Origin of the sequence: Microbacterium ureisolvens (assembly GCF_015278315.1) — a bacterium.
Lineage (GTDB): Bacteria > Actinomycetota > Actinomycetes > Actinomycetales > Microbacteriaceae > Microbacterium > Microbacterium ureisolvens.
Genome location: NZ_JADIJE010000011.1, coordinates 114,360 through 172,030 on the forward strand (window position 1 = coordinate 114,360; position 57,671 = coordinate 172,030).

The window sequence follows — 57,671 nt, forward strand, 5'->3', positions numbered from 1 at the left end:
TGGCCGGCATCCGCGCGGAACTGGATGCCGCAGCCGACGAGCTGCGCACCGGCGGCGAGCGCCTGCGGGTCTACGCGGACCTGGTGGTGCTCATCGAAGACACCGCAGCCGCGGCGCGCAGCGCCCTGGTGCGCCTGGACGACTGGGACGGCGCTCCTCTCGCCTCCGACGCGCGCATCGTCGTCGGCACGCCCGGCGATGTCGCCGCCGCGGTGCGCGAGCTCGCCGCGGCGGGGGTCGACGGCGTGCGCCTGCGGCCCGCCCGCCAGCCCGCCGACGTGGTCGCGATCGCCGAGAAGGTGGTGCCGCTGCTGCGGTCCACGGGCACGCTGCGACAGGACGACGGCGCCGGCACCCTGCGGACGCGCCTCGACCTCGCCCGCCCCGAGAGCCGCTACGTCCGAGAGAAGGTCGCGCTGTGAGCCGCAGCATCCGTCAGATCCACCTCGCCGCCCACTTCCCGGGCGTCAACAGCACCACCGTCTGGACCGACCCGGCCGCGGGCAGCCAGATCGATTTCTCATCGTTCGAGCACTTCGCCGCGACCGCCGAGCGCGGGCTGTTCGACTACGTGTTCCTGGCCGAGGGTCTGCGCCTGCGCGAGCACAAGGGCCGCGTCCACGAGCTCGATGTGCTCGGCCGCCCGAACACGCTGTCGATCCTGGCCGCCGTGGCCGCGATCACCGAGCACATCGGCGTCGTCGGCACGCTCAACACGACGTTCAACGAGCCGTACGAGCTGGCGCGCGAGCTCGCGACCCTCGACCACCTGTCCGGCGGACGCGCCGGGTGGAACGCCGTGACGAGCTCGGACGCGTTCCACGGCGCGAACTTCCGGCGCGGCGGCTTCCTCGATCACGCCGACCGGTACGAGCGGGCCCGCGAGTTCGCGGCGCTCGCGAAGGAGCTGTGGGACTCGTGGCCCGAGGACGGAGTGCGGGCGGATGCCGCCACCGGCGTCTTCCTCGACGACGGGGTGCCCGCGCAGGTGCGCCACACCGGCCCGCAGTTCGACGTCGACGCCCTCTTCGACGTGCCGCGGTCGCCGCAGGGTCGGCCGGTGATCGTGCAGGCCGGCGACTCCGCGGACGGCCGCACATTCGCAGCCGAGCACGCGGAGGTCATCTTCTCGCTCCACACCGGGTTCGAGGACGCGCGGGCGTTCTACGACGACGTCAAGGGCCGGCTCGCGGCGAACGGGCGCGAGGAGGACTCGCTCAAGATCCTCCCCGCGGCGACGTTCGCGATCGGCGACACCGACGCCGAGGCGCGCGAGCGCTCGCGCGAGATCGCGCTGCAACAGGTGCGCCCCGAGGTCGCCCTCACCTACGTCGAGCAGGTGTGGGGGCGCGACCTCTCCGGCTACGACCCCGACGGGCCCCTTCCCGACGTCGACCCCGACACCGGGTCCGAGACCGCGCGGGGCTGGGCGAACCGGCACGCGGCGGTGCGGTCCCGCATCGCGAAGCTCCGGGAGCTGTCGGAGACCGAAGGACTCAGCATCCGTGAGACCGTCATCCGCCTGACCGCGAACCACACGTTCGTCGGCAGCCCGGCGACCATCGCGGCCGAGATCGACCGGTACGTGCAGGAGCGCGCCACCGACGGCTTCACGATCGTCGGCCACCTGACGCCCCACGGCCTGGACGAGTTCGCCGAGCGCGTCGTGCCGCTGCTGCAGGAGCGGGGGTCGTACCGCTCGTCGTATGAGGAAGGCGCGACCCTTCGCGATCTGCTCGGGCTGCCGGCCCCGGTCTTCGCCCCGGCGCTCGCGACGCGATGACCGGCCGCGCGCGCCTGGTGCTCGTCGGGGCCGGCCCCCGTGCCGTCATGCTCCTCGAGCGGCTGCTGGCGCGCACCGACGAGCACACGCTGCTCGACATCGACCTCGTCGACCCGCATCCGCCGGGGGCGGGCCGCATCTGGCGTCACGCGCAGTCGCCGCTGCTCAAGCTCAACTCGATGACCCGCGACGTGACGGTCTTCACCGACGACAGCTGCACGATCGACGGACCGGTGCGAACGGGGCCCTCGCTCCACGAATGGCTCGAGCTCTGGCGGGCCGGCGACCTGCCCGACGTCGAGCTCGACGAGCTGTCGGCCGCCGAGGCGCGCGTGCTGGGCGGCGACGGCTTTCCGACCCGGCGGCTGCACAGCCACTACCTCGACTGGTTCTTCCGCCGCACCGGGGCGAGCGCCCCCGACGGCGTCACGGTCCGGCTCCACGCCGACACAGTGACGTCGGTGCGGCCATCGTCGTCGGGGCGGCACGTGGTCTCTCTCGCCGGCGGTCTCGAGATCGTGACGGATGCCGTCGCCTACTGCCTCGGCCACACCGAGCGCGAGCCCGACCCCGCGACGGCGGCTCTGGCCGCCGGCGCGGCGCGTGAGGGGCTCGTGTACGTGCCGCCGGCCTTCACCGCCGACGCCGATCTCTCGGGACTGGCCGCAGGCGCTGACGTGATCGTGCGCGGCATGGGGCTCGCGGCGATCGACCTCGTGGTGCTTCTCACGCAGGGCCGCGGCGGCCGGTTCGACCGCGATGCGGACGGCGCGCTGCGCTACCAGGCGTCGGGCCGCGAGCCCCGACTGCATCTCGGCTCGCGGCGCGGGGTGCCGTACCGCTCGAAGGTGACCTCGACACTGCACGGCGCATCGCCCGAGCGAGAGGTGCTCACGACCGCCGTCGTGACCGCACTCGCCGAGGGAAGCGCGCCCATCGACTTCGAGCGCGACGTCTGGCCGCTCATCGCGGGCGAGCTGCTGCACGGCCACTACCGCGAGCTGTTCACCGGGCACCCCGATCGAGTCTCGATCACGTGGGACGAGTTCCGCCCGGTGCTGCAGCGCCACGCGTGGGACGACCCGGTGCTCCGCACGGCGATCGCGGCCGTCGTGCCCGACCCGCTCGATCGCTTCGACGTCGCGTCGTTCGACCGGCCGTTCGCCGACGCCGAATTCGCCGACGAAGACGACGTGCAGCGTCGCGTGCGGGCGCACATCGCCGAGGACCTCCAGCTGCGCACGACCGCGCGGCACAGCCCCGCACAGGGTGTCTTCCTGGCCGCGCTGCTGTCGTTCATGGCGCTGGCCGAGATCCCGAAGGAGCGCTGGAACGCCCGCTCCCGGGCGCACACGCTCCCGGTGCGCTGGCACACGTTCTTCAGCTACCTCGCGAGCGGGCCGCCGCCGCATCGGCTCGAAGAGCTGCTCGCCCTCGCCGACGCCGGCGTCGTCAGCTTCCTCGGCCCGGATGTAGAGGTTGCTGTCGGGCCGCGCGGGTTCGCGGCATCCCGTTCCCGCGTCCCCGGCGAGACGGTCGCCCAGGCGCTCGTCGACGCCTGGCTCCCCGCCGCCGACGCGGAGCTCAGCACGAATGCCGCACTGCGGGAGCTCGCGACCGTGCACGGCAGCGTGCTGCGCGTGGCGGATGCCGAGTACTCGGGATCGCTCGGACGCGTGCGCGTCGGCGACGACGGTCACGTGCTGCGCCCCGACGGCACCCCGCACGACGCGCTGTTCGCGATCGGCCCGTTCACGTCGCTGACGGAGTCCGGCGCCTTCACCCGGCCGGCGGCGAACTCGCTGTCGCTGCGCCAGACCGACGTCGTCGCCGGCGCCATCGCCGCCCGCCTCGGCGTCGCGGTCCCCGTCGCACCCTGATCGAGCTGCGTCGAGCCGGCGCCCTTCCCGGCGTCGGACGTTCGAAAACCTGGTCCGTCATCGCGACGCGCCGTGCGCGGCATCCGTTCCCCGGCGTGTCTGTGCGCCGACCAGGTTTTCGGCACGTGCAACCGCTGTGATCATGACGCCGGATGACGGCGTGTGACCGCGCGCAACCGTCATTCACGCCGCGTGACATGCGCGGTCGGGGCCCGCCGGACCTCTCCGCGACGCTGAGGGCACGAACCCGGCATGCCGCCGCGGCTCGTCCGCCACAGCTTCTGGAGATCCCGATGTCATCCACCCGACCCCGCACCGCCGCACTCGCGGCGATCGGCGTCGTCGCCCTCGCGCTCACCGCGTGCGCGACCGGCGCCGGCGACGCCGCACCCACCGCTTCCGCCGAGGCCGAGCCCACGACCGGCGGCGACCTCACCTTCGCGATCTCGGTCGACAGCCAGTGCATCGACCCGCAGCAGGTGGGCAACAACGATGCGATCGCCATCGCGCGGCAGACCGTCGCCTCGCTGACGATCCAAGACCCCGAGACGGGCGAGATCCTGCCCTGGCTCGCCACCGACTACGAGGTGAACGACGACGCCACGAGCTTCACGTTCACGCTGCAGGAGGGTCCCACCTACGCCGACGGCGAGCCCATCGACGCGGCATCCGTCAAGACCAACTTCGAGGCGATCCAGGCGCTCGGCGCGAAGGCGAGCCTCGGCTCGTCGTACCTCGCCGACCTCGAGAGCATCGACGTGCCCGACGAGCAGACCGTCGTCGTCAACTTCTCCGAGCCCAGCGCCCAGTTCCTGCAGGCGACCTCGACGTTCTCGCTCGGCCTGCTGTCGCCGGCCACGGCGGCGGTGAGTCAGGCCGATCGCTGCCTCGGCGACTACATCGGCTCGGGACCGTTCTCGGTCGAGAGCTACACCCCCAACGAGGGCGCCGTGCTCGTGCGTCGCGACGGCTACGAGTGGGGGCCGTCGATCGCCGGCCACACCGGCGAGGCCTACCTCGACTCGATCACCTACAAGGTGATCCCCGAGTCGGGCAACCGCACCGGCAGCCTGCAGTCCGGCCAGATCGACGCGACCGCCGGCATCGCCACCGCCGACGCCGTGCTGTTCGAGAGCGAGGACTTCTGGTCGCTGAACCGCGCCAACCCCGGCTCGGTCTACAACCTCTACGCCAACCAGTCGACCGAGAAGCTGGCCGATGAGAACGTGCGCCTGGCGATCCAGAAGGGCATCGATCGCGAGCAGATCACCGCGACCCTGCTCGGCCCCGAGGACCTGCCGGCCGTCTCGCCGCTCGCCTCGTCGACCCCCTACTTCACCGACCTGAGCGACGTGCTCGAGTACGACCCCGAGGCCGCGGCAGACCTGCTCGAGGAGTCGGGCTGGACCGAGGGCGCGGACGGCGTCCGCGAGAAGGACGGCGAGAAGCTGAGCTTCCACGTCACCTACTGGCAGTCGCCCAAGGAGGTGCTCGAGCTCGTGCAGCAGCAGCTGCGTCAGATCGGCGTCGACCTCCAGCTGACGTTCGCGAGCATCGCCGACACCACGGCCGCGAACGCCGACGGCACCTACGACTTCTCGTACGGCAACCTGACACGGGCCGATCCCGACGTGCTGCGCACGGTGTTCTCGGTGAGCGGCACCAACAACGCCACCAAGCGCACGGAGCCTGCCGAGATCGACGAGCTGCTCGACGAGCAGGCCGCGATCATCGACCCCGCCGAGCGCCAGAAGATCGTCGACGCGGCGGCGGAGCTGCTGGTCACCGGCGGCTACTCGATCCCGATCTACCAGCTGTCGACCACGATCACGGCCGCGTCGAAGGTGCAGGGGCTGACGTTCGAGGCGTCCAGCCGCCTGGACTTCTACGACGCCTGGATCGCCGAGTAAGCCGCGCGGGCACACCGAGCAACGGAACGGATGAGGAGCGAGATCATGTGGGGTGGATACATCGCCCGGAGGATCGGGCAGGGCCTGGTGGTCCTGTGGGCCGCGTACACGATCTCGTTCCTCATCCTGTACCTCCTCCCCGGCGACGCCGCGACGCTGTTCGCGGGCGGCGGCGACCAGGAGGCCATCGATCCCGAGCTCGTCGCGCGGCTGCGCAGCGAGCTCGGGCTCGACCGCCCGCTGTGGGAGCAGTACCTCGTCGCCCTGGGCAAGGCGCTGACGGGCGACTTCGGCGCGTCGACGCAGACCGGGCGGCCGGCATCCGATCTGCTTCTCGAATCCCTGCCCCCGACGCTCGCGCTGACCGCCTTCGCATTCGTGCTGTCGGTCGTGTTCGGCATCGTCCTGGCACTGTCGGCGTCGCTGGCGCGCGCGCAGTGGCTGCGCAACCTGCTGTCGTCACTTCCGCCGCTGGGAGTCTCGATCCCGGTGTTCTGGATCGGCCTTCTGCTGCTGCAGGCGTTCTCGTTCCGCCTGCGCCTGTTCCCCTCGATGGGCAATGAGGGCTTCGAGAGCCTCGTGCTGCCGGCGATCACGATCGCGATCCCCTCCGGAGCGTTCATCGCGCAGCTGCTGTCGCGGAGCCTGCGGTCGACCCTCGCCCAGCCCTACGTCGAGATCGTGCGGGCGAAGGGTGCGAGCGAGCGCCGCGTGCAGCTCGGCCATGCGTTCCGGAACGCCGCGATCCCGTCGCTCACGATGGTCGGCGTGCTCATCGGCGGCCTGCTCTCGGGCGCTGTCGTGACCGAGACCGTCTTCTCGCGCCTCGGCATCGGCCGCCTCGTCGTCACCGCCGTCAACAACCGCGACGTGCCCGTCGTGCAGACCGTGGTGGTCTTCGCCGCGCTCGTGTTCGTGATCGCGAACCTCGCCGTCGATCTCGTCTACCCCCTCATCGACCGCCGCATCACGCTCGCCCGCACGGCGTTCGTCGCCGCCTGATCGGAGCCCGTCATGACCGTCGAGGACGTCCTCTCCCCTCCCGCCCGCACGCTCGAGCCGCACGACCCGTTCATCGAATCGATCGTCGACCCCGACGCCGATCCTGCGGGCGGGCCGCACGCGGCCGGCCTCGAGGAAGAGCGAGCGGATGCTTCGTCTCGTGCCTCGCTCAGCACGAGTGCCGCGGCCCGCGGCGCTGCGCTGCGCCCGGTCGTCGCGGTCCTGAAGCAGCCGACGCTCGTCGCGTCGATCCTCGTGCTCGCGCTCGTGACGCTGTGGGCGTTGGTGCCCTCGTGGTTCACGGCGTGGGACCCGATCGTCGGCGTCCCGCAGGACCGCCTGCTGCCGCCCAGCCCGGAGCACCTCTTCGGCACCGACAACCTCGGCCGCGACCTCTACGCCCGTGTCGTGTACGGCTCGGCGACGTCGCTCGCCGCGACCTCGGTGGCGGTCGTCGTCGGACTCGCGGTCGGATCGCTGTTCGGCCTGCTCGCCGGCTTCCTCCGGGGCATCGTCGACGACGCCATCATGCGCTTCATGGACGTGCTGCTCGCGATCCCGAGCCTGCTGCTCTCGCTCGCCCTCATCACGGCGCTGGGCTTCGGCACGCTCAACGTCGCGATCGCGGTCGGACTCGCGAGCATCGCATCCTTCTCCCGCGTGATGCGCGCCGAGGTGCTGCAGATCGCCACCGCCGTCTACGTCGAGGCCGCGCACGTGTCCGGTGTGCGCTGGCACACCGTGCTGCGCCGGCACGTGCTGCCGAACGCGTCCGGACCCGTCGTGGCGCTGGCCGCCCTCGAGTTCGGCGTCATGGTGCTCGCGATCTCGTCGCTGTCGTTCCTCGGCTTCGGCGCCCCGCCGCCCACCCCGGAGTGGGGCTCGCTCGTCGCGGGCGGGCGCGACTACCTGGCCGTCGCGTGGTGGCTCACGACCTTCCCCGGCCTCGTGATCGTGGCCGTCGTGCTGTCGGCCAACCGCATCTCGCGTGCCCTCGAGCGCAATGGAGGAGTCCGATGACCGCGCTGCTGCAGGTGTCGAACCTGTCCGTCTCGTACTCGCTGGGCGGCCGGTCGCGCCCGGCCGTCCGCGACGTGAGCTTCACCGTCGACCGCGGCGAGGTCGTCGCGATCGTGGGCGAGTCGGGCTCGGGCAAGAGCACGACCGCGCACGCCGTGATCCATCTCCTCTCCGCCAACGCCTCGGTGGACGCCGGGTCGATCGTCTTCGACGGCACCGACCTCACCGGGCTGTCGCGCCGCGCGTGGCGCGAGGTGCGCGGGCGGGCGATCGGCCTCATTCCGCAGGACCCGACGACGAGCCTCAACCCCGTGAAGCGGGTCGGGCGTCAGGTCGGCGAGCCGCTCGTCATCCACGGGCTGGCCACCCGCCGCGGCGCCGACGCACGGGCCGTGGAACTGCTGCGGCTGGCCGGCATCGGCGAGCCCGAGGCCCGCGCGAAGCAGTTCCCGCACCAGTTCTCCGGCGGCATGAAGCAGCGCGCCCTCATCGCGACGGCGTTGGCCGCCGAGCCGCAGCTCGTGATCGCCGACGAGCCCACGAGCGCCCTCGACGTCACGGTGCAGAAGCAGATCCTCGACCACATCGACACCCTCGCCACGACGCTCGGCACCGCGGTGCTGCTCATCACGCACGACCTCGGCGTCGCGGCCGACCGCGCCGACCGCATCATCGTGATGCAGGACGGCGGGATCGTCGAGACGGGGGCGGCACGGCAGGTCCTCGAGGATCCGCAGCACCCCTATACCCGTGCCCTCATCGCGGCGGCGCCCGGGCTGCGGGGCACGGCGGCGCGCGTCTCCGGGCGACGGTCGCCCACGGAGCCGGATGCTTCGTCTCGTGCCTCGGTCAGCACAGATGCCGCATCCCCGCCTCTCCTCGAGGTCACAGATCTCCGCAAGGAGTTCCCGCTGCCCGGCCACGACAAGCTCGTCGCGGTCGACGACGTGTCGTTCCGGATCGACCGCGGCGAGACGCTCGCGATCGTCGGCGAGTCCGGGTCGGGCAAGAGCACCACGGCGCGACTGGCTCTGCGGCTCGAGAAGCCGACGGCAGGCGGCATCCGCTTCGACGGAAACGATCTCGTGACCGCGAGCCGTGAAGAGCTCCGCGCGCTGCGCCGGCGCTTCCAGCTCGTGTATCAGAGCCCGTTCGCCTCGCTGGATCCGCGGTTCACCATCGCGGAGGTGATCGACGAGCCGCTGCGCGCGTTCGGCGTCGACAAGGCCGAGCGCGCACTCCGAGTGCGAGAGCTGATCGACCAGGTGGCGCTGCCGGCGGGCATCGCGTCGCGGCGGCCGGCCGAGCTCTCGGGCGGCCAGCGGCAGCGGGTGGCGATCGCTCGCGCGCTCGCGCTGCGCCCCGATCTCGTCGTGCTCGACGAGGCGGTGTCGGCGCTCGACGTATCGGTGCAGGCGCAGATCCTCGAACTGCTCGCCGCCGTGCAGCGGGACGTCGGGGTGTCGTATCTCTTCATCAGCCACGACCTCGCGGTGGTCCGCGAGATCTCGGACCGCGTCGCCGTGATGCAGCGCGGCCGGATCGTCGAGCAGGGCGCGACCGCGCAAGTGCTCGGCGACCCGCGCGAGGAGTACACGCGCCGGCTCATCGACGCGATCCCGGGGTCCACGCTCGCTGCGCGGGCGGCCTGACCTTCCGGCGACCCACGGCGCAGCATCCGTCGTCCCCCGTACCGACCCTCCCGGCCATCTCGAAAAGAGGAGCACCATGACCACCACCCTCAACTCCGACGTCGATCGCGCCCGGTTCGGGCGCGAGTGGGAGGACTGGCACCGCGCACACGAGACGCGCCGCGCCGATCCCCTCGGCTTCTTCGCCATCACCGGCCTGCACTGGCTCGGCGGCGACGCGATCACGCTGGCCGGTGCGCCCGGCACGTGGCATCTCGGCACTGACGGCGTGGTCGTCGAGCTCGCCGAGGGCGAGAGTCTGACACTCGACGGGGCGACGATCGTCGGCACGTACGCGTTCGGCGAGATCGCCGAGCGGGGCAGCGTCACCCCGACGTTCACCGACGGAGGCGTCGCCGGCGCGGTCGAGATCGCCATCCGCGGCGGTCATACGATCCTGCGTCCGCGCCGGGCCGACCACCCGTTCCTCGCCGAGTACGCAGGCACCCCGACCTACGTGCCGAACCCGCGCTGGCGGGTCGCGGCGCAGTTCCGTCCGTTCGACGCACCGGTTCCGACCGAGGTCGGCGCCGCCGTCGACGGGCTCACCCACGTCTACGACGCCCCCGGCGTGCTCGAGTTCTCGTGGCGCGGCGAGGAGTTCGCGCTCACCGCGTTCGAGGGCAAGGCTCCCGGCGACCTGCTCGTGCTGTTCACCGACGCGACGAGCGGCATCACGACGTACGCCGCAAACCGTTCCGTGGGCATCGACGCGCCGGACGCCGACGGCTGGACCACCATCGACTTCAACCGCGCCGTGAACCTCCCGTGCGCCTACACGGACTTCGCGACGTGCCCGCTGCCGCCGGAGGGCAACCGCCTGCCGATCGGCATCGAGGCCGGCGAGAAGACGCCGCTGTCGCGCGTGCGCGCCGACGGCGCGCTCGTCGCACCGGGGGTGGTCGCGTGAAGTTCCAGCTGCTCGACATCGTCCCCTATCGCGCCGATCCGATCACGGGCCGCCAGGTCTCTCCCGCTGAGCGCTTCGCCGAGACGCTCGAGCAGGCGATCCGCGCGGAAGAGCTGGGATTGGATGCCGTCGCCATCGGCGAGCGCCACGCCGGCAGCTTCATCTCCTCGTCGCCGACGGTGCTGCTGGGCGCGATCGCCGCCCGGACCGACAGCATCCGTCTCAATTCCGGCGTCACCGTGCTCTCCGTGCTGGATCCGGTGCGCGTCGCGGAGGATTACGCGACCATCGACCAGCTCTCGGGCGGACGCCTGGACATCACGATCGGCAAGGGCAACGAAGTCGCCCAGTTCCCGTTGTTCGGACTCGACATCGACGACCAGTGGGAGCTGCTCGCCGAGAAGTACGAGCTGCTGCGGACGCTGTGGCGCGAGGAGGACGTCACGTGGCCCGGCACCGAGTTCACCCGGCCGCTCGCCGGCGTGACGACGCTGCCGCGGCCGTTCGCCGGCGCTCCGCGGGTGTGGCACGGCTCGGCGACGACGCTGTTCTCGGCCGGGCTCGCCGCGCGCTTCGGCGACCCGCTGTTCAGCGCGAACGCGATCCAGCCGCTCGAGAACTACGGCGTGCTCGTCGACCACTACCGCTCCGAGTACGCGCGCCACGGCCACGACCCGGCGAGCGCGTTCGTGGCCGCCGGCTCGGGTGCGCTCTTCATCGCCGACACCACGCAGGAGGCGATCGCCCAGTACGGCCCCGTCTACAACGCGATCGTGGCCGCGACGAACGTGCCCGGGAACAACACCCCGTTCCGTGACATCGAGCACGCCGTCGCCGAGGGTCCGGCTCTCGTCGGCACGCCGCAACAGGTGATCGACAAGATCGCGCGGTTCCACGGCCGGCTCGGCCACGACCTGCAATCCATCAGCCTGCCGACTACGGTGCCGATCGCGCAGCAGCTCGAGATCCTCGAGCGGTTCGCGCTCGAGGTGGCCCCGGTGCTCCGCCGGGAGCTCCCGACGACGCTGTGGACGGATGCCGACCCCCTGGGTCAGCGGACGCCCGAGCTGGCGGCGGTGTGAGCAGAGGGATGTCTCGGCTCAGTCCGGCACGTACTTGAAGGAGAGCTGGAGCCGGGTGCGGAACAGCAGCGTCCCGTCGTCGCCGACGACCACGTCCTGTTTCGTCACCTCGGCGATGCGCAGATCGTGCACCGATCCCGCGGCGGTGGTGATGGCTTCTCGAGCCGCCTCCTCCCACGACGAGGCACTCGTGCCGATGACGTCGATCACTCGGTAAACGCTCATGTCGAACCCCTCACGCCTCGATACCGACATCTCCATGGTGATCGCCCGGTCGCCCCGGCGGAAGGGGCCTGCCTGCGCGGGTCCGACCGGCCACTCGGCGAGTTCCCAGGCAACGCCCGGCGCGGCCGATTAGTCTTCCTAGACCCAAGGGGAGTACTCCGACACGGTCGGCTCGTCATTACGGATGCACGGCGCATCCCGGGCGACCGGTCCTCATTCGAGGATGGAGAAGACCTTGACGCCGCTTCGTCGCGCCAGGTCTGGAGTCGTCCTTGAACATCACCCCGCTCGTGTGGGTCATCACGATCGCGGTCACCATCGCGTTCTTCGTCTACGAGTTCTTCGCGCACGTGCGCAAGCCTCATGAGCCGACCATCGGCGAATCCGCCAGGTGGTCGGCTTTCTACATCGGCCTGGCGCTCCTGTTCGGCGTCGGCATCGGCGTCGTGTCGGGGTGGACGTACGGAGGCGAGTACTTCGCCGGGTACCTCACCGAGAAGGCGCTGTCGATCGACAACCTCTTCGTCTTCCTCATCGTGATGACCGGCTTCGCGGTCCCGAAGATCTATCAGCAGAAGGTGCTGATGATCGGCATCGTGATCGCGCTCATCCTCCGCGGCGCGTTCATCGCCGTCGGCGCCGCGCTCATCGAGAACTTCTCGTGGGTCTTCTACCTCTTCGGCGCGCTGCTTCTGGTGCTCGCGTACCGCCAGGCGTTCGGCGACCACCAGAGCAACCCGTCGGACGGGCGTTTCATGCGCCTGGTCCGTCGCGTGCTGCCCGTGACGAACGAGTACCACCAGGACCGCCTGACGGTCCGCAAGGACGGCCGCCGGTTCGTCACGCCGATGCTCCTCACGATCATCGCGATCGGGTTCGTCGACCTCATCTTCGCCGTGGACTCGATCCCCGCCATCTACGGCCTCACCGAGCAGGCGTACATCGTCTTCACCGCGAACGCCTTCGCGCTCATGGGCCTGCGGCAGCTGTACTTCCTCATCGGCGGGCTGCTGGAGCGCCTGGTGTACCTCGCCCAGGGCCTCGCCGTCATCCTCGCGTTCATCGGCGTGAAGCTCGTGCTGCACGCGATGCACGTCAACGAGCTGCCGTTCATCAACGGCGGCGAGCCGATGCTGTGGGCCCCCGAGATCCCGATCTGGTTCTCGCTGCTGTTCATCGCGGCGACGATCGCCGTCGCGACTGTCGCGAGCCTCATCAAGACCCGCGGCGGCCGCGGGGTCGCCCACACGCCCGCGGCGAACGCTCCCGTGGCGAGCGCGTCCGTGGGCAGCGCGTCCGTGGGCAGCGCGTCCGTGGGCAGCGCGTCCGCGGGGCACACCCCGCTCGCGCCCGAAGCCCATGCTGCCGAAGCCGACGGAGTCCCCGCCGCAGTCCACGCCCCCGAAACCCACGCCCCCGAAACCCCCGCGGACACCGTGTCCGCGGACACCAGGAAGGAAGTCTCTTGAGACGCCACCCGCGCGGTGACACCGCCGCCGACCCCGACAGTCCCTGCGCCCGGGTGACCCCGGGCGCACCCGCTCCGAAGCGGAAGCACGCCTGCTGATGGGCGACCTGCTCTGGAACATCGCACTCGTCATCGTCTTCGTGCTCATCGGCGGCGTCTTCGCGGCGACCGAGATGGCGCTGGTCACCCTCCGGGAGAGCCAGCTCAACACCATCGCGGCCCGCGGCCGGCGCGGCGAGAAGGTCGCCGGCCTCGCCCGCAACCCGAACACCTTCCTCTCGGCGGTGCAGATCGGCGTCACCGTCGCCGGCTTCGCGTCGGCCGCCTACGGCGCCACCTCGATCGCGCCCTCGGTGGCGCCCCTGTTCGAGCTCTGGGGAGCCTCCGAGCAGCTGGCGTCGACCATCGCGACGATCCTGCTGACCCTCGTCATCGCGTACCTCTCGCTGGTGCTCGGCGAGCTGGTGCCCAAGCGCCTGGCGATCCAGCGCAACGCGCAGTTCGCCTACGCGGTCGCACCGGTGCTCGACGGGTTCGCCACCATCATGCGGCCGGTGATCTGGCTGCTGTCGGTGTCGACGAATGCCGTCGTGCGCCTTCTCGGCGGCGATCCGCACAAAGCCGTCGAGGAGCTCAGCGAAGAGGAGTTCCGCGACATCGTGGCGACCCAGCAGGGCCTGCCCGACGACGAGAAGCGCATCCTCGACGACGTGCTCTCGCTGCGCGGTCGCCAGATCAGCGAGGTCATGCGGCCGCGACCGGAGGTCGTCGCGCTGGACGAGGCCGCCACCATCGCCGAGGCCGTGGCCCAGGTGAAGGAGCTGCCGTTCTCGCGCTACCCCGTCGCCGACCGGTCGATCGACGACATCATCGGGTTCGTCCACGTCCGCGACGTCTTCGAGGCTGCGGCGGAGAACCCCGGTGCACCCGTCCAGGGCCTGATGCGACCGATCTCGTACCTGCCGTCCACGGCCGGGGTGCTGCCGACGCTCACCCGCATGCGGGCCGACGGGCATCACATCGCCGTCGTCGTGGACGAGTACGGCGGGACCGACGGCATCGTGACGCTGGAGGACCTCGTGGAGGAGGTCGTCGGCGAGATCTTCGACGAGTACGACACCGCCGCCGACCCGGTGGCGGTGGGCGGGGAGCTCGACGGTCGCCTGAACCTCCAGGACTTCGAGGAGCTCACCGGCCTGGCTCTGCCCCGCGGATCGTCCGACACCGTCGCGGGCTTCGTCATCGAGCAGCTCGGACGACTCGCCGCGGTGGGTGACACGGTCGAACTGGACGGCGCGACCCTCCAGGTCACCGCACTGGACCGTCGGCGGATCTCCGGCGTGCGCGTGAGCACGCGGCCCGCCGGGGAGGCGGGCACACCCGCCGGCGTCGGCGAACGGGGCTCGTGAGCGCGGCGGTGCGCGCGGTCTCGGGTGAGCCTCAGCGGGCTTCCCCGGGGTCGATGCGCACTGCCGATCCCGACACGACGATTCCGCCGGTCGCCGGAATGTCGACGGTCAGCTCGCTCGGCCGGCCCACGTGGCTCCCCTGCAGAATGACGACGGCACCCGGGGCCTGCACCGCGCCGGTGGCTCGCAGGTAGCCGCCGGTGGCCGCCGCGGCGGCGCCCGTCGCCGGGTCCTCGACGATCGATCCGACGGGGAAGACGTTGCGGGCGTGCCAGCGATCGTCGGCCTCCGGCCACAGCACGATCATGGTCGCCGGCCACCCCCGCGCGTCGAGCACGCGGCGCGCGCGGGCCGGGTCGACCCTGAACCGGTCGAACACCGCTCGGTCGGCGATCACGACGAGGGGGTGCCAGTTTCCGCCGAACGCCAGCGCGGGCGCGAAACGGGGGTGCAGATCGCCCTCCGACAGCCCGATCGACCCGAGGACGTCGGCGAGCGCGTCGCCCGGGAGCGGCGCGATGCCGGGCTCGACGCTCGTGAAAGACACCCGCCGCTCACCGGACGCATCCGTGACGGTCTCGATCTCGACGACGCCGACCGGCGTCTCGAACGAGATCGCGCCGTCACCCTCGTCGGCGGCGATCGCGGCGGCCGCGGCGACGGTGGCGTGTCCGCAGAACGGGACTTCGGCCAGGGGCGAGAAGTAGCGGATCGCGCGGCGGCCCGGAGCGCTGCCGGCCTGCACGAAGGCCGATTCCGCGTACCCGAGGTCGGCGGCGATGCCGAGCATCGCGGCATCCGTCAGCTCTCCGGCGTCCAGCACGACGCCCGCAGCATTGCCGCCCGCCGGGTCGGAGGAGAACGCCGTCCACCGCTGGATGTCGAGAGGGCTCATGCCGCCACGATAGGTCACCGGTCACACCCCCTTCGATACGGGGGGACGGATGCCGCACCCGCACGCGGGCGCGTCGCAGCCTGCTAGCCGCCCAGCTCGCCCGGGTGAGTGAGCCGCCACCACTCCGTCGGCTCTTCGATGGTGCCGTCGATCTCGACCGGAACGCTGACCGTGTTCGGGCCGGCGGTGTACGTGACGGTGCCGACCTCTTCGCCGTCCGCGTAGGACTTCGGAGTCGTGGTCGTCATCTCGACCGAGATGGGGGTTTCGGACCACGTGAAGATCGTGGCGCCGGCGGAGATGACCACCCGGGCCGACGAGCCCCACGGGGTGGTCAGCGTGCCGACCGGCTGATCGCTCGTCGCGACCGGCACCTCGTGGAAGCCCGCACGGATGCTGTCGATCATCGCCATCACGTTGTGATTGACGTTCGCGCGCGTGGCGCCACCGAGCACGACGCCGGTCACCTGCAGCGGCTGCGCGGTTCCGACGGGGACGGATGCCGTGAACAGGAGGTTGTAGGTGCCTTCCCCGAGGTTTCCCGTCTTGAGGCCGGTGATGCCGTTGCTGCCGAGGAGGTCGTTCGTGTTCGCCATCGGACCCGGGCCCGGGAGTGCGAGCGAGGGGGTTGCGGAGATGCTCGAGATCACGGGGTTCGCGGCCGCGAGCTTGCCGAGTGCGATGAGATCGGCCGGCGTGCTGGTGTTGCGCGCGTCGAGGCCGGTCGGCTCGACGAGCGTCGTGCCGGTGAGTCCGTTGGTCGCGAGCCATCGCCGCGCCGCCTCGCGGAACGCCCACTGCGAGCCGAAGGCCCACGTCGAGACCGCCTCGGCGTAGTTGCTCGCCGAGGGGATCAGCATCGTCGCCAGTGCGTCGTGCAGCGACATCGAGCTGCCCGTGGGCATCGCGGCGATCGTCGCGCCCCGCACGTAGTACTGGTCGTAGAGGTCGTGGTCGGCCTTGCTGAAGGTGATCGTGGGTCCGGGGTCGGTGGGCCCTGCCAGAGGATGACGGTCGAGGATCACGAGCGCGGTGATGAGCTTGGCGATGCTGGCGATGGACCGGGGCTCGTCACCGCCGCTGGACGCCCAGATGCCGCTGGCCGCCGGGCCCAGATACTCATCGCCGCCCGCGACCGCGACGGCGGCCGCACCCTGGCTGGGAAGCGAGACAGCCGCGGCGGCGGGAACCGGCGGCGGCGCCGGCGCGTGCACGTCGACGTCGGGAGCGCCGAGGGGCGCGTTCAGCGCCCAGCCCGTGTAGCCCGCGGGAACGCCGATCAGCACCAGCAGCACGATCGCGGTCACGAGGAGGGCGATGCGCCGCCGTCGCCGGCGTGCCCCGGGATCGGCAGCGGGCGGCGGGTCGCCGAACATCTCCTCCTGGGTGATGAGCTGCGTGAACTCCTCGAGCCCATCGGTCGCACTCGGCGGCGTCGTCACCCCGGCTCCTCTGCGTCCGTCGGCGCCGGCGCATGGATCGCGCGATCGGCACTGCTACTGAAGATCATGGTGCGATCCCCGCCGGATCTGAGGCCGGTTCGTCACGATCCGATAACGGCTGGAGCGGCGCGGCCCCGCAGGAGCCGCCGAGCCGGCGCGAACGTGCCCGGAGCCACCGGGCGCAGAATCGGAGGCTTTCGGCGACGCGCCGGGTGGCGGCATCCGTCGCCGGCGGACCGTCCGAAACCTCCGATTCTGTGCGCGCGCGTCAGGACTTGGGCAGCCCTGCGGGGTTGATCTCGCTCTCTTCGATGCGCTCGGACTGCAGGTCCCAGATCTCGAGGACCTCGTCGTACTGCCCGTCCTCGATGAGGTGGGTGAGCGCGATGTGCACCGGCTCGATGAGTCCGTTGCCCTTCGCGGTCGCCGCGGCGATGTTGGCCGTCAGCGGCCAGCCGCCGGGCACGAGGCCGACGAGCTTGGTGTCACCGGTCTCGCGAGCAGCCCACGCCGACGTCGCGTTCGGGCCGAACGTCGCGTCGATCCGGCCCGACTGCAGCGCCAGGGTGGTCGCGGCGTTGTCGTCGAAGTACTGCAGCTCGGCCGGCGCCTGGCCGGCGGCCTCGAGTTCCTCGTTCCACGCGAGCAGCACCTGTTCCTGGTTCGTGCCCGAGCCGACGGCGATGGTGAGGCCTGAGATGTCGGCGGCCTCCTCGATGGTCTCGATGTCGCTGTCGGACTTCACGTAGAAGCCGAGCAGGTCTTCGCGGTAGCTGGCGAAGTCGTACAGCTCCTTGCGCTCCTCGGTGACGGTGACGTTCGAGGTGATGAGGTCGTACTTGCCGGACTGGATGCCCAGCGGCCAATCGGCCCACGCCACGACCACCGGGTTGTACTCCAGGCCCAGCGCGTCGGCGATGAGCGCGCCGATGTTGGGCTCGGTGCCGGCGGGCAGGGTCTCGCCCTCGGGGATGTAGCCAAGCGGCGGGACGTACGCCGAGTGCGCGACGGTGAGCTTGCCGGGCTCGATTGGCTCGAACCCGCTCGCCTCGAGCGCCGCGACGGCCTCCGCGACGGGCTCATCGAGGCGGACCCACTGGAGCTCGTCGGTCGTGACGTTCGCCGACGTCGGGTCGGGCTCGGGGGTGGCGGCTTCGGCCGGCGCGTTCTGGTTGACCCCCCAGATGACGCCGCCGACGATCACGGCCACCGCGACGACGCCGACGCCGATCGCGATGCCCTGCTTCTTGCTCAGTGCCATGTGCTGCTACTTTCTTCTCGGGTGAGGCTGTTGGTGGAGGGACTGCTCGGGTGAGGACTCGGCGTGCGAGTCCCGCTCAGGCCAGGACCTTCGCGAGGAAGTCCTGGACGCGGGGATGCTGCGGCCGCACCAGCACCTCGGCGGGCGGGCCCTGCTCGACGACGCGACCGCCGTCGAGGAACACGACGCGATCGGCGACCTCGCGCGCGAACCCGACCTCGTGGGTGACGATGATGAGCGTCGTGCCGAGCTGGGCGAGATCGCGGATGACGTCGAGCACCTCTCCCACCAGTTCGGGGTCGAGCGCGCTGGTCGGTTCGTCGAACAGGATCACCTTGGGCTTGAGCGCGAGCGCCCGCGCGATGGCGACGCGCTGCTGCTGGCCGCCCGACAGCTGCCGCGGGTAGTGCTCGGCCTTGTCGGCCAGGCCGACGCGGTCGAGAAGGCCGAGGGCCAGCTCCCTGGCATCGTCCTTGGAGAGACGGCCGAGCGCGATGGGCGCCTCGGTGATGTTCTCCAGGGCGGTGAGGTGCGGGAAGAGGTTGAAGTTCTGGAAGACGATGCCGATCTGCGTGCGCCGCTCCAGCACCTCCCGCTCGCGGAGCTCGTAGAGCTTGCCGCCCCGCAGCTCGTAGCCGATCAGCTGGCCGTCGAGGGTCACCGAGCCCCGATCGACGCTCTCGAGGTGGTTGATCGTGCGCAGGAGCGTGGACTTGCCCGAGCCGCTCGGCCCGAGGATCGCGACGACCTCGCCCGGCTCGACGGTGAGGTCGATGCCGCGGAGCACCTCGATGCCGCCGTAGTTCTTGTGGACGTTGTGGATCTCGACGAGACCCGAGGTCGCGGCATCCGTCTTCTCGATCGTGTCGATGCTCATGCGCCTGTACCTCCGGAGTTCTTGGCGTCGCTCTGCGAGCCGGTGAAGGTCGCCCGGGCGACGACCGGTGCGTCGACGCCGACGAGCGGCGGGGGTCCGGTGTCGGCGTCGCCCAGTCGCGCCCACTGCACGGCGATCCAGTGCCGCACGCGCTCGAGCGGAGTCGGCGGCAGCACGCGCACGGCGCCGCGGGCGTAGTGCCGCTCGATGTAGTACTGCGCGATGCTCAGGACGGTGGTGATGATCGTGTACCAGACCACCGCGACCAGGAGCAGCGGGATCACGCGGCTGTTGCGGTTGTAGATGACCTGCACCGCGTAGAAGACCTCGGGCAGCGCGATCACGAACACGACGGACGCGCCCTTGACGAGCCCGATCACCTCGTTGGTGGCGTTGGGGACGATCGAGCGCATCGCCTGCGGCAGGATGATGCGGCTCAGGCGCCGGCGAGGAGGGATGCCGAGGGCCGCGGCCGCCTCGAGCTGGCCCTGGTCGACCGACAGCAGGCCGCCGCGGATGATCTCGGCCGAATATGCCGCCTGGTGCAGGCTCAGGCCCAGGATCGCCGCCGCGAACGCGCTGATCAGCTGCACCGTCGGGAACTCGACGATCCAGAAGTCGGTGGTGAACGGCGTGCCGAGGCCGAGCGTCGGATACAGGTAGCCGAGGTTGTACCAGACCACCAGCTGCACGACGAGCGGCACGGAGCGGAAGAACCAGATGAACAGCCAGGCCGCGGAGTTCAGGAGCGGCGACTTGGCGAGGCGGGCGAGCGCCAGCAGCGTGCCGAGGAAGAAGCCGATGGATGCCGAGATCGCGGTGAGCAGCAGCGTCAGGCCGACGCCCTGCAGCACCGGCTCGGAGAGGAAGTAGTGGGCGAAGACGTCCCACTCGTAGTTCTGGTTGGTGACCAGCGACCACGCGAACTGGGCGACGATGAACAGCACGACGATGCCGATGGACCACCGGAACCAGTGCTTGGTGTGAACGACGGGGATGTCGCCGAGGTCGACGCGCGACGCGGCGGGCGCAGACGCCGGCGGCGCGGCCTCGTCGGCGCCGGCGCGGCGCGGAAGGGTGTCGGTCATGCGGGTGCTCCTCGATGGGCGGCGCGGGATGAGCGGGTCGGTGCGCCGGTACGAGGACGCTAGGGCCGACCTCGCCGCCGCTTCGAGCCGGCCACGTCCGCGGACGACACGGATCGTGACGGTGTGCAACGCGGCGTCACACGGCGGAACGAATGGACGCGTCCGCGGTGCGGTGCGGGCGGTGGCGCGGTGACGGTCGGTCCGCCGCGGTGCCGGGGTCGGTCTGGTCGGCGACTTCGAGGTCAGGCGCGCTCGGCGCCGCAGGAGGCCTCGGCCTGCGGCACCCGCTCTGTCAGGTCTGCTGGTGCGGCCCAGCGGCGATCGACCGCAGCCGGCGCTCGCGCATGGCGAGGAAGAGCGGGAACGTGAACGCGAAGGCGGTGACCAGCGAGAGCACGATGTAGAGCCAGGCTCGCTTCATACCGAGCCGCCGTGCCTCGACGACGATGAAGACGGCGCCGGCGACCGCGACGACCAGCAGGTCCACGCCTATCGAGGAGACGGCCGGGCCGCCGCCGAAGATGTCGCCGAGGTAGTCGCGCCCGGCGACGACGGTCCACGCGTTGAGGATGAACGTCCCCACGAGGCCGACGACCGACAGGCCGAGGTAGACGAGTGCGAGCGGGGTCCAGCCGGACGTCATGATGCCTCCCTCGTTCCCGGGATGCTATCGCTCCGTGTCAGCCGGCGAGATGCTCGGCGGCGAACGCGCGGATGCGCTCGCGCGTGGCCGGTGCGGGCTCTTCGTCGGTGCGGATCACGAGCGTCGGAAGGTCCAGGCGAGGGAGGAGGTCGAGTTCGAGCGAGCGGCGCATCCGCATGAACTGGATGTATCCGTCGAAGCCCTCGAGGCCCGACCGCAGTCCGTACCCCTGACCGGTGTGGTAGCGAATCACGAAGTCGAGCCACCAGTCCGGTCGCTCCGCGGCGACCCGCCGGAGCACGGGCTCGGGGTCGCCGGGATCCAGGTACACGAGCATCGGATTGTGGTTGCGGACCGCGGCGACGAGCCCCTCCACGTGCGCGGCGAGATCCTCTTCGGGGCGGTCGAAGCGAGCGACGAACGCGCACACGGGATTCTGGATCAGCACGCATTCCCAGACCTGGACGCCGGGCGCCGGGGCCTGCTCCCCGTAGCGCCGCCAGCTCTCCGAGAGCGCACGCGCGTGCCGGTCGGGCGAGATCTCGCCGTCGTACGCGTCGGCGCTCCTGATCTGCGCGGCAAGGTCGGCCGGGAGATCGAGGCGATCGGTGCCGCGGATGAGCCATCCGTCGACGTACGGCTCTGCCTCGGCGCGGAGCGTCTGCCAGGAGCCCGGATCCTCATCGCCGATGCGGCGGAACGCGGCGTCGGTCAGCAGCGAGACGTTCTCGAAATCGACGGGATGATCCGCGCGCCCTTCCGGCCAGTGCTCGACATCCGCTCCGGATTCGGTCAGCCAGGCCGCCAGGTCGGCGGCGTTCGTCGACTTGCCGGAGCCGGGCAGACCCTCCACCATGACGACGCCGGCGGCCTCGTCGGCGGCCTTTCCGGCGACCGTGTGGGGGTGCGATGTGCTCACCGTGACATCCTTCCGCGGGGCACTCCGCCCGGATCCATTGTCGCCTCTTGAGGGTGGGGACTTGAGGCGGAGCGGGTGCCCACACACTCGCGGGTCGACGTTTCGAGGCGCGGCCGCATCAGCACCGAGCCGCGGCGAGGAGCATCGTGAAGCTCATCCCCGGCCAGCGCTGCGACGGGCGATGCTCCTGACGTTCGGCTTGGTCGCCGATCCGCGGTCCTGGATGCAGGGTGCCTGCTCCGCGGTGAGGAGAACCGGCGGCGCAGCCCAGGCAATCGCTGCCGTGATCGGCCTGATGATCGGCGCCTCGGCTTCGCGGCCCGTCGGGCGTGCGGCATCCGTGGTCGGGGAGACCGCCGGCTGCGATACGTCGGCGGGCCGGGTTCGACATTTGCTCACTGGGCTCGGTTCTCCCTGCGCGGCGACGGATGGGAGGCGTATATAGATACGAATGAACCGGTCCGCATCCGCCGCGACCACCGCGAGTCGAGACTGCCTCGCAGCAACGGATCACGCTGGGCGGATCGCTGACGGCGCCTCCCCACGCGCGAGTGAGCCCTCAGTTTGGTGGGTCATTCGAGTTGACGGCCATGAGCCAGTCGCCTCGCTGCGGCGTCACGAGGCCAGTTGCGGCCTCAGTGTCGGACATCGTTGGCTGCATCGGCGAACCAACGAGCCGAGTCGACTCACCGCGGCTTGACGCGGTTGGGGCGACGCCGCAATGTCGTACCTTTGTTCTACACTGACGACATGTTCAGCGACGTCGAGATCCCCGGCCGGGTGTTCCTCGACGAGGTCGATCTGGTCGTCGAGGCGGCCGACATGATGACGATCCTCGCCGCGCAGCGGCTGGAGCGCATCGACGCGATGCGGCAGGAGGCGCTCCGCGAGGCGACCTCGAACGGCCGGGTGCTGACCGAGGTCGTGGAGCGGGGCATCCGTCTCGAATTGGCCGCGGCGCTGCGGATCACCGAGCATGCCGCCGGAGATCTGCTCGCGTTCGCCGACGCCCTCGTGCACTCCTACCCCGCTGTCCTGGAGTCGATGGGGCGCGCTCGCATGAGCGAGCGGCACGCCGAGATCCTGGTGGCCGCGATGAACGAGGTAGAGCCGGAGTTCCGCGAGCAGATCCTCGATCGCGGTCTGGCGCTGGCAGAGGCGGAGCCGGTGGGAACGTTCCGTCGCAAGCTCCGCAGGCTCGTCGACCAGGTGCGCTCCGCGACACTGACCGAACGCTACGAGCGAGCCACGGCGAAGCGTCGAGTGGCGGTCGAGTCCGACGACGACGGGATGGGGTGGCTTCACGTCTACGCACCGATGGTCGCGATCCACGCCGCGCACAGCCGCGCGACCGCGATAGCGAAGGCCGTCACATCGGGGGATGCAGACACCCGCACCCTCGACCAGGCGCGGGCCGACGTGGTGCTCGATCTGCTCGTCGACGGGTCCGTCGAGGCACATCCTGATCAGGCGCGGGGGGTTCGCGCGACCGTGTTCGTCACGGTGCCTGTGCTCGCGCTGCTGCACGACTCCGACTCCTCGCGCGCGGCCGCCGGAATCGAACCGCCCGTCGTCGAGGGCATCGGGCCGATCCCCCTGCCGGTGGCGCGGGAGCTGGCCGGCGGTGCTTCCGGGTGGACGCGGGTGCTGACCCATCCCGAGACCGGGATGGTCCTCTCGGTCGGTCGTGACCAGTACCGGCCGCCGCCCAGCCTGCAGAAGCTCGTGAAGTGGCGAGCGGATCGATGCATGGCACCGGGGTGCGGGATGCCGGCCTCCCGGTGCGACGTCGACCACAACGTCGATTGGGCTCTCGGCGGTCGCACCGAGCTGACGAACCTCGGGCCGCTCTGCGAGGGCCACCACACGGTCAGGCATCACACCGACTGGACGATCGAACAGCTCCCCGGGTCCGGCGGTGCGATCCTGTGGACCGCGCCCTCCGGCCGTCGCTACCGCGTCGATCCCGAACGCGCAGTCCCGGTGTTCCGCCCCATGGCGAACGCCGACGCGCCCTTCTGATTTCGGCGGTTCCGCGCCCGCGCCGGTGCGCGCGAGACGGCGACGCGCGGAGGCCTACCGCCATCGCGCGGCCTCCCGGTTCGCACCACTCAGCACCCGCGAGGCAAAAAGCCGCGTTCGCTCGCCCTGCGTAGGCTGCGCTGGCCCAAGGCGCCGCACACTCTGGCAGCTAGGGGCCGATGGAACCCAATTGTGATCTCGGGCAGGTCCCTGCACCCGCTCTGCGTATGTCGACGTCTCGGCCATGCGGTCGCTCGGTGCGGCCGATAACACCGCCACCGAGGCGGTGGCAGCCGGTCCGCTAGCGTGGAGGAGATGGCTTTCGACGAAGAGACCTGCGGCGTCAACGCTGTGAACTGGGCGCTCGCCCGCGAGGGCGACACCGACTACGCGACCCGTTGCCTGGCGTTCGTCGAGGACGCGATCGAGCGCGGCAACGATCTGGAGATGTTCGGCGGCGATGACGCGGCCGAGTCGGCGCGTCTCTATGGCGCCGCCGGGAGCGTGGGCATCCCACCCCTGCACTCCCTGGTGTTCTACGAGGGCGTCGGTGAACTGCACGGCGAGCGCCGCGACTGGGGTCACGTCGGCCTCAGCCTCGGCGATGGACATGTGGTGCACGCGTGGGACCGCGTGCGGGTCGACGAGCACCTCGCACTCGAGCAGCTGACGCCCGCGCCGGGATGGGAGCCGCTGCGCTACCTCGGCTGGGTGTCGCTCGGCCGTGCGCTCGAAGGTGCCCGGCCGCGCGTCTGGGACGACGACCCGGCGGACGCGGCCCGCCGGATGCAGGCCGAGCGCTTCGGCCCCGCGTAGGCGCGCCAAGCCGCACCGGACGCGAGCCGCAGCGCGCGGCCCTCTCTCCACCGGCGAGCCGCACCGCTCCGTCGCCCCCGCCCCACGAGTCGCACCGGCCCGTCGCCACACCACCCCCGAGCCGCACCACCCCCGAGCCGCACCACCCGCGCAACCGCAGCACCCCACGGGGCGTACCGCCCCGCTGCCGCGCCGCCCTACGAGCCGCACCACCCCGCGCGCCGCACCACCCGCGCAACCGCACCACTCCCCGAGCGCCGCACCGCGACCGCAACCGCACCACCCCACGGAGCCGCACCGCAACCCTCACCCGCCCCCGGAGGCGTCCAGCGCCGCCGCCGCGGGCTACGCCGTCCGCAGGATCCGCTCGGTCACGCGGGCCGAGAAGTGCAGCGCATCGATCGGGATCCGCTCATCGGCGGCGTGGAACTGCGCGAAGACGTCGAAGTCGGCCGGCACGCGCAAGGGCACGAATCCGTAGCCGTGGATGCCGAGCTTCGCGAAGTGCTTGTTGTCGGTGCTGGCCGGCAGCAAGTACGGCACGACGACGCCGCCGGGGTCGTCCACCGAGATGGCGTCCTGCAGCACGCCGATGATCGGGGCGTCGACCGGCGCCTCGGTCGCCGACCACCAGCGCCCCTCGCGGATGTCGATGTCGTCGCCCACGAGCTCGCGGAGCCCGTCGCGCAGCGCGTCGTCCTGGCCCGGGAGGATGCGGATGTCAAGGCGCGCAGAGGCCTCCGCCGGAATGATGTTCGTCTTGTCGCCGGCGACGAGCACGGTCGGGGTGGCGGTGTTGCGGGTGGTCGCACCCACCAGCGACGACACGAACCCGAGGCTCTCGAGGTCGTCGGCGAGCGAGTCGTCGGTGAACGCGAGCCCGCGGGCCTCGCCGAAGACATCGAGGAACCGCTGCAGCGCCGGGGTGCGCACCACCGGGAACCGGTGCTCCCCCACCGCGGCGACCGCGCGCGCCAGCCGCAGCACCGGGTTGTCGGGAGTGGGCCGCGAACCGTGCGCCGCGCGCCCACGCGCCCGCAGAGTCGCCCACGCGACGCCCTTCTCGCTCGTGGCGACGAGGTAGGCGCGACGATCGTCGGAGGGATCCGCCGCCAGCGGCACCGAGAATCCGCCGACCTCGCTCAGCGCCTCGGTGACGCCGGCGAACAGCTCCGGACGGTTCTCGACGAGCCACCCCGCGCCCCACACGCCGCCGCTCTCCTCGTCGGCGAGGAAGGCGAGGACGAGGTCGCGCCGCGGCACGACGCCCTCGCGCGCGAAATGCCGTGCCACGGCCAGGATCGTCCCCGCGTAGTTCTTCATGTCGACCGCGCCGCGACCGTACAGGAAGCCGTCCTCGATCTCGGCGCCGAAGGGCGGGTGCGTCCAGTCCTTCTCCTCCACGGGCACGACGTCGAGATGGGCGTGGACCAGCAGCGCACCGGCATCCGGATCGCTCCCGGCGATGCGCGCGACGAGCGAGCCGCGTCCGGGACGCGACTCGACGAGCTCCGACGCGATCCCGGCCTCGGCCAGCCGCTCCTGGACATACCGCGCGGCGCGGGTCTCGCCGTCGCCGATCGCCTGCGCCGCCCCCGTGTTCACCGACTCGATGCGGATGAGCTCGCGTACGAAGTCGAGGGCCTCGGTCTCCAGCAGCGTGGGCACGGATCTCCTTCACCGGCCGGTCGCGGCGACCGGCTCCGTCGCGAAACTAGCCGGGCTGCAGGCCATCGCGCACCCTGGCCGCCACACGCGTTCACACCGCGCCGGTCCGCTGGCGCGGCATCCGCTCCCGCTATGGTGACCGCATGGGGACCACGACCTGGACGCGCGTCTGGTACGCCGCCCGCGCGACGATGGGGGCCCTCATCGTCGCGGCGATCGTCCGCCAGCTGGCCGCGTCGATCGGAACCGCCATCGAACGCGATCGCGACCTCGGGGTCACGATCGCGAACTTCTTCAGCTTCTTCACGATCCTCTCCAACGCCGCCGCGGCCACCGTGCTGCTGTGGGCTGCGGTGTGGTTCTTCACCCGCGGACGGAGAGCGGATGCCGAGCCCACCGGCCTCGCCGTCGCGCTGGCGTGCGTCAGCACGTACATGATCATCACGGGCATCGTCTACAACACACTGCTGCGCAGCATCGAGCTTCCGCAGGGGAGCGAGCCGGTGTGGTGGTCGAACGAGGTGCTCCACCTGATCGGCCCGCTCTTCCTCCTCGCGGACGTCTTCGTCGGGCCGCTGCGCCGCGCGCTGCCGTGGCGCAGCCTGTGGGCGATCGTGGCCTTCCCGATCGCATGGGTCGTCTACACGATCATCCGCGGACCGCTCATCACCAACCCCGTCTCGGCGGATCCGTTCTGGTATCCGTACCCGTTCCTCAACCCGAACAACCCCGGCGGCTGGCCCTCCGTGATCCTCTACGTCGTCGGCATCGCGATCGCGATCATCGCGGTCGGCGCGTTCGTCGTGTGGTGGGGCCGGCGGCGCGCGACGGGGCGGTTGCGAAGCGGCGAGGAGGCGGCATCCGTCTCCTCCTCCGCGGCGTCGAGGTGACCGGAACCCGGTCACTGCAAGCGTTTGTGGATCTTGTCCACCAAACGGTGGACACGTTGTAGCTTTACCACAACTCACCCATAGTGGCGCACGTTTTCCCCGCGCCTGCGGAACAAATGTTCGCGGCTCCTCGGTATCCCCGGCAGTACACCTGTGCTGAGGGGAACGACACGCAAGCCGCGTGGTGTTGAAAGGGTGGGGAAAATGTACTGGGCATGGTTTCGAATCGCCGCAGCGATGACCGGATTCTCGGGAGTCGTCGCAGGATTCATCGTCAACGTGGATCGCGCCGCTCGCCAGGGTCAAGGCCTGGGCGACGTGCTTGCGAACTACTTCAGTCTGTTCACGATCGTCTCGACGATGCTCGCCATCGTCGCACTGTCCGTGGCCGCATCATGGGCGATGCGCAACCCGGGCACGTCACGCGAGCCGCTCGGCATCGCGCTGGCCATCGCCGCCGTCACGGGACCGATCCTGCTGCTGGGGCTCGTCTACAACCTGTTGCTGCGCGGGCTGCCGTCGGCCGTGGCGCTGGGCGACACCGCGGGGATCGCGATGCTCGACAAGTACGCCGCCGAGGTGCTCCATGTCGTGCTGCCGATCTACTTCGTGCTGGATCTGCTGCTGGCGTCGCGCCGCCGGGCGCTGCCCTGGTGGTCGCTCGCGGTGCTGGTCGGGTACCCGCTGGTGTGGACGACCTACACGATGGTCCGCGGCGAGCGCGTCGGGAACCCGGACGGGACCACCCCGTGGTGGTACCCGTACCCGTTCCTCGACCCGCACGGCGCGGGCGGCTACCCGTCGGCGTTCCTCTACATCGGGGCGATTCTGGTCGGCTTCCTCGCCATCGGCTCGATGATCATCATGATCGGTCGCTACCGCGAGCGTCGTGCCCTGCGCCACGGCGCACCGGCGGCGCGCGGGCCGCTGCCGGCCTGACGTCGGTCGACGAGTGAGGGCGGGGCCGGTGACCGGCCCCGCCCTCTCCGTTCGTCAGGCCATCCGGCGCCGTCGCATCGCGGCGAGCACCAGCGCGATGCCGCCCGCCAGAACGGCGAGCCCGCCGGCGAGAGCCGCCACCGTAGCGCGGCCATCCACGCCGGTCGGCGGCAACGGGGCGATGAACGTGTTCGTGAAGACGATCCCCACACTGCCGGCGGTGAGGGTGACGACGCCGGTTGCGCCGGGCTCCTCCTCGCCGTCGACAGTGATGGTCGTCTGCGCGGCGTCCCCCGCGTCGGTCTCGGTGACCGTGCACTCGCTGCCGGCCGGCAGGTCGTCGATCTCGGCGATGAGCCGGTCCGGACCGCCGATCTGATACGACGCTTGGCGCACGATCAGCCCGGGAGCGGGGTGGGAGGGATCGACCAGCACGCACGTGACGTCGACCGGGAACGTGCGCGTGACGGCCGACGCGCCCGTGCCGTCCACCACCTTCGCGATCGTGAGGTCGGTCGCCCCGAAGGCGTTGGTGAACGCCACCGACATCTGGTCCTCGGCATCCGTGTTCGGCAGCGGTGCCAGCGCGACGGTGGTCGCCATGGCGGGCTCTCCCGTCGCACCTCCCTCGGTCACGACGACCGTCGTGGACTCCGCGCCCGCGGTGTCGGTCTCGGTGACGGTGCACTCGGCATCCTCCGGCAGCTCCGTCCACGTGACCGTCTCACCATCGGCGATCGACTGAGTCATCGGCTCGGCGGCCGCGACCTGCTGCTGGTTCCACAGGCACGCCAGGGTGACCTCGAACGGCCCGTAGGCGATGGGCTCGCCGTCCTGACCGACCGCGCCGCCGTTGTCGACGGTCTTCGTGACGGAGACCTGCGCGAGGTTGAAGGTGTTGCGCACCTGCAGGCTCGGTTGCGGCTGATCGTCGACGCTCAGGATCGTCGGGTCGGTCTCGATGGTGAACGTGTAGTCCTCGCCGTCCCCGGCCACGACGTTGCCGTCGGCGTCGAGGATCTCGGTCGAGTTCGCACCGCCGTCGTCGACCTCGGTGAGCCGGCACTCGGATCCGGTGGGCAGGTTCTCCCAGAGCGCGGTCGGCGAGTCGGCCGATACGATCCGGATGCCGCCCCCGGGGATGTCGACGATCTCGCCGTCGCGGAGGCAGATGAGGCGCAGCTCGTACGCGGCGGTGCCGAACTTTTCGGCACCGTCGCCGGCGAAGGTCTTCGTGACCTCGAGCGATCCCGTGAGATACCAGTTCGTCGCCGTCACCGTGACCAAACCGCCGCCCTCCGGGACGACGCCGGTGCCGACGGAGGTGTCTTCGCCGTCGTTCGGTGTGATCACGACCGCGTCGGCGCCGTTGAGGTCGTCCTCCGTGACGGTGCACTCCGAGCCCGCAACCACCTCGTGGACAGCGGTGCTCCATCCGTTCTCGGCGTTCAATTCGACCTGGGTGTCGATGAGCGTCTCGTCGCCGAACGTGCACACCACGGTGAAGGTGAACGTCTGGTCGAGGCCGAACTGATCGGCTCCGGCGCCATCGAACTCCTTCACGAGCACGAGCGCGGTGGCGTCGTACAGGTTCGTGTACGTCACGGTGTTCACCACGGCGGTGCTGTTGGGCTGCAGCTCGGGGATCACGACGGTGCGCGTCTCCTGGTCGATCTGCGGCGCGAGCTCGCCTTCGGCACCGGGCACCTCGGCCGCGGTGACCGTGCCGTCCGCGCCACGGTCGTCGGTCTCGACGACCGTGCACTCCGATCGCGCCGGGATCTCGGTGATCGTCTCGGTCTCGTTCGCGTTCAGGGTGAACGTCTCGTCGACGACGGTCTCGCCCTGGAAGGTGCAGACCACGGTGAACTCGAAGGCGGTCGGCACCTCGGGAGCGAGCGACTCGACGAGCTTGCCGACCTCGAGCGACGCCCACTCGTACGTGTTCTCGATGTCGAAGGCGAACGTCTCATCGGCCTCGGTGACGGTGATCGACTCGGGGGTGACGGTGGTCCCCGTCTGGCCGAAGTCGTCCTCGGCGACGGTGCAGATCGAGCCCACCGGCACGTCGGGGATCACCACGGGATCCTCACCGGGCACGATTGTGACCACGCCGTCGTCCGCGAGCGGCACCTCGGCTCCCTGCCACGTGCACGACACGGTGGCGTTGTACTCGGCGGGCACCGGGAAGCCCTCCGGCGCGTCCACGGTCTTCGCCACCGACACCGCCCCGTTCTCGAAGGTGTTGGTCACCGTCACGACGACAGGCGTCTCGTCGTCGCCGATGGTCACGGGCTGTTCGGGGCTGATCGCCACCGGACCGGTCGCGAACCCCTGATCCGTTTCGGTCACCGTGCACAGGGCGTCGGTGGGAAGACCCTCGTAGAGCACGGTGCCTGCACCGGTGATCGTGCGCGTGGCGCCGCCCGGCACCGCGACGTCCACCGTCTCGCCGTTCACGACGCGCGTGCACGCGAGGCTCACTTCGTACTCGTACGTCGTCGCGGGGTCGAGCTCGCTCGCCGGCGCGCCCTCGAGCTGCTTCTGCACCTGCAACGATCCGATGTCGAACGTGTTGGTGATCGTGGCCTCAGCGGGCGCCTCGGGATCATCACCGACGACGACGATGTCGAGCATCGTGGAGGAGTTCGCACCTCCGGTGCCGGGCTCCGTCACGACGCACACGGCGCCGGTCGGCAGGTTGTCCACGCGCCACGTGGGGTCGTCTCGGCTCAGGGTGGCTTCCCCTTCGTACACCGGGTTGGGGGTGACGCCGCTCAGCGTGCAGGTCATCTCCACGGTGAACGTCGCACCGCCCCACGGATCGGCGCCGGCACCCGCCACGACCTTGGTCACCTCGACCGGGCCGACGGAATAGACGTTCTCGAAGCCGACGACCGTCAGTGCCGTGGTGGTCCCCTCGTCATAGGGAAGGACCGTGAAGGATGCCGCGGCCGACGCCTGCTCGTCACCGGCTACGCCATCTTCGGTCACCACGACCGTGGTCTCGGCCGCGGCCGCGGCATCCGTCTCGGTCACGGTGCACTCCGCCCCCGCCGGAATCCCGGAGAACTCCTGCGACTCGCCGTCGGCGAGAGTGAACTGCTGCTCGTCTTCGGCGATGGTCTCCTCGCCGAGGAAGGTGCAGCTCGCCTCGAACGAGTACGTGCGGTCGTACACGATCGGCACATCGTCCTGGTTCACCGCGCCGCCGTTGTCGACGCTCTTGTCGACGATGAAGCCGCCGGCGTCGTAGACGTTGTCGAGCGTCGCCTGCTGCACCGGGTCGCCGCCCGGGTCGATCGGATCGATCACGACGCCGCCGCTGCCGGAGGCGGACGTCTGTCCGTTGTCGCCCTCGACGATCGCGCACTCCCCGCCCCACGGGAGGTCCTCGACGAGGTACGGCTCGTCGGCCGTCAATGTGTACGGACCGAACTCGAGGGTCTCCTCGACCGGCGTCCCCGCCGCCGAGACGCACTCGAGCGTCACCTCGAATGTGTCGGGGGCGAACTCCGCCGCCTCACCGCTCACCGTCTTGAGCAGTTGGAGCTCACCGGTCGCGAGGGCTGCGCCCACCTTGGTGCCCTCGATCGGCAGGATGTCCTGCGATCCGTTGCTCTGCGCTTCGGTCAGGTGCGCGCCGGTGGCGACGGTGTTCCACGCGATGGTGTCGCGGCCGGCCGTCTCCGAGACCGCAGGCGCGTAGGTCTGCCCATCCACGAGCACGAGCTCGCTCGGCATCAGCGGATCGCCGTCCGGGAAGTCGATGGTGAGCTGCAGACCGGTGATCGTGGCCGGGTCGATGGCGGAGGAGTAGGGGACCCACGCGTCGTCGGGACACGCCGGCGCCATCGTCGCGGTGAGGTCGTCGGCGCAGACCTCCCCCGTGGTCACCTCATAGCTCCAGGTCGCTTCCGGGTGATTGACAAGGGTGATGCTGTCTCCGACGAAGACGGGGGTCCATTCGCTTTCGCGCTGGAGATCGCTGATGACGCCGCTGTCGCCCGGCGTGGGGATACGGTCCGTCAGCACGAGCCGGTCCATCGGGATATTCCCGGTGTTGCCGATCGCGAGGCGCCACTCGACGATGCCGCCTGGCTTGGCCACGGGCGTGCACGGGTAGGAGTAGAAGCCCTCGCCTTCGGGATCGAGGATCGTCCCCACCGGGTTGCAGTCCGCCGCGGGGTCGACGGCATTGAACACCCCGAGCTCGGTGTCGAGAGTGCGCACGAGCTTGCCCGATCGCGCCGCACCGGCGCCGAGGACCACGATCTCGGTGTCGGCGGGACACGACGCGGTATCGACGGGGGTGTCGCCGTTGCAGAGATCGAACGGACGGTCGCTGCTGATCGTCGCGGTGTTGGGGATGGGCGTGTTCGCGGGCACGCCCGGGGCGATGACCATGTCGATCGAGACGGTGTAGCTCTGCCCCACCTCCAGCACGGTGCCCTCGGGGAACGTGAACGTGAAGGGACCGAACCCGTCGTCATACTGCACCGTCACGTCGGCCGGGTCCACGGGCATCGGCGCGCCGCTCGGTGGCGTCGGCGCCGCACCGCTGAGTGCGTAACGGAACGGACCGTCGGCGCCGGCGTCCGGGTTCAGGAGCAGCAGGTCGCCGGGCGGCGGCGTGTCGACGATCACGGGGTTCTCGACGGGGTATTCACCCGTGTTCGTGACCGTGATGGTGTACGGGATCACCTCACCCGGACCGTACTGGCTTCCGAAGACGGGTGTCTTCTCGATCGTCACCGCGGTCGGCAGGTGAAGGTACTGGATGGTGGCCGACGCGTCGTCCGACGCCAGGTTCGGGTTGGTCGGGTCTTCGGTCTCACACGTCGGGTCGAGGAACGCGCACGCCCACACCGTGATGTCATTGGTGAACGTCCCGGCCGCAGTCTCGCCCGGCGCCGGCGCGAGGTCGGAACGGTCGGTCGGCACCTCACCGCCGCTGCGGAGGTCCATGCGCCGCTCGACGACGATCGGCACCTCCTGGAGCGGCGTGGTGGGATTCTCCCACTGCACGAACGAGCCGTCGGCGTCCACCTGCACGAACGTGAACCGCACTCCCTGCACCTGATCCGCGGTGATGCCCGCGGGCAACGGGTCGGCGACGAAGTCGTCGCGCGTCTGGATCTCGCCGTTCGTCCACGCACCGCCGGTCACCTGAAGGTCGCCGAGGGGGCCCACCTCGTACGTGCCGCCGGTGAACACGTCCATGCGCACCCTGTTGATCGGCACGGCGAACTCGAACGACGGATCGATGCCCACGAAGTCGAACGCGTTCCAGAAGGTCCCCGGTCGATCGGCGATGCGCATTGCGCCGGTGCGCGCGGAGCCGGTGGGCTGGCCGGTCAGCGTCATCACCACCGGCGAGTCGTCGGGCTCGGTCTGCGCCGCAGGGTCGAACGACTTGCCGGCCTCGACCTCGAGGGACAGCGACGCGAACTCGACGGTGGCCTCGGCATCCGCTGTCGTCACGTTCTGGCCGTCGACGCCGCCGCCGGCATCTGCGACCGTCGCGAGGGCATAGTTCGTCAGTGGCGCGGGCGGGTCGTCGGGGTCCAGCGGGGCGGCCTCGGGAGTGCGCTCGTTCGTACGGAGCCGCAGGTCCATCTCAAGGATGCCGTGCGCGTCGGGGTCGATGCGGCCGTCGAACTCGACCATGATGCCGACCACGCTCACGAGGTCCGCGGCGGTCAGCGCGAGCGCCTCGTCGACGGTGGGAAGAGAGGTCGAGTCTGCGACGCCGTCGCCGTCCTCGTCGATGCTCAGCGTGAGCGTGGTCGTTTCGGTGCCGCTCGGCGGGGCGATGGCGCGGATGTCGAGGAGGTCGAAGTACTGGAACGGCGTGGACGGCGCGCCCGGTGCCGGATCGGTGATGTCGAGGTGATCGATCTTCGTCGCCGTGAGGTTCACCGCGTCGAGCACGACACGGCCGGTCGGGTACTGCGCCTGCGGGGTGCCGATGTCGGGCACGCCGAAGGGGCTGTTCGACCACGCCTTGGTGAGATCGACGTTCAGCGGCACGTCGACGATCGCAATGGTGTCGCTGTCCTCGGTGTCGATGAGCGTCTCGCCGTCGGTCGTGCCGACCGTCGAGGCGACGTCGAGCACGGTTCCGACCGCGGGGTCGTTCGGGTCCTCGACGAAGTTGTAGTCGAGGTACCCCATCGCCGGAGCGCCGTCGGAGCGGCGGGTGTCGCGCAGCTCGTACAGCAGGTCGATCGTGCGGTCGTTGCCGGTCGAGCGCGCGACTCCGCTGCCCACGGGCGGTGCCGTCGGATCGCCCGCTGCCGCAGCGGCTCGGTCGTCGCTCTCGCTGAACGTCAGCCGGATGCCGAGGGCCGAGGCCCTCTCATCATCGGTCAGCGTCACGCCGGGAAAGACCCCGTCGCACGCGGCGGGACAGAGGTCGTCCTCGGCAGCGACCCACTCCGACCCGGTCCAGATCTCGACGCCGAGCACCTGGTCGTATTGCAGCCACGGATCCATGTCGGCCGTGATCGGCGCGACGCCGGTGATGTCGAACGCGTCATAGAACGAATCGGCGACGGTGCCCAGGCTCGGCGGCGCCGCCTCATCCGAGACGATCACCTGCTCGACCCCGCTCAGGCCCCCGGTAGACCAGTGCAGGTGCGCGGTGACCTCGGACTGGGAGCGCGAGGTCACGACGTTGGGCTCGATGTCTTTGTCGAGCACGTCGGGGCCTTCGCCGTCGGGGTCGTACGGGTCGAGCTGCACCTCCGCGCAGTCCGACGAGTCGGGCGCGGGGGTGGACTCAAGACCTTGCGACGAGGCGGACGTCTCACCGCAGTTGCTCACCGCCGCGGGGGCCTCGATCGTCGACGAGCTGTCGCGCTCCTCGTCCCGGATCTCTGCCGAGTAGTGCGGCGAGACAGTCGTGCCCGGCGGGAAGGTGGTCCCCTCGTCCGCGGTGTAGACGAACTGCAGTCCCTGCACGTCGCCGGCCTGCGGCGGGATCTCCATGCTGAAGACGGCGGGCCCGGCCACCGAGACCTGGTCGCCGTTCTCGTCGAGGAGCGGCACCCACGCCGAACCGTTCCAGTAGTTGATCGTGAGCGTCGCGTTCGGCGGCACCGCCGTCTCGGTGATGGCCGTGGCGTCGAACTTGTCCCAGAAGGTGTCGTTCTGATCCGCTGTGGGGTCCTGCGGGTCCTGCACGACGATCGTGTCGGCGTCGACGGTTGAACGCGGGAAGGGCGCAATGGTGCCCGAGACGGTGACCAGCACCCACTCGCCGGGCCGGTCGAGGATGGTGCCCGGGTAGATGGACTTGTCGGTGATCGTCTCGAGGTGCTTCTCGTAGACGAGGAGATCGTCCTGAGCGTTCTCCGACGCCTGCCCGCCCGCGGGCCCGTCGCCGGTCACGGTGGCGACGTTCGTCAGCGTCGCGGGGTAGCCGGCCTGGTCGGGATCGGTCTGCACCGAGAACGGGATCTCGGTGCTGGCACCTGGCTGGATCTCACCGGAGAACGAGATCTCGAATCGAACGACGGTGCCCGACGGCGCGGGTGGAACTGCGCCGTTCGCGAAGGCCGTCGGTCCTTCGGAGGTGCCATCGTCGTAGTAGTAGGTGATGGTCGCGCCGGTGGCATCGGCGGGCCAGTCGATGCCGGCCGTGAACCCGTCGAACTGCATCGACGCATCGAAGCCGCCCGCATACGGGTCGTCGGGGTCGGTGAGCGCCGGTTCGCTGACGGTCAAGCCGGTGAGAGCGAAGGCGCTGTCGTTGCCCGCCGTGATGGTGGCGGTCGACGTATCGCCGGCCGCGATCTCGTTGGGCGAGAACTGCTTGAGTGCGATGACGTCGATGTCCTCGGCGACGATGTCATGGGTGGCGGCGGCGTCGTCCGACGCGGTCTGTCCACCGAGATCGATCGTGCCGTCGACGGTGTTCGTGACCGTCGTGCTCGGCAGCTGCTGGACGTCTGCGGGGTGCTCCATGAGGATCTGAGCCGAACCGGTGGAGCCGGACGCGATCCCGCTGCCGTCGGTGTCGGAGAAGACGATCTGCACCCCGCGCACGTCGTCGGCGTCCACCGAGTCGGGCGGAACCGGCTGGGCCGGCGCGGTCGCCACCGGACCAGGCACCCATTGCGTGCCGTCCCACAGCAGCACCTGGGCCGTGTCGGCGCCGGCCGGATACGTGACCGCGCCGATCCCCGTGTACGGGAGCGTGTCGAAGGGGTTGCCGGCCGCCTCGGGGTCGGCGGGATCGGTCAGCGTGACGGTGTCCACACCGGCATTGGAGTTGTTCGTCGCGCTCACGGTCGCCGTGATCGGCAGCCCGGGTGTCGCGACCGCACTGGCCGGATCCAGCGTCTTCGTGGTGTCGACGGCCAGTTCCAGCGGGATCACGAGCGTGACGTCCGCACTGTCGGAGAGCGGGCCGGACGTCTGGGTGGAGGCGTTGGTGGTCGCGGTGTTCGTGAGCGTCGTGCCGTTGAGCTCGTACGGCAGCGGGTCGCGGACGGTGACGTTGATCGTGATGATGCCGGTGGTGCCTCCCGGGATGCCGGTGCCGCCGCTCGCGGTCGGCATGGTGAAGTCGACCCCGACGGTCTGCCCGTCGATCGAGACGTCACCGGTGAGACCGACGCCGACGGTCGCCGTGTTGACGATGAGCTCGTCGGGCACGACATCGGTGAGGACGGCGTCGTTGCAGCCCGTGGTGATCGACGTGCACGAGACCGCGATCGTGTAGCTGAAGGTCTGGCCGGGCGACACCTCCGTGACGCTGGCCTCCTTGGTCACCTCCACGTCGCCGTCAGCGGCGAACGCGGCCGGAGCGACGCCGACCAAGACGGATGCCGCTGCCAGCGCGGTCGCCGTGAATCCTGCAAGCCAGCGCTGACGACGTCCCATGATCACGAACCCCCTCGGCAAGCACGCACGTTTGCACAGCCTATGGCCGGGTCAAATGGTATTTCTAGAGCCGAGTGGTGTTGCTGTTGTGAATTGTGTGATTTCGTGCGGGTGTCAGCGACGGGTCGCGGAAGACCTGCGGACGAGGCATCCGGATGCCTCTCACTAAACTGGGAGTCATGTCGAAGGTCCTCCAGTCCCTGCCCGTCGGCGAGCGCGTCGGCATCGCCTTCTCGGGGGGACTTGACACCTCCGTGGCCGTCGCGTGGATGCGCGACAAGGGTGCGATCCCCTGCACGTACACCGGCGACCTCGGTCAGCCCGACGAGGACGACATCGACGCGATCCCGAGCCGCGCGCTCGAGTACGGCGCCGAGGTCTCGCGCCTGGTCGACTGCAAGCCCGCCCTCGTCGAGGAGGGCTTCGGCGCTCTCGCGTGCGGTGCCTTCCACATCCGCTCGGGCGGCCGGACCTACTTCAACACCACCCCGATCGGCCGCGCCGTCACCGGCACGCTCCTCGTGCGCGCGATGAAGGACGACGGCGTCGACATCTGGGGCGACGGCTCCACCTACAAGGGCAACGACATCGAGCGGTTCTACCGCTACGGCCTGCTGGCGAACCCCGCCCTGCGCATCTACAAGCCCTGGCTCGACGCCGACTTCGTCACCGAGCTCGGCGGACGCCAGGAGATGAGCGAGTGGCTCGTCGAGCACGGGTTCCCCTACCGCGACTCCGCCGAGAAGGCGTACTCGACCGACGCGAACATCTGGGGTGCGACGCACGAGGCCAAGACGCTCGAGCACCTCGACGTGTCGCTCGAGACCGTCGAGCCCATCATGGGCGTGCGCTTCTGGGATCCGGCCGTCGAGATCGAGACCGAAGACGTCACCGTCACCTTCGAGGCCGGCCGCCCCGTCGCGCTCAACGGCGTCGAGTTCGCCGACCCGGTCGAGCTGGTCTTCGAGGCGAACCGCATCGGTGGCCGTCACGGCCTCGGCATGAGCGACCAGATCGAGAACCGCATCATCGAGGCGAAGTCGCGCGGCATCTACGAGGCGCCCGGCATGGCGCTGCTGTTCACCGCCTACGAGCGCCTGGTCAACGGCATCCTGAACGAGGACACCCTCGCGACCTATCACGAGCAGGGGCGCCGCCTCGGCCGCCTCATGTACGAGGGCCGCTGGCTCGAGCCGCAGTCGCTCATGCTGCGCGAGTCGATCCAGAAGTGGGTGGGCTCGACGATCACCGGCTCGGTGACGCTGCGCCTCCGCCGCGGCGAGGACTACACGATCCTCGACACCACCGCCCCGCGCCTGTCGTACCACCCCGACAAACTGTCGATGGAGCGCGTCGGCGACGCGGCCTTCGGTCCCACCGACCGCATCGGGCAGCTCACGATGCGCAACCTCGACATCGCCGACTCCCGCGTGCGCCTCGAGTACTACGCCTCGAAGGGCCTCATCGGCGGCGCTACGGGCGAGCTCGTCGGACACCTCACGCAGGGCGAGGCGGGCGAGATCACCGAGCACGCCGAGCAGGTCAGCGCTGAGGACGAAGAGCTGGCGGAGGCGACGGATGCCGCGAACGAGGCGTCCGCGTTCGACCTGGGCACCGACTGAAACAGGTTCACCGGTCGTCGAGCGAGCGAGGAACGAGCAAGACGAAACGAACCAGCCCGACGCAGACCTGAGACTCTGCTTCGAGCGTGCGCGCTAAGTTGCACAGCATTGTGCAAATTATCTAGCGTGGAGGCATGACCTCCTCGATCGATGCTGCACGCCGTCCTCGACGCGATGCCCTCGAGAACCGGGCCGGCATCCTCGCCGCGGCGTACGTAGCGCTGACGCACGACCCGCGCGCGTCCGTCGACGCCATCGCGCGGCAGGCCGGGCTCTCGCGGCGCGCCCTCTACGGCCACTTCGACGACCGTGACGCCCTGGTCCGCGAGCTCGTCGCGAAGGGCGCCGAGCGATTCAACGCCGTGGCCGCTGCGATCGACGACGTCGACGCGCGCGTCGCGCTCGCGCGCCTGGCCGCGACGCTGTGGAACGAGGCAGCGCACGTGCAGGTGCTCGCCGCGATCGCGCTCGACGAGGCGCACCTCGAGGAGACGGCCGCCGCCCTCGCGCCCCTGCGCCGCACCGTCGTGCGCATCGTCCGCGAGGGACAGGATGCCGACGTGCTGCGCACGGACGTCGCCGCACCGACCCTCGCGCGCCTGGTCGAAGAGACCGCCCGCACCGTGATCACGCGCATGGACGCCTCATCGCCCGAGGCGCGCTCCCTCGCGGTGCGAGCGGTGCTCAGCATCGCGGGCCTGTCGTGGCGCGAGGCCGCGATGCTGCTCGCCGCGCATCCTGAGATCCTGGCTGCGCCGGCCGCGGTCCAGGCGGGAGCCGAGGCCGGAAACGGGACCGCCGCCGAAGCGAACCCCTCGTGAGGGTCGTGCTCGACGCGGTCGGCAAGGGCCGCCGCGAGCACGCGCTGCCTGCCACCTCGACCGTGTTCGAAACCGGGCGCGTCACGCTCGCGGTCGCCGAGACCTCGCAGCGGCCGACGGTGCTCGGCCTCCTCGCCTCGGGCCGCATGCGCCCCGACACCGGCCGCGTTCTGCTCGACGGACGCCGCGGCAGCGCGGACCTTCGCCGCCGTGTGGCCCTCGTCGACGCCCCGGACGTGTCCGAGCCGGAGCCGAACGTCACGCTCGCCGGCGTCACGGCCGAGGAGCTCATGTTCGCCGGCCGTCGCTCCGACCCCATCGCCGTGCGCCGCTGGCTGACGGCGCTGGGCCTCGAGGGCGCGGCATCCGTCCCGATCTCGAACGTCGAGCCCGCCGATCGCGTGCGTGCGCTGTGCGAGCTCGCGGTGCTACGCGCCGGGGTCGAAGGGCTCGTGCTGGTCTCACCTGACCGCCACGGCGGCGATCCCGCGGACTGGTGGGCGATCGCCGAGGACTTCGCCGCGCGCGGCCTCGCCGTGCTCGTGATCGCCGGTCGGGCATCGCGGCCGGCGGCGAGCGCACCTCTTACTCCGGTCGCCGAGCGAGCGAAGCGAGACGAAACGCAGCAGATGACCCCGGTCGTCGAGCGAGCGAAGCGAGACGAAACGCATCGGGCCATGCCTCACGACCGTCGCCGTTCGTCCCGCTCGTTGCTCGTTCGCTCAACGACCGGTGGGGGTGGACGGCCCATGCTGCGCCGGCTCACCGCGCCGACGAAGAGCGCGAAGGGCGCGAAGGGCGGGCGGGCATGAAGGTCCCGCAGATGATCCTCGCCGAGCTCCGACGCCTGACCTCTACGCGCATGTCGCTCATCGCCCTGATCGCACTGATGGCGGTGCCGATCCTCTACGGCGGCCTCTACCTGTGGGCCAACCGCGACCCGTACGGGCAGCTCGACCAGGTGCCTGCCGCGCTCGTGGTCGCCGACACCGGTGCACAGCTCAACGGCGTCGAGCGCAACCTCGGCGAGGAGGTCGCGCAGGAGCTCGTCGACGACGGCTCGTTCGACTGGCGCCTCGCCACCGCAGAAGAGGCCGACGCGGGACTCGACGACGGCGCCTACGACTTCGCCATCGAACTGCCCGCCGACTTCACGGCCTCGGTCGCCTCGCTCACGACGGGCGAACCCCACACCGCCGAGATCGTCCTGCACACGAGCGACGCCAACAACTACCTCGCCTCGACGATCGGCACGCAGGCGGTCGAGCGCATCCAGACCACGATCACCGAGAAGGTGGTGGCCGAGGCGGGTCTCACGATGCTCGACGCCCTCGACACGATCAGGGTTCAGCTGACGGATGCCGCGACCGGCGCCTCGCAGCTCACCGACGGCCTCGCCGAGGCCGGTGCCGGAGCGTCGCAGCTGTCGGACGGCGTGACCCAGCTCGCCGATGGCACCGCGGCGCTCCGCGACGGCGCCGCGCAGCTCGCGGACGGTGCCGGACAGGTCTCGGACGGCGCCGCCCAGGTGGCGGACGGCACCGCGCAGCTCGACGCGATCGCCGACCGGATCGGTGCGGCCTCGGCGGCGGTGGACTCCACCCTTCCGCAGGTGCGCGGCGACATCGCGGCGAAGCTCTCCACGGCCGGCCTCGACCAGGCGCAGATCGACGACGTGCTCGCCGCGCTCGACCCCGTCGGCGACCGCCTCAGCGCCGTCGACGACCGCGTGCAGGGAGCCGTCGCCGAGGTCGATCGCCTGAACGCCGGCGCGCAGCAGGTGTCGGCGGGTGCGGCATCCGTCGCCGCCGGCTCCGCCACCCTCTCCTCCGGCACGGCGACCGCCGCCGAGGGCGCGTCTCAGCTCCGCGACGGCGCCGCGGCCCTCGGCGATGGCCTGACCCGCCTCGAGGACGGCGCGGGTCAGCTGCGAGACGGGCTCGCCGACGGCGCCGCCCAGCTCCCCTCCTACGACGCCGCCACCAGGCAGGCGCAGGCCGACACCCTGGCGGCACCGGTCGCGATCGAGCGCTCGTCGCTCACCCAGGCGCAGAACTACGGTGCGGGCCTCGCACCCTTCTTCGCGGCCCTCGCCGGCTGGATCGGCATCTACGCGCTGTTCCTGATCGTCAAGCCGGTCTCGAAGCGCGCGGTGACGGCGCTGCACTCACCCCTTCGCATCACCCTGGCGGGCTGGGCGACGCCGGCCCTCCTCGGCGGCGTGCAGATGCTCGGCCTCTTCGGCGTGCTCGCGCTCGCACTCGGCTTCTCGTTCGCCCACCCGCTCGCGACCCTCGGGATCCTCCTGTTGGCCAGCGCAACCTACGCCGCGATCGTGCTCGCCCTCAACGTGTGGCTCGGCTCGGTCGGGCAGTTCCTCGGCCTCGTGCTGATGGTGCTGCAGCTGGTGACGGCCGGCGGCACGTTCCCGTGGCAGACGCTGCCGACGCCCCTCGCGGCGCTTCATCACGTGCTCCCGATGGGCTACGTCGTCGACGCGATGCGGCAGGTGATGTACGGCGGCAACGCCGACCGCGTGTGGCTCGACCTGGCCGTGCTCGGCGCCTGGCTCGTGGGTGCCGGAGTGATCGCCGCGATCGGCGTCACCCGCATGACCCACTTCCGCACGCTCCGCGACCTGCAGCCGAGCGTCATCGGGTAGCGGCCCCGCCGAGGGACCCGGGTGGCGGACACGGCGGAGGGACGGATGCCGCGGCCCGCGGCATCCGTCTGCAGTCCTCACAAGGGGCCGATCGCACGGCGAAAAGCGAACAGGATTCGGCCGCGGCCGGTGGTCGGGGTTACGATGCGGAAAGGTGCGCGTGCCACCCGAACGCGCGCGGCACCGAGTTCCGCGGTGCACGGCACCGCGTATCCCCCGAACCCCGCCCGGAAAGCCCTTCAATGTCGAAGCCCCAGCCCTCGCCCTACGCCGTCGACGACAGTGCACCTCGTCGATCCGTGGGACGGAAGATCGGCATCACGCTGTTCAGCATCCTCGCGGTCGTCGTCGCGCTCGCCCTCGTCGCGGTCGGCTTCGTGACCTGGACCGTGCAGCGGTCGTTTCCGCAGCTGAGCGGTGAGGTGAAGACAAGTGGTCTCGACGCCGAGGTGACGGTGCAGCGCGATGCGCTCGGCATCCCGACCATCACCGCCGACTCATCGCACGACCTGTTCTTCGCGCAGGGATACGTGCACGCGCAGGACCGTTTCTGGGAGATGGACTTCCGCCGGCACGTCACCAGCGGACGACTCTCGGAGCTGTTCGGCGAGTCGCAGCTCGGTACCGACCAGTTCCTGCGGACTCTCGGGTGGCACGACATCGCACAGCAGGAGGTCGACACCCTCGACGAGACCGAGCGCGCCTACTACGACGCGTACGCCGATGGGGTCAACGCGTACCTCGCCGACCACCAGGGTGCCGACGCGTCGTTCGAGTACGCCGTGCTGGGACTGCAGAACGCCGACTACGAGATCGAGCCGTGGACCCCCGCCGACTCGGTCGCGTGGCTGAAGGCGATGGCCTGGGATCTGCGCAGCAACATCGAGAGCGAGACCGAGCGCGCCGTGATCGCGCCGGAGTTCACCGAGGCCCAGATCGACCAGCTCTATCCGGGCTACCCCTACGACCGCAATCCCGTGATCGTGCCGAAGATCTCGGCGGTGCCGGCGGTCGGCACGGCACCCGACCTCCCCGCCGAGGAGGCCGCAGCCGGCGACGGCTCGGCGGAGGGCGACGGCGGCGACGCGGCAGGCGCTCCGGCGAGCGGTGGCGAGGCCGCGGGCGGTACGGCGGATGCCGCGACCGCCGCGATCGAGTGGTCCGAGGTCAGCAGCGTCATCGAGGCCGTCGGCGAGCTCGTCGGCGACGCCGGCGAGGGCATCGGCTCGAACTCGTGGGTGCTGTCGGGCAGCGTCACCGACACCGGGATGCCGCTCCTCGCGAACGACCCGCACCTGGGCGCGTCGCTGCCGAGCGTCTGGCACCAGATCCAGCTCAAATGCTCCACCGTCAGCGAAGAGTGCCCGTTCGACGTCGCGGGCTTCTCGTTCTCGGGCCTGCCCGGGGTGATCATCGGCCACAACGCGCGGGTCGCGTGGGGCTTCACCAACCTCACCACCGACGTCACCGACCTGTACCTCGAGAAGATCGACGGCGACTCCTACTGGTACGACGGCGCGCTGGTGCCGCTGGAGACGCGCACCGAGACGTTCAAGGTCGCCGGAGGCGACGACGTCACGATCGACGTGCACACGACGGCGAACGGGCCGATCGTGTCGGGACTGACCGAGGACTTCACGGCGATCGCCGAGGCTCCGTACACGGGCACCGACGGAACGGTGACCGCCCCTCCCGCGGACGCCCCGCAGGGCGAGTACGCGGTGAGTCTGCGCTGGACCGCGCTGCAGCCCGGGACCACGGCATCCGCCATCTTCGCCCTCAACACCGCCAAGGACTTCGACGATTTCCGCGGCGCCGCGGCGCTGTTCGACGTGCCGGCCCAGAACCTCATCTACGCCGACGTGGACGGCAACATCGGCTATCAGACGCCGGGCAAGCTGCCCATCCGCGGAGCGGGCGACGGGTCGATGCCGCAGCCCGGCTGGGACTCGACGTACGGGTGGCAGGGGTACATCCCGTTCGAGGAGCTCCCGGTGTCGTACAACCCCACCGAGGGTTACATCGTGACCGCGAACAACGCCATCGTCGGCCAGGACTACGCGAACTTCCTCACGAGCGACTGGGACTACGGCTGGCGCGCCGCGCGCATCGACGAGCTCATCCAGCGGGCGATCGCCAAGGGGCCCGTCACCGCCGACGACCTCAACGCGATCCTGGCCGACGACTACTCCTTCGTCGGCATGCGCCTGACGGCCGCCTACGCCGAGATCACCACGGGCGACGACGAGACGGATGCCGCGCTGGCGCTTCTGCAGGAGTGGGACGCTCAGAACGAGGCCGATTCGGCCGCCGCGGCCTACGCGAACGTGCTGTGGGACACCCTGGCCGAGAACGTGTTCGTCGACGGTCGCGAGAACCCCGCGCCGCTGAGCGGTCAGGGTCGCCTGTTCCTGGTGCTGGACGCCCTGCTCGACGACGAGACCTCCACCTGGTGGACCAACGACGAGCTCGGCGTGTCCGGCATGACCGACATGCTCAAGCGGTCGGCGATCGATGCCTACGAGCGCGTCGTCGACGAGCAGGGCGACAACCCCTCGCGGTGGAACTGGGGAAGCCTCCACGCGCTGCCGCTGGTCAACGACACCTTCGGCACGTCGGGGATCAAGCCGATCGAATGGCTGTTCAACCGCGGCCCGTTCCCGGTGGGCGGCGGCTCGTCGGTCGTGAACGCGACCGGGTGGGACCTCGGCTCCAGCTTCTCGACGGTCACGGTGCCCTCGATGCGCATGATCATCGACCTGTCGGACTTCGACGCCTCGCGCTGGAACCAGCTCACCGGCCAGAGCGGCCACGCCTTCCACACGAACTACATCGACCAGGTGGAGTCGTGGCAGAAGGTCGAGCTCACGCCGTGGGCCTTCACCCCCGACGCGGTGGACGCCGCGACCACCGACACCCTGGTGCTGATGCCCTGACCCGCTTCGTCTCGAAACGCGGGGCCCCGGTCGCCGAGCGCGCGCGAACTGCGCACCGAGCGCCGGCTTCGGGGCATTCCGTGCGCGCTCGGCCCGTCTCCTGGGCGTGAGAGCGCGCGACGGACGCGCAGGCTCACCGCTCGCATCCCCGCCGGCGTCAGGTCGGCGCCACCGAGCATGATGACTCGGTAGCCGGCGTCTTCGAACAGCTGGACCCGTTGGAGGTCCTTGAGCCACGTCTCGCGATCCGAGCGGTGCACGTCTCCGAGATACTCGAGGAGCACGCGCTCCTCGACATAGCCCAGATCCGGATGCCGCACCCCGATCCGCGTCCGGATCGCGGGCTGCACCGTCGGCTCGGGCAGTCCGGCGTCCACGAGCCCCAGTCGTACGAAGCTCTCGGGCGGCGAGTCCACGGGTGACCTCACGTGCTCGAGAGCCCACCGAACATCCCTCGCCCCTCGCCGGCTTCCATGAGCGTGCACCGCCTGAGCGAGCTCGGCGGCAGACGCGAGCGGACGAGTGCGGCCGTACTGCGTGCGGGTTCCCGAGATGAGGAAGTCGCCGATCGCCACCAGCCATCGGCGGCCGAGACGCCCGCCCCGATCGTGCGTCATCGTCGCCAGGAGAACCCACGTGTCGGCCGGCGATGTGACGGGAAGGCCGTCCGCGATCCTGATCTCGAGGTCAGTCGCCCGACGCCACCCGATCACCCGGGGCCGACGGATCTCGGCACGACCCGGTGTGAGCACGTGCAGCTCGTCGCTCAGCCATGAGGGCAGGGGCATGTTCCACAGCCGGGCGGCCGTGCTGTGGCTGAATGCGGCCCCCTCCGGCAGGACCGTTCGCAGCGCCGCACACTCGTCGATCAGTCCGCCGTCGATCCTTCCGGACGAGCCGACGACCCGGACCCCGTGGAACGGCCGCTCGAACGACCTCCCCCGCATCCGGCCGTAGGACAGCCCGGCGGCGCGTCCTTCGGTGATGGTGAAGGGGATGCCGTCCATCCACGGCGGGGTAAGCGTCACAGCGGAATCCTCGCCCGGCGCTCGCCGGCCCGCCGCCCCCATCCCGCCGTCTGTGGACAGGCGGATCCTCCGGGCCCTTGGGGAGGAGCCCCGGTCCTCCCCTCCCCAAAGCGCACGAACTGCGCGCCGAACCGCGATTCTGCAGCACTCCGCGCGCTCTCGTCGGGAGCGGGTACTCGGGCGCGAGCCCCTTCGACCGAAAGCGCACGAACGGCGCCCCGAACCGGGATTCGGCAGCAGTCTGCGCGCTCTCGGCTGAGGTGGCGGGGGGCGGAGCTCAGCCGCCGGCGGCGGGCGGGGTGCGCTTGGACTCGGCGAGCTCGTCCACGTGGAGGCCGGTCTCGTCGATCGTGCCGTTGCGGTAGGCCTGCCGCCCGACCATGTGCGCCGAGAGCGGCGCGGTCGCCAGCTGGATGAGCACGACGGGCACGAGGAAGGCGACCACCGGCCACGACCGCAGCGACAGCGCCACCGCGAGGCAGATGAGGATCAGCCCCAGCACCTGCGGCTTCGTGGCGGCGTGCAGGCGCGTCGGCACGTCGCGGAAGCGCAGCACGCCGATCGCCGCAGTGAGGCACAGCAGCGCGCCGATCAGGATGAGGATCAGTGCGGCGAGGTCGAGGGCGGCGTCCATCAGCTGTCCTGGTCCCTTCTCGCCACGAATCGCGCGATCGAGATCGACCCGAACACGCCCACGGCGGCGATGATCAGCAGCACGGGCAGCGTCCGGGTGTGCTGGTTGATCGCCATCTCGGCGCCGAGCACGCACATCACCTCGGTGAGGAGGACATCGGATGCCACGGCCCGGTCGAGGATGGACGGCCCGATGACGATCCGCCACAGGGTCAGGAGCGCGGCCACCGCGAACACGACGTAGATCACCACCAGCAGCGTGTTCATCGCACACCTCCTCGAGTCGCGGCATCCGTCCGGATCGCCTGCACCTGGCCGCGCGAGCCGACGGCGCGAACGATCCTGCTCTCCCAGTGGTGCACGCTCGCCCGCTGCTTGTCCACGTCGGCGTCGTCGCGCACGCCGATGACGTGGAGGTACAGGATCCTGCGGTCCCGGTCGGTGTCGACGATGAGCGAACCGGGGATGAGGGAGCAGGTGACGGCGACGTGCGCCATGATCAGGTCGTCGTCGGTCCGCAGCTGTACAGCGATGATCGCCGCTCCCGGCTGCCGGCGGAAGTCCAGCACCTGCCACGCGACCGTGAGCGAGCCCTGCACCACGGAGACGAGGAACTCCAGGATGAACACAAGGCCCCACCACAGGTTGACCCGGCCCGACAGCTCGACCGGCGGCAGGCGGAACACGCGGGTCACGATGAGCGCCGCGACCAGGCCCGTGAGGAACGCGAGCCACGTGAACTGCCCCCACAGCAGCATCCACAGGGCGATCAGCCACACGAAGAACGGCAGCTGTCGCCACGCCGTCACGAACGCCCGGCGCAGCCAGCTCTGCGGCAGGTCCGGGCTCACGGCGTCTTCTCCGTTCCCGCGGCGTCCTCTTCGAGCTGCGTGAGCGACACCGGCTGCAGCAGGGCCTCGCCGATGCGCGTGCACACGTCGTAGAGCGGACCGGCGAAGACCGTGAGCGCGACGGTGATCGCCACCATGCCCGTGGTCGCCGCGGTCATGATCTTGGGGATGACGCGGCGCTCGGTTTCGATGCCGGCGGCGGGCGCGGCCCCGAGGTACGAGATGCGCGCCTCGGTCTCGGCCGAGTCCTCGTCCTCGCGCCAGAACGACAGGTTCCACGCGCGCATGAGCGCGTACAGGGTGAGGAGGCTGGTCAGGATGCCGCCGACCATGAGCACCATCATGATCGGCGTGCCGACCTGCGCCGCCGCATCGAACAGCGCGAACTTGCCGATGAAGCCCGAGAAGGGCGGCAGACCGCCGAGGTTGATCGCGGGGATGAAGTACAGCACGGCGATCACCGGTGCCGCCTTCATCAGGCCCTTGACCCGCAGGATCGACGTCGAGCCGGCGTCGCGCTCGACGAGTCCCACCGCGAGGAAGAGCGTGGTCTGCACCACGATGTGGTGGACCATGTAATAGATGGTCGCGCCGATCGCCGCGGGGGTGGCGATCGCCAGCCCGAAGATCATGTAGCCGATGTGGCTCACGAGCGTGAACGACAGGATGCGCTTGAGCTCGGCCTGCGCGACGGCACCGAGCACGCCGACGATCATCGTCGCGAGCGCCACCCACAGCAGCAGCTGGTTCACGTCGTTGTCGAGGAACAGCTCGGTCTCGGTGCGGATGATCGCGTAGACGCCCACCTTGGTCAGCAGGCCCGCGAAGACCGCCGTGACCGGTGCGGGCGCGGTCGGGTACGAGTCGGGCAGCCAGAACGACAGCGGGAAGACCGCCGCCTTGATGCTGAACGCGAGCAGCAGCATCAGATGCAGGATCAGCTGCGTCTCCTGCGGCAGCTCGCCCATGCGCTCGGAGATCTGCACCATGTTCACCGTGCCGAGCGCGCCGTAGATCATGGCGATCGCCGCGAGGAAGAGGATCGACGAGACGAGCGACACGACGATGTAGACCACGCCGGTGCGGATGCGCGATTCGGTCGAGCCGAGCGTGATGAGCACGTACGACGCGACGAGCAGGATCTCGAAGCCGACGTAGAGATTGAAGAGGTCGCCCGCGATGAACGCGTTGAAGATGCCCGCGCCGAGGATCAGGTACGACGGGTGGAAGATCGAGACCGGGGTGTCGTCGTCGCCGTCGGCCGCGCCCTGCCCGACGGAGAACAGGAGGACCGCGAGCAGCACGATGCTCGAGACCACGACGAGGAGCGCCGCGAGCCGGTCGACGTAGAGCACGATGCCGAAGGGGATCGGCCAGCCGCCGACCGAGACGGCGATCGGCTTGTCGCCGACGTCGACGACGTAGAGCAGGATGGCGGCGATCACGGTGACGGCGCTGAGCGTCACCACCGACACGACGACCTGCGTCTTTCGGTGGCGACCGGCGATGAGGGCGATCGCTGCGCCGAGCAGCGGCAGCGTCACCAGCAGCGGCACGAGCACGGGGGCGATCTCGATCATTCTTCGTCACCCCCCGTCGTGTCCCGGTCGCGATCGGACCGGTCGCGCTGGTCGGGTCGGTCCACCGGCGCGTCGTCGCGGAGGCCGGCGAAGTCGCGGGCACCCAGGATCATGATGGGCGCGGTGTCGGTGCCCACGAAGTCGGTGGTCGCGTCGTCGTCGGCGTCTTCGATCTCGGTCTCCTCGTCCATCGCCTCCTCGGCCGCGGCAGAGCGCTCGCGCACCTCCAGGTCGGCCACGTCGTCGGCGACGGTGTCGGCCTGGCCGAGCTGCCACGACCGGTAGATGAGGGCCAGGAGGAACGCCGAGACGGCGAACGTGATGACGATCGCGGTGAGCGTGAGGGCCTGCGGCAGCGGGTCCGACATCTCGTCGACGGATGCCGCGGCCCCGAAGAACGGCGCCACGCCGGGCTCGCCCATCACGATGAGCAGCAGGAGGTTGGCCGCATTCCCGAGAAGCAGGAAGCCGATGAGCACGCGGGTGAGGCTGCGCTCGAGCATGGCGTAGACGCCGCACGCGAAGAGCACGGCCATGACGATGATGAGGACGAGCGAGACGTTCACGAGATGCTCACCCCCTGGCCGGAGCCCTGCCCCTGACTCTCTCGAAGGGCCTGCGCCTGGCGGTCGACCTCGGCGCCGAGGCTGCGCAGCACGTCGAGCACGAGTCCGATGACGACGAGGTACACGCCGACGTCGAACAGCGTCGAGGTGACGAACTCGACGTGGCCGAGGACGGGCAGGGTCGCCTCGAAGTACGTGCTCGTCAGCGGGGCGGCGCCGAAGAACAGCGGCACGATCGCACAGGCGACGGCGATGGCCATGCCGGTGCCGAGCAGGCGGCCGGCGTCGGTGGGAGCGGCGGCGCCGAGCTCGTAGCGGCCGCCGGCGACATAGCGCATCACCAGCGCCATGCCGGCCACGAGCCCGCCCGCGAAACCGCCGCCGGGCAGGTTATGGCCGGCGAACAGCAGGTACAGCGACACGATGATGATCGTGTGGAACAGGATCCGCACGATCACCTCGAGCATGATCGAGCGGTTCTCCGGCCGGACGCGCTGGCCGCCGACGAGCCACGCCATGCGGCCGCCGTCGGCACCGCGCGGCTTGACGCCCTCGGCCGTCTCGACGAGGGGTCGCCGTGTGCGCACGGCCGCCGAGGGCAGCGGGGCGATCGAACGGGAGAGCGTGTCGGCGCGATGGGTGACGAAGACGAGGGATGCCACGCCCGTCGCCGCGAGGATCAGCACCGAGAGCTCGCCCATCGTGTCCCAGCCGCGCAGGTCCACCAGGGCCACGTTGACGACGTTCTTGCCGTGCCCCAGCTGATAGGCGAGGTCGGGGAACGCGTCGGAGATCGGCTCCTCGACCCGCGCGCTGGTGGCCACGATCGCGACGAGCGCCATGGTGATGCCGACGGCGGCGCCGAGTACCGCGCGCGCCACCGGCCACACCGACGCGTTGTGCTCGCCCATGCGCGAGGGGATCCGCCGCAGCACGAGGGCGAAGGCCACGAGAGTCACGGTCTCGACGAGGATCTGCGTGAGTGCGAGGTCGGGGGCGCCGCTGGTGGCGAAGAGCAGCACCATGCCGAGGCCCGTCGCCGACACGAGCACGACCCCGGTGTAGCGCTTGCGCGCCCGGATCGCGATGAGGCCGGCGGCGATCATGATCGGCGCGACGAACAGCTGCGTGGGGGTCTGGTAGGCGTCGAGCTTGGCGACCCAGTCGTCGCTCGCGATGAGCGCCGTCGCCTCGGCGGCCACGAACACCACGAAGATCGTGCCGACGTACACCGGCAGCGACCCGCGCTGGGTGAGGCTCGTCGTCAGCACCGACAGGCGCGCCACGACGCGGAGCGTGCCGTTGTACGCCTCGGCCGCGGTGAAGGGCAGCAGGCGCCGCGCCGGCCGCCATCCGCGCGTCAGCCAGAAGACGAATGCACCGACGACGATGGTCGCGAGCGAGATCCACAGCGCCGGCACGAAGCCGTGCCAGAGCGCCAGGTGCGCGGGGTGCTCGGCGGGCGTGACGCCGGGGGTCGCCAGTGGCGCCTGGTCGGCGTACGGCGTGAAGACCTTGTCGAGCCACGGCGTGGCGAACCCGGCGATCACGGTGAGCGAGGCCAGCACGATCGGGGCGACGAGGAACCCTAGCGGAGGATCGGGCCATTCCGTTTCGGGAATACGGTCACCCGCGGCGTCGCGCTTCGTCCAGAACGCCCCCCAGAGGAAGCGGATGCCGTAGCCCGCGGTGAGCACCGAGCCCAGCACGATCCCCGCCAGCGCCACGATCCCCCACACCGCGCCGCCCTCGGCCTCGTGCAGCAGCGCCGTGAGGACGCCTTCCTTGGCCACGAAGCCGATCGTCGGGATGATGCCGACCATCGATGCGACCGCGATCGCGGAGAACGTCGCCAACAGCGGCGCCTGCCGGCCGACGCCCGACAGCTCCGTCAGGTCGCGTGTCGACAGCTGGCGGTCGATGACGCCGACCACGAGGAACAGCGCGGACTTGAAGAGCGCGTGGCTGAGGAGCAGCGCGAGACCCGCCAGCCCGGCATCCCGCGTTCCGTAGCCGAGCACGACGGTCAGCATGCCGAGCTGGCTGACCGTGCCGAACGCGAGCACGCGCTTGAGGTCGGTCTCGCGCAGCGCCTGGAAGCCGCCCAGCAGCATCGTGAACACACCGAGCGCCACGACGATCGGCCGCCAGGTCGGCGCGATCGCGAAGACGGGAGCCAGGCGCGCGATGAGGTAGATGCCGGCCTTCACCATCGCCGCGGCGTGGAGGTAGGCGCTCACCGGAGTCGGCGCCGCCATGGCGCCCGGGAGCCAGAAGTGGAAGGGGAAGATCGCGGACTTGCTGAGTGCTCCGACGAGGATCAGCACGAGCGCCACGTCGACGACGGTGCCCGTGGGCGCCTCGGCGAGGATCGTCGAGATGCTGGAGGCGCCGGCGTCGACGACCAGCAGCACGACCCCGATCAGCATCACCAGGCCGCCGAGCGTCGTCACCAGGAGCGCCTGCAGGGCCGCACGACGGCTGGCCGCGCGCTTGTTGTAGTAGCCGATGAGGAGGTACGACAGCACGCTCGTGACCTCCCAGAACATCACGAGCACGACGAGGTCGTCGGTGAGCACCAGGCCGTACATCGCGCCGGCGAACGCGAGCAGCACGGCCGCGAACTGTCCGAGATTGTCTTTCTTGCCGCGGAAGTACCAGCGGCAGTAGATCATCACGAGCGCGCCGACGCCCGTCACGACGAGCGTCATGAGCCACGCGAGGGTGTCCATCCGCATCGAGAGGTCGATGCCGAGGGGCGGGATCCAGGCGTATGACTCGAACGGAATGTCGCCGGAGAGCACCGCCGGGGTCAGCACGGCCGCGTGGACGAAGCCGGCGATCGGCAGGACCGCGGCGACGTAGAACGCGCCAGGGCCGATGCGGGCGACGAGCCACGGCAGGAGGACCGGCAGAACTGCGAACGCGCCGAGGACGAGGAGCATTCGGGCCTCCTCGTGGTCGTCGGTCGGCGCACGTCGTCGGAGGACAGCGCAGAGCCAAGGCGATCGGGGTGTCCGGTCCATCCTATCGGGCGCAACGGCTGCTCCTGCCCGAAACGGCATACGCGGGCTCGCGTGGGAGAGTGAGGGGGTGGCCGAACAGAGCCCGTGGAGGGTCGTCGGAGAGTCCGGGTTGCCGCGCTGGGCCCGCGAGCTGCTCGGCGCGCTGACGGCGATCGCCATCGGAATCGCGACGGCCGCCGCAGTGGCGTCCTCGCCGCGATCGGAGCTGCTGTTCCGCGACGCCGACTCACTCGTCACGACGCTCATCGTCCGGTCTCTGGGGCTCGGGCAGCCGCAGGACTGGGCGCTGTCGTCGGTGCTGTTCCTCCCCGAGACCGCGGTGCTCGCGGTGCTGAGTCTGCTCGGCCTCGGCATCGGCGGCACGCTCGCCCTCGCGGGAGTGGTGAACGTCGTGGCGCTGTACGGCGCACTGCGAGTGTCGGCCGGTTCGCCGGGTCATGCACGCGCACCGATCGCCGGCGCGCTTTTCGCGCTCGGGGGATTCGCGGTGCTCGCCGCGACCGAGCGGTCTCCCTCGCGCGACGCTCTCGAGCTCGCATCGCTGCTGACCACGACCACCTACTACAGCGCCACGGTCGTCGGCGCGGTGCTGGCCGTCGGCCTCGCGCGGCGCGGGCTCGACCGCACGCGTCCTGTTGCGCCCTGGCCGGCGGTGGTGGGACTCGGTCTGGTGGCCGCGGCATCCGTCCTCACCAACCCGCTGTTCGCCGTGTGGGCGACGGTGCCGATCGGACTCGTGCTGGCGGTGATCGCCGTGAGACGGCGAGCGGCGCTCTGGCTGCTCGCCGGACTCGTCGCGGGCTCGCTCCTGGGCTTCGCGGGACGGATGCCGCTCAGCCACCTCATCGCGAACACCGGCGCGGGCTACTTCGACCCGTCGCAGGCGCCCGCGTCGGTCGAGTACTACGGGGCGCTCCTCGCCGAGCGATGGAGCGCGCCGTGGGGCGCGGCATCCGTCATCGCCGTCGTGGTGCTGTGGGGCTGGAGCGTCGCGGCATCCGTCCTTCTCGCCCGCCGCCGCGAGCTCGGTGCGACGCTCGTCGCGGCGTGCGGCTGGGTGATGCCGCTCCTCGTGGTGGTCGGAGCCCTCGTAGCGGGCACGCACGCGGCCCGCTACCTGCAGCCTGCGGTGTTCGCGCCGCTGCTCGGGCTCGTGGTGCTTCCCATGCTCGTGGCCCGGCCGCGGCCGGCCGCCGGGCGCGTCGCCGGCCCCGTGCTCGCGGTGGGAGCGACGGCGGCGGCGCTCGCACTCGCGCTGGGGATCGGGATGCCGCGGCTCGCGGCCGCCGCGCACACGCCGGACGCAGACCGGGAGTGCGTCGTCGACTGGGTCGAGCAGTCGGGGCGCACCGGCGCCGGACAGTTCTGGACGGTGCGGCTGCCGAAGACGCACCTGGACGACCCGCGCGCTCTCGTGCAGGTGGACCACCGGCTGCGCGGCTATGCGTGGCTCGTGAATCGCGACGACTTCGCGGTCGGCGAGGTGTCGTTCCTCGTGCTCGACGGGCAGTCCGCCGCGTTCGACCTGCCGGGAGATGCGTCAGTCGAGGATGCCGAGCTCATCGCCTGCGGCCGCTACACGATCGCGGACTTCGGCTCGCAGACGTTGCCGATCGGACCCCTGCGGTCGTGACCGGAGGGGGCGGGGTCAGGCCTCGGCCGGCGCCGGACCCGTCGTGTTGCCCTCGCGGAAGGTGCAGGTGAAGCGGATCGAGGCGGCGGGTGCGCCCTCGAGCATCGCCGCGACGGCGGCACCGGCGGCGCGCCCCTTGTCGGTGGCCGGCTGCACCAGCGTGGTGAGCTCGTAGGGCGCGAGGCCGTCCACCACGATGCCGTCGAAGCCGGTGACGCTGACGTCGTCGGGCACTCGCAGACCTGCCTCCTCGGCGGCGCGGATCACCCCCGCGGCGAGCAGATCGCTCTGAGCGATGACGGCGGTCGGCCGCCGCTCGGGGTCGGCGAAGATCTCGCGACCGGCGAGGAAGCCCTCGTCGATGAAGCTGCCGGCGGCGGCGAAGGTGGCGGCATCGGGGAAGACGTCGAGCGCTCCGGCCAGGCGTTCGCGCGTCACGTCGACGGCGATCGCGGTGTCATCGTGCACCCAGCCGCGCTGCCAGCCCGCACGCGCCGGCAGGGCGACGACGGCGACGCGGCGGTGGCCGAGCGCGCGCAGGTGGCTCGCGGCCTGGCGCTGGGCCTCGCGGTTGTCCAGTCCGATGCGCGGCACGTCACCACCGGCATCGCCCTCGATGACGACCACCGGGATGCCGCGGGCCTTGACGGTCTCGAGCGACTCGCGCAGGAGGCCGCTGCAGCCGATGAGCACGGCGGCGTCCAGCGGTGCGGTGGTGAGGGAGGGCCCGCTGCCGGTCGGCTCGTGATCGCGCAGCAGCAGGAGCCCGGCACCGAGGGGCGTGACGGCGTCGGCGAGACCGTCCATCATCAGGGTCTTCACCGGATCGAGGAAGGCGGTGCCGAGGTGCTCCTCGAACACGACGCCCACGATCCCCGAGCGGCCGCGCCGCAGCGACGCAGCGCGTGGGTCGGGACCGGTGTATCCGAGGGCGGCCGCCGCGTCGAGCACCCGTCGGCGGGTCGCGTCGGAGACGGGGGTCTTGCCACTGAAGACGACCGACGCCGTCGACGGAGAGACGCCGGCCTCGCGGGCGACGTCCGAGATCGTGGCGCGGCGGGCGCCGGTGTCGTGACGGCTCATGTCGTGGGCTGTGCTCGTTTCGTGACGACTCTGGTCGTGAGCCGATCGTAGCCCGTCGCGGAATCGGTGGTCGAATCGATTCGAGCATCTCCGAATCGATTCGGTACCATGTGCGGATGGATACCGCGCTCACCCGGAAGCAGCTGGTCGCCTGGCGCACCGCGATCTTCGCGATCTTCTTCGTCACGGGCCTGGGCTTCGCCTCGTGGGCGTCGCGGCTGCCCGCGGTCAAGAACGACCTCGGCATCAACGACCTGCAGATCGGCATCCTGCTGTTCGTCTCGGGCGCGGCCTCGATCGTCGGGCTCTCGCTCGCGAACGTCATCGTCGTGCGATGGGGCGCCCGGCGGGGCATGGTCGCCACGATCATCACGTTCTCGGTGGGCGTCCTGGTGGTCGGGCTGGGCGTGCAGCTCCTGGAGTCGTACGCGGTGACCGCCGTCGGCCTCGGGCTCATGGGCATCGGCATGGCGGCCACCGACGTGATGATGAACGTCGAGGCGGCCGCGGTCGAGCAGGCCTTCGAGCGCACGCTCATGCCGCTGTTCCACGCGTTCTTCAGCATCGGCACCGTCGTCGGGGCCGGCATCGGGGTCGCCATGGCGGCCTGGCAGATCGGCGTCTTCTGGCATCTCGGTGCGATCGGCGTGCTCGTGCTCGCCGCCGGCCTGCTGGCGCTGCGGCTCGTGCCCTCGCGCGAGATCGTGCACGACGACCCCGCCACCACGACCAGCCGGCGCCAGCGCGTCGCGGAGGCGCTGGCGGTGTGGCGCGACCCGCGCACGTACGCCATCGGCGCGATCATGCTCGGCATGGCGTTCGCCGAAGGCAGCGCCAACGACTGGCTCACGATCGCGATGGTCGACGGCCACGCCCAGACCGAGGCCGTCGGCGCCGTCGCCCTCACGGTGTTCTCGGTCGCGATGACGGTGTTCCGCATCCTCGGCGGACCGCTCGTGGACCGCATCGGCCGCGTCTGGACGCTCCGGATCCTGGCCGCCGCGGCGGCGGTCGGTCTGGTGCTGTTCATCCTCGCGCCGTCGCTGCCCATCGCCTTCATCGGCGTCGCGCTGTGGGGCGCGGGCGCGTCGCTGGGCTTCCCCCTGGGCATGTCGGCAGCTGCCGACGATCCCGCCAAGGCCGCGGCATCCGTCTCGGCCGCCGCCACGATCGGCTACCTCGCGTTCCTCTGCGGCCCGCCGATCCTCGGCTGGATCAGCCACCAGATCGGGATCCTCCCGACGCTCTGGATCATCGTCGGCCTCATCGTGATGTCGGGGCTGGCCTCCGGCGCGGCCAAGCCCATCGCCGGCTCGCAGGTGGGCGTCGGCCACCCGCACCGCGAGCGCACCACCGGCTCGGCGGGCTGAGTCGGGGCTAGGCTCTTCGGGTGCGTCTCGTCATCGCCCGCTGCTCCGTCGACTACTCCGGGCGGCTCAACGCCCACCTGCCGCTGGCGACCCGGCTGCTGGTGCACAAGGGCGACGGGTCGCTGCTGGTGCACTCCGACGGGGGCTCGTACAAGCCGCTCAACTGGATGAGCCCGCCGTGCCGCCTCGATGTCGAGCTCCCCGACGACGAGTCCGCGGCCGCGGGCGTGCTCGAGCACTGGCGCGTGACGCACGCGAAGACGGGCGACGCGCTGCTCGTGCGCATCTACGAGGTGCTGCACGACACCTCGCACGAGCTCGGCATCGACCCGGGTCTGCAGAAGGACGGCGTCGAGGCCGACCTGCAGCGCCTCCTCGCCGAACAGGTCGACGTCATCGGCGACGGGCTGACGCTGGTGCGCCGCGAGTACCCGACAGCGATCGGGCCCGTCGACCTGCTGCTGCGCGACCCCGCCGGGGGAACGATCGCCGTCGAGGTGAAGCGTCGCGGCGACATCGACGGCGTCGAGCAGCTCACCCGCTACCTCGACCTCCTCGCTCGCGACCCCCACCTCGCTCCGGTGACCGGCGTGTTCGCGGCCCAGGAGATCAAACCCCAGGCGAAGGTGCTCGCCGCGGACCGCGGCATCCGCTGCGTCACGCTCGACTACGAGGGCATGAAGGGCATCGAGTCCGGCGCACCGCGCCTGTTCTGACCCGTCGGCTCACCCGCGCGCGGGTCTTGTGTCGTGTCGCCGGGACAGTACATACTGTCGCGAAGACAGTTCTTCTGTAGAACGGATGCCGCGCAATGACGCTCGACGACTTCCGGCGCGAGATCGCCCACCCTTCGATCGAATTCCGCCCCGAGCTGCGGTGGTGGCTCGCGGAGGGCCTCCACAGCGACGCCACCCTCCGGCGCGAGATCGCCGACGCGCACCGCCTCGGCTTCGGCGGCATGGAGTTCCTCGCCATGGACGAAGGGGCGATCGACCACGCCCGCTACGGCTGGGGCTCGGAGGAGTGGGTGCACGACTCGCAGGTGGTGGTCGAGGAGACCACCCGCCGCGGCATGTCGGTGAGCTTCACGTCGGGCACGAACTGGTCGAACGCGAACCTCCCCACCAT

At 70.6% G+C, this 57,671-nt stretch carries 42 protein-coding genes (2 of these 42 cut by a window edge); 24 read left to right on the forward strand and 18 right to left on the reverse strand.

Annotation, left to right across the window (positions count from 1 at the left end; genetic code table 11):
• From IM767_RS16300 to IM767_RS16340, 9 genes are all read left to right on the forward strand, one after another.
• A protein-coding gene (locus IM767_RS16300; protein ID WP_109208793.1) for an LLM class flavin-dependent oxidoreductase crosses the window boundary here: on the forward strand, positions 1 to 422 show its 3' end. Its footprint begins 802 nt before the window's first position; the window shows 422 of its 1,224 coding nt (coding positions 803–1,224); its start codon lies beyond the left edge, outside the window; the stop codon is at positions 420 to 422.
• Positions 419 to 1,783, forward strand: a complete 1,365-nt coding sequence (locus IM767_RS16305; RefSeq protein ID WP_109208792.1) for an NtaA/DmoA family FMN-dependent monooxygenase — start codon at positions 419 to 421, stop codon at positions 1,781 to 1,783. The genes IM767_RS16300 and IM767_RS16305 overlap by 4 nt, the downstream gene beginning before the upstream one ends.
• Positions 1,780 to 3,663 carry an FAD/NAD(P)-binding protein gene (locus tag IM767_RS16310; protein ID WP_109208791.1) on the forward strand — a complete coding sequence of 628 codons (1,884 nt, stop codon included), beginning with the start codon at positions 1,780 to 1,782 and terminating at the stop codon, positions 3,661 to 3,663. The genes IM767_RS16305 and IM767_RS16310 overlap by 4 nt, the downstream gene beginning before the upstream one ends.
• A gap of 293 nt (positions 3,664 to 3,956) precedes the next feature.
• Complete coding sequence (locus IM767_RS16315) at positions 3,957 to 5,573, forward strand: ABC transporter substrate-binding protein (protein WP_109208790.1); 1,617 nt, start codon at positions 3,957 to 3,959, stop codon at positions 5,571 to 5,573.
• A 45-nt stretch (positions 5,574 to 5,618) separates the two neighbouring features.
• Positions 5,619 to 6,575: an ABC transporter permease gene (locus IM767_RS16320; RefSeq protein WP_109208789.1), complete on the forward strand. Its 957-nt coding sequence runs from the start codon at positions 5,619 to 5,621 to the stop codon at positions 6,573 to 6,575.
• Positions 6,576 to 6,587: 12 nt separating this feature from the next.
• The gene (locus tag IM767_RS16325; protein WP_109208788.1) at positions 6,588 to 7,595 is read left to right on the forward strand and encodes an ABC transporter permease; all 1,008 of its coding nucleotides are present in this window, start codon (positions 6,588 to 6,590) and stop codon (positions 7,593 to 7,595) included.
• On the forward strand, positions 7,592 to 9,247 hold the full coding sequence (locus IM767_RS16330) for a dipeptide ABC transporter ATP-binding protein (RefSeq protein ID WP_109208787.1): 1,656 nt from the start codon (positions 7,592 to 7,594) through the stop codon (positions 9,245 to 9,247). Before IM767_RS16325 ends, IM767_RS16330 begins: the two co-directional genes overlap by 4 nt.
• A gap of 76 nt (positions 9,248 to 9,323) precedes the next feature.
• Positions 9,324 to 10,196: a DUF1684 domain-containing protein gene (locus IM767_RS16335; protein WP_109208786.1), complete on the forward strand. Its 873-nt coding sequence runs from the start codon at positions 9,324 to 9,326 to the stop codon at positions 10,194 to 10,196.
• Positions 10,193 to 11,278, forward strand: coding sequence for an LLM class flavin-dependent oxidoreductase (locus IM767_RS16340; protein ID WP_109208785.1), 1,086 nt, complete (start codon positions 10,193 to 10,195; stop codon positions 11,276 to 11,278). Before IM767_RS16335 ends, IM767_RS16340 begins: the two co-directional genes overlap by 4 nt.
• A gap of 18 nt (positions 11,279 to 11,296) precedes the next feature.
• Here IM767_RS16340 and IM767_RS16345 read toward each other — a convergent pair whose 3' ends face one another.
• Positions 11,297 to 11,503: a dodecin family protein gene (locus IM767_RS16345; protein WP_109208784.1), complete on the reverse strand. Its 207-nt coding sequence runs from the start codon at positions 11,501 to 11,503 to the stop codon at positions 11,297 to 11,299.
• 272 nt (positions 11,504 to 11,775) lie between these two features.
• Between IM767_RS16345 and IM767_RS16350 the strand changes: the two genes are divergently transcribed.
• Positions 11,776 to 12,972, forward strand: a complete 1,197-nt coding sequence (locus IM767_RS16350) for a TerC family protein (RefSeq protein ID WP_239453105.1) — start codon at positions 11,776 to 11,778, stop codon at positions 12,970 to 12,972.
• 97 nt (positions 12,973 to 13,069) lie between these two features.
• Entirely contained in the window at positions 13,070 to 14,380 is a 1,311-nt protein-coding gene (locus tag IM767_RS16355; protein WP_109208783.1) for a hemolysin family protein, read from the forward strand.
• Positions 14,381 to 14,411: 31 nt separating this feature from the next.
• Here IM767_RS16355 and IM767_RS16360 read toward each other — a convergent pair whose 3' ends face one another.
• The 7 genes from IM767_RS16360 to IM767_RS16390 form a co-directional block, all read right to left on the reverse strand.
• Complete coding sequence (locus tag IM767_RS16360) at positions 14,412 to 15,275, reverse strand: PhzF family phenazine biosynthesis protein (RefSeq protein ID WP_109208782.1); 864 nt, start codon at positions 15,273 to 15,275, stop codon at positions 14,412 to 14,414.
• An 83-nt stretch (positions 15,276 to 15,358) separates the two neighbouring features.
• Positions 15,359 to 16,717: a D-alanyl-D-alanine carboxypeptidase family protein gene (locus tag IM767_RS16365; protein WP_109208781.1), complete on the reverse strand. Its 1,359-nt coding sequence runs from the start codon at positions 16,715 to 16,717 to the stop codon at positions 15,359 to 15,361.
• A gap of 268 nt (positions 16,718 to 16,985) precedes the next feature.
• Entirely contained in the window at positions 16,986 to 17,978 is a 993-nt protein-coding gene (locus tag IM767_RS16370; RefSeq protein ID WP_109208780.1) for an ABC transporter substrate-binding protein, read from the reverse strand.
• Between the two features lie 76 nt (positions 17,979 to 18,054).
• Positions 18,055 to 18,855 (reverse strand): amino acid ABC transporter ATP-binding protein, encoded by an 801-nt coding sequence (locus tag IM767_RS16375; protein ID WP_109208779.1) that lies wholly within the window; start codon positions 18,853 to 18,855, stop codon positions 18,055 to 18,057.
• Positions 18,852 to 19,943 carry an amino acid ABC transporter permease gene (locus tag IM767_RS16380; protein WP_109208778.1) on the reverse strand — a complete coding sequence of 364 codons (1,092 nt, stop codon included), beginning with the start codon at positions 19,941 to 19,943 and terminating at the stop codon, positions 18,852 to 18,854. Before IM767_RS16380 ends, IM767_RS16375 begins: the two co-directional genes overlap by 4 nt.
• Positions 19,944 to 20,235: 292 nt before the next feature.
• Positions 20,236 to 20,586: a DUF2834 domain-containing protein gene (locus tag IM767_RS16385; protein WP_109208777.1), complete on the reverse strand. Its 351-nt coding sequence runs from the start codon at positions 20,584 to 20,586 to the stop codon at positions 20,236 to 20,238.
• Between the two features lie 37 nt (positions 20,587 to 20,623).
• Positions 20,624 to 21,505, reverse strand: coding sequence for a P-loop NTPase family protein (locus IM767_RS16390; protein WP_109208776.1), 882 nt, complete (start codon positions 21,503 to 21,505; stop codon positions 20,624 to 20,626).
• Positions 21,506 to 22,255: 750 nt separating this feature from the next.
• On the opposite strand from IM767_RS16390, the gene IM767_RS16395 reads away from it, so the two are divergent.
• Both IM767_RS16395 and IM767_RS16400 read left to right on the forward strand, forming a co-directional pair.
• Positions 22,256 to 23,527 carry an HNH endonuclease signature motif containing protein gene (locus IM767_RS16395; protein WP_109208775.1) on the forward strand — a complete coding sequence of 424 codons (1,272 nt, stop codon included), beginning with the start codon at positions 22,256 to 22,258 and terminating at the stop codon, positions 23,525 to 23,527.
• A 315-nt stretch (positions 23,528 to 23,842) separates the two neighbouring features.
• Positions 23,843 to 24,343, forward strand: coding sequence for a hypothetical protein (locus IM767_RS16400; RefSeq protein ID WP_109208774.1), 501 nt, complete (start codon positions 23,843 to 23,845; stop codon positions 24,341 to 24,343).
• Between the two features lie 345 nt (positions 24,344 to 24,688).
• Here IM767_RS16400 and IM767_RS16405 read toward each other — a convergent pair whose 3' ends face one another.
• The gene (locus tag IM767_RS16405) at positions 24,689 to 26,011 is read right to left on the reverse strand and encodes a M20/M25/M40 family metallo-hydrolase (RefSeq protein WP_109208773.1); all 1,323 of its coding nucleotides are present in this window, start codon (positions 26,009 to 26,011) and stop codon (positions 24,689 to 24,691) included.
• A 143-nt stretch (positions 26,012 to 26,154) separates the two neighbouring features.
• On the opposite strand from IM767_RS16405, the gene IM767_RS16410 reads away from it, so the two are divergent.
• Together IM767_RS16410 and IM767_RS16415 are read left to right on the forward strand one after the other, a co-directional pair.
• Positions 26,155 to 26,901, forward strand: a complete 747-nt coding sequence (locus tag IM767_RS16410; RefSeq protein ID WP_109208772.1) for a Pr6Pr family membrane protein — start codon at positions 26,155 to 26,157, stop codon at positions 26,899 to 26,901.
• A 237-nt stretch (positions 26,902 to 27,138) separates the two neighbouring features.
• Positions 27,139 to 27,840: a Pr6Pr family membrane protein gene (locus IM767_RS16415; RefSeq protein WP_109208771.1), complete on the forward strand. Its 702-nt coding sequence runs from the start codon at positions 27,139 to 27,141 to the stop codon at positions 27,838 to 27,840.
• Between the two features lie 54 nt (positions 27,841 to 27,894).
• Here the strand turns inward: IM767_RS16415 and IM767_RS16420 are convergent, their stop codons facing one another.
• Complete coding sequence (locus IM767_RS16420; protein ID WP_162564195.1) at positions 27,895 to 36,732, reverse strand: DUF5979 domain-containing protein; 8,838 nt, start codon at positions 36,730 to 36,732, stop codon at positions 27,895 to 27,897.
• 179 nt (positions 36,733 to 36,911) lie between these two features.
• Here IM767_RS16420 and argG point away from each other — a divergent pair, with 179 nt between their 5' ends.
• The 5 genes from argG to IM767_RS16445 all read left to right on the forward strand — a co-directional run bounded on the left by argG (position 36,912) and on the right by IM767_RS16445 (position 44,773).
• Positions 36,912 to 38,354, forward strand: a complete 1,443-nt coding sequence (argG, locus tag IM767_RS16425) for an argininosuccinate synthase (protein WP_109208769.1) — start codon at positions 36,912 to 36,914, stop codon at positions 38,352 to 38,354.
• Between the two features lie 134 nt (positions 38,355 to 38,488).
• Positions 38,489 to 39,175, forward strand: a complete 687-nt coding sequence (locus tag IM767_RS16430; protein ID WP_239453103.1) for a TetR/AcrR family transcriptional regulator — start codon at positions 38,489 to 38,491, stop codon at positions 39,173 to 39,175.
• Positions 39,172 to 39,987 (forward strand): hypothetical protein, encoded by an 816-nt coding sequence (locus IM767_RS16435; protein ID WP_239453101.1) that lies wholly within the window; start codon positions 39,172 to 39,174, stop codon positions 39,985 to 39,987. The genes IM767_RS16430 and IM767_RS16435 overlap by 4 nt, the downstream gene beginning before the upstream one ends.
• The gene (locus IM767_RS16440; protein WP_109208768.1) at positions 39,984 to 41,837 is read left to right on the forward strand and encodes a YhgE/Pip domain-containing protein; all 1,854 of its coding nucleotides are present in this window, start codon (positions 39,984 to 39,986) and stop codon (positions 41,835 to 41,837) included. The genes IM767_RS16435 and IM767_RS16440 overlap by 4 nt, the downstream gene beginning before the upstream one ends.
• Before the next feature lie 242 nt (positions 41,838 to 42,079).
• Positions 42,080 to 44,773, forward strand: a complete 2,694-nt coding sequence (locus IM767_RS16445; protein ID WP_109208767.1) for a penicillin acylase family protein — start codon at positions 42,080 to 42,082, stop codon at positions 44,771 to 44,773.
• On the opposite strand, the gene IM767_RS16450 is transcribed toward IM767_RS16445, so the two are convergent.
• From IM767_RS16450 to IM767_RS16480, 7 genes are all read right to left on the reverse strand, one after another.
• Entirely contained in the window at positions 44,665 to 45,801 is a 1,137-nt protein-coding gene (locus IM767_RS16450) for a hypothetical protein (protein ID WP_162564194.1), read from the reverse strand. The genes IM767_RS16445 and IM767_RS16450 overlap by 109 nt on opposite strands.
• Before the next feature lie 277 nt (positions 45,802 to 46,078).
• Complete coding sequence (mnhG, locus tag IM767_RS16455; RefSeq protein ID WP_109208765.1) at positions 46,079 to 46,435, reverse strand: monovalent cation/H(+) antiporter subunit G; 357 nt, start codon at positions 46,433 to 46,435, stop codon at positions 46,079 to 46,081.
• Positions 46,435 to 46,701 (reverse strand): MrpF/PhaF family protein, encoded by a 267-nt coding sequence (locus IM767_RS16460; protein WP_109208764.1) that lies wholly within the window; start codon positions 46,699 to 46,701, stop codon positions 46,435 to 46,437. Before IM767_RS16460 ends, mnhG begins: the two co-directional genes overlap by 1 nt.
• Positions 46,698 to 47,285, reverse strand: a complete 588-nt coding sequence (locus IM767_RS16465; RefSeq protein ID WP_109208763.1) for a Na+/H+ antiporter subunit E — start codon at positions 47,283 to 47,285, stop codon at positions 46,698 to 46,700. The genes IM767_RS16460 and IM767_RS16465 overlap by 4 nt, the downstream gene beginning before the upstream one ends.
• Positions 47,282 to 48,865, reverse strand: coding sequence for a Na+/H+ antiporter subunit D (locus tag IM767_RS16470; RefSeq protein WP_109208762.1), 1,584 nt, complete (start codon positions 48,863 to 48,865; stop codon positions 47,282 to 47,284). Before IM767_RS16470 ends, IM767_RS16465 begins: the two co-directional genes overlap by 4 nt.
• On the reverse strand, positions 48,862 to 49,431 hold the full coding sequence (locus IM767_RS16475) for a Na(+)/H(+) antiporter subunit C (RefSeq protein ID WP_109208761.1): 570 nt from the start codon (positions 49,429 to 49,431) through the stop codon (positions 48,862 to 48,864). Before IM767_RS16475 ends, IM767_RS16470 begins: the two co-directional genes overlap by 4 nt.
• Positions 49,428 to 52,376 carry a Na+/H+ antiporter subunit A gene (locus tag IM767_RS16480; protein ID WP_109208760.1) on the reverse strand — a complete coding sequence of 983 codons (2,949 nt, stop codon included), beginning with the start codon at positions 52,374 to 52,376 and terminating at the stop codon, positions 49,428 to 49,430. Before IM767_RS16480 ends, IM767_RS16475 begins: the two co-directional genes overlap by 4 nt.
• A 148-nt stretch (positions 52,377 to 52,524) precedes the next feature.
• Between IM767_RS16480 and IM767_RS16485 the strand changes: the two genes are divergently transcribed.
• A complete protein-coding gene (locus IM767_RS16485) occupies positions 52,525 to 54,090 on the forward strand; it encodes a hypothetical protein (protein WP_239453100.1) in 1,566 nt (521 codons plus the stop codon).
• A 15-nt stretch (positions 54,091 to 54,105) separates the two neighbouring features.
• Here IM767_RS16485 and IM767_RS16490 read toward each other — a convergent pair whose 3' ends face one another.
• Entirely contained in the window at positions 54,106 to 55,173 is a 1,068-nt protein-coding gene (locus tag IM767_RS16490; protein WP_109208758.1) for a LacI family DNA-binding transcriptional regulator, read from the reverse strand.
• A 116-nt stretch (positions 55,174 to 55,289) separates the two neighbouring features.
• On the opposite strand from IM767_RS16490, the gene IM767_RS16495 reads away from it, so the two are divergent.
• The 3 genes from IM767_RS16495 to IM767_RS16505 all read left to right on the forward strand — a co-directional run.
• Positions 55,290 to 56,543: an MFS transporter gene (locus IM767_RS16495; RefSeq protein WP_109208757.1), complete on the forward strand. Its 1,254-nt coding sequence runs from the start codon at positions 55,290 to 55,292 to the stop codon at positions 56,541 to 56,543.
• 20 nt (positions 56,544 to 56,563) lie between these two features.
• Positions 56,564 to 57,259 carry an endonuclease NucS gene (gene nucS / locus IM767_RS16500; protein ID WP_109208756.1) on the forward strand — a complete coding sequence of 232 codons (696 nt, stop codon included), beginning with the start codon at positions 56,564 to 56,566 and terminating at the stop codon, positions 57,257 to 57,259.
• A gap of 95 nt (positions 57,260 to 57,354) precedes the next feature.
• Positions 57,355 to 57,671, forward strand: partial view of a glycosyl hydrolase gene (locus IM767_RS16505; protein ID WP_198426035.1) — the 5' end (the start) only. 1,876 nt of this gene lie beyond the right edge of the window; 317 of the gene's 2,193 nt are visible here — the first part of the coding sequence; it begins with the start codon at positions 57,355 to 57,357; its stop codon lies off the right edge, out of view.

Excerpts from the sequence above, each read along its gene's own strand:
- IM767_RS16310 (WP_109208791.1), top strand. The coding sequence starts at position 1,780 with ATGACCGGCCGCGCGCGCCTGGTGCTCGTCGGGGCCGGCCCCCGTGCC.
- IM767_RS16315 (WP_109208790.1), top strand. The coding sequence starts at position 3,957 with ATGTCATCCACCCGACCCCGCACCGCCGCACTCGCGGCGATCGGCGTC.
- IM767_RS16320 (WP_109208789.1), top strand. The coding sequence starts at position 5,619 with ATGTGGGGTGGATACATCGCCCGGAGGATCGGGCAGGGCCTGGTGGTC.
- IM767_RS16325 (WP_109208788.1), top strand. The coding sequence starts at position 6,588 with ATGACCGTCGAGGACGTCCTCTCCCCTCCCGCCCGCACGCTCGAGCCG.
- IM767_RS16330 (WP_109208787.1), top strand. The coding sequence starts at position 7,592 with ATGACCGCGCTGCTGCAGGTGTCGAACCTGTCCGTCTCGTACTCGCTG.
- IM767_RS16335 (WP_109208786.1), top strand. The coding sequence starts at position 9,324 with ATGACCACCACCCTCAACTCCGACGTCGATCGCGCCCGGTTCGGGCGC.
- IM767_RS16345 (WP_109208784.1), bottom strand. The coding sequence starts at position 11,503 with ATGAGCGTTTACCGAGTGATCGACGTCATCGGCACGAGTGCCTCGTCG.
- IM767_RS16355 (WP_109208783.1), top strand. The coding sequence starts at position 13,070 with ATGGGCGACCTGCTCTGGAACATCGCACTCGTCATCGTCTTCGTGCTC.
- IM767_RS16360 (WP_109208782.1), bottom strand. The coding sequence starts at position 15,275 with ATGAGCCCTCTCGACATCCAGCGGTGGACGGCGTTCTCCTCCGACCCG.
- IM767_RS16370 (WP_109208780.1), bottom strand. The coding sequence starts at position 17,978 with ATGGCACTGAGCAAGAAGCAGGGCATCGCGATCGGCGTCGGCGTCGTC.
- IM767_RS16375 (WP_109208779.1), bottom strand. The coding sequence starts at position 18,855 with ATGAGCATCGACACGATCGAGAAGACGGATGCCGCGACCTCGGGTCTC.
- IM767_RS16380 (WP_109208778.1), bottom strand. The coding sequence starts at position 19,943 with ATGACCGACACCCTTCCGCGCCGCGCCGGCGCCGACGAGGCCGCGCCG.
- IM767_RS16385 (WP_109208777.1), bottom strand. The coding sequence starts at position 20,586 with ATGACGTCCGGCTGGACCCCGCTCGCACTCGTCTACCTCGGCCTGTCG.
- IM767_RS16395 (WP_109208775.1), top strand. The coding sequence starts at position 22,256 with ATGTTCAGCGACGTCGAGATCCCCGGCCGGGTGTTCCTCGACGAGGTC.
- IM767_RS16400 (WP_109208774.1), top strand. The coding sequence starts at position 23,843 with ATGGCTTTCGACGAAGAGACCTGCGGCGTCAACGCTGTGAACTGGGCG.
- IM767_RS16410 (WP_109208772.1), top strand. The coding sequence starts at position 26,155 with ATGGGGACCACGACCTGGACGCGCGTCTGGTACGCCGCCCGCGCGACG.
- IM767_RS16415 (WP_109208771.1), top strand. The coding sequence starts at position 27,139 with ATGACCGGATTCTCGGGAGTCGTCGCAGGATTCATCGTCAACGTGGAT.
- IM767_RS16420 (WP_162564195.1), bottom strand. The coding sequence starts at position 36,732 with ATGGGACGTCGTCAGCGCTGGCTTGCAGGATTCACGGCGACCGCGCTG.
- argG (WP_109208769.1), top strand. The coding sequence starts at position 36,912 with ATGTCGAAGGTCCTCCAGTCCCTGCCCGTCGGCGAGCGCGTCGGCATC.
- IM767_RS16430 (WP_239453103.1), top strand. The coding sequence starts at position 38,489 with ATGACCTCCTCGATCGATGCTGCACGCCGTCCTCGACGCGATGCCCTC.
- IM767_RS16440 (WP_109208768.1), top strand. The coding sequence starts at position 39,984 with ATGAAGGTCCCGCAGATGATCCTCGCCGAGCTCCGACGCCTGACCTCT.
- IM767_RS16445 (WP_109208767.1), top strand. The coding sequence starts at position 42,080 with ATGTCGAAGCCCCAGCCCTCGCCCTACGCCGTCGACGACAGTGCACCT.
- mnhG (WP_109208765.1), bottom strand. The coding sequence starts at position 46,435 with ATGGACGCCGCCCTCGACCTCGCCGCACTGATCCTCATCCTGATCGGC.
- IM767_RS16460 (WP_109208764.1), bottom strand. The coding sequence starts at position 46,701 with ATGAACACGCTGCTGGTGGTGATCTACGTCGTGTTCGCGGTGGCCGCG.
- IM767_RS16470 (WP_109208762.1), bottom strand. The coding sequence starts at position 48,865 with ATGATCGAGATCGCCCCCGTGCTCGTGCCGCTGCTGGTGACGCTGCCG.
- IM767_RS16480 (WP_109208760.1), bottom strand. The coding sequence starts at position 52,376 with ATGCTCCTCGTCCTCGGCGCGTTCGCAGTTCTGCCGGTCCTCCTGCCG.
- IM767_RS16490 (WP_109208758.1), bottom strand. The coding sequence starts at position 55,173 with ATGAGCCGTCACGACACCGGCGCCCGCCGCGCCACGATCTCGGACGTC.
- IM767_RS16495 (WP_109208757.1), top strand. The coding sequence starts at position 55,290 with ATGGATACCGCGCTCACCCGGAAGCAGCTGGTCGCCTGGCGCACCGCG.